This is a genomic window from Pontibacillus salipaludis, from assembly GCF_014642405.1.
GTDB classification, from domain to species: domain Bacteria; phylum Bacillota; class Bacilli; order Bacillales; family BH030062; genus Pontibacillus; species Pontibacillus salipaludis.
In genome coordinates this window covers 57,672-115,342 of the sequence record NZ_BMIN01000013.1, presented here as the reverse complement: position 1 = coordinate 115,342, position 57,671 = coordinate 57,672, and the positions used below count along the sequence as shown (strand labels likewise).

Annotated in this window: 60 protein-coding genes and 1 pseudogene (2 of these 61 cut by a window edge); 41 read left to right on the top strand and 20 right to left on the bottom strand. The window is 39.4% G+C overall.

The window, feature by feature from the left end; genetic code table 11:
* Nucleotides 1-273, bottom strand: the 5' portion of a protein-coding gene (rnjA, locus tag IEW76_RS14340) for a ribonuclease J1 (protein ID WP_036780954.1). The gene continues 1,395 nt to the left of window position 1, outside the view; only the first 273 of its 1,668 coding nucleotides appear in the window; it begins with the start codon at nt 271-273; its stop codon lies beyond the left edge, outside the window.
* Nucleotides 274-276: 3 nt separating this feature from the next.
* The gene (locus IEW76_RS14335) at nt 277-486 is read right to left on the bottom strand and encodes a DNA-dependent RNA polymerase subunit epsilon (protein ID WP_188654972.1); all 210 of its coding nucleotides are present in this window, start codon (nt 484-486) and stop codon (nt 277-279) included.
* Between the two features lie 478 nt (nt 487-964).
* Between IEW76_RS14335 and IEW76_RS14330 the strand changes: the two genes are divergently transcribed.
* Together IEW76_RS14330 and IEW76_RS14325 are read left to right on the top strand one after the other, a co-directional pair.
* Nucleotides 965-1,873: a DMT family transporter gene (locus IEW76_RS14330; RefSeq protein ID WP_188654969.1), complete on the top strand. Its 909-nt coding sequence runs from the start codon at nt 965-967 to the stop codon at nt 1,871-1,873.
* A complete protein-coding gene (locus IEW76_RS14325) occupies nt 1,848-2,630 on the top strand; it encodes a Cof-type HAD-IIB family hydrolase (protein ID WP_188654966.1) in 783 nt (260 codons plus the stop codon). The genes IEW76_RS14330 and IEW76_RS14325 overlap by 26 nt, the downstream gene beginning before the upstream one ends.
* 262 nt (nt 2,631-2,892) lie before the next feature.
* Here IEW76_RS14325 and def read toward each other — a convergent pair whose 3' ends face one another.
* Nucleotides 2,893-3,447, bottom strand: a complete 555-nt coding sequence (def, locus tag IEW76_RS14320) for a peptide deformylase (RefSeq protein WP_188654965.1) — start codon at nt 3,445-3,447, stop codon at nt 2,893-2,895.
* Nucleotides 3,448-3,693: 246 nt separating this feature from the next.
* Here def and IEW76_RS14315 point away from each other — a divergent pair, with 246 nt between their 5' ends.
* From IEW76_RS14315 to lpdA, 5 genes are all read left to right on the top strand, one after another.
* Nucleotides 3,694-4,464, top strand: coding sequence for a YkyA family protein (locus tag IEW76_RS14315; RefSeq protein WP_229721247.1), 771 nt, complete (start codon nt 3,694-3,696; stop codon nt 4,462-4,464).
* Nucleotides 4,465-4,896: 432 nt separating this feature from the next.
* Complete coding sequence (gene pdhA / locus IEW76_RS14310; RefSeq protein ID WP_188654963.1) at nt 4,897-5,976, top strand: pyruvate dehydrogenase (acetyl-transferring) E1 component subunit alpha; 1,080 nt, start codon at nt 4,897-4,899, stop codon at nt 5,974-5,976.
* 3 nt (nt 5,977-5,979) lie between these two features.
* Nucleotides 5,980-6,957: an alpha-ketoacid dehydrogenase subunit beta gene (locus tag IEW76_RS14305; protein WP_188654961.1), complete on the top strand. Its 978-nt coding sequence runs from the start codon at nt 5,980-5,982 to the stop codon at nt 6,955-6,957.
* 27 nt (nt 6,958-6,984) lie between these two features.
* Entirely contained in the window at nt 6,985-8,280 is a 1,296-nt protein-coding gene (locus IEW76_RS14300) for a dihydrolipoamide acetyltransferase family protein (protein ID WP_188654959.1), read from the top strand.
* A 4-nt stretch (nt 8,281-8,284) separates the two neighbouring features.
* Nucleotides 8,285-9,691, top strand: coding sequence for a dihydrolipoyl dehydrogenase (gene lpdA, locus IEW76_RS14295; protein WP_188654957.1), 1,407 nt, complete (start codon nt 8,285-8,287; stop codon nt 9,689-9,691).
* 625 nt (nt 9,692-10,316) lie between these two features.
* Here lpdA and IEW76_RS14290 read toward each other — a convergent pair.
* From IEW76_RS14290 to IEW76_RS14280, 3 genes are all read right to left on the bottom strand, one after another.
* Entirely contained in the window at nt 10,317-10,712 is a 396-nt protein-coding gene (locus IEW76_RS14290) for a hypothetical protein (protein ID WP_188654955.1), read from the bottom strand.
* A gap of 474 nt (nt 10,713-11,186) precedes the next feature.
* The gene (locus IEW76_RS14285; RefSeq protein WP_188654953.1) at nt 11,187-12,731 is read right to left on the bottom strand and encodes a glycine betaine uptake BCCT transporter; all 1,545 of its coding nucleotides are present in this window, start codon (nt 12,729-12,731) and stop codon (nt 11,187-11,189) included.
* Between the two features lie 67 nt (nt 12,732-12,798).
* The gene (locus tag IEW76_RS14280; protein ID WP_188654951.1) at nt 12,799-13,860 is read right to left on the bottom strand and encodes an FUSC family protein; all 1,062 of its coding nucleotides are present in this window, start codon (nt 13,858-13,860) and stop codon (nt 12,799-12,801) included.
* Nucleotides 13,861-14,009: 149 nt separating this feature from the next.
* On the opposite strand from IEW76_RS14280, the gene IEW76_RS14275 reads away from it, so the two are divergent.
* Both IEW76_RS14275 and IEW76_RS14270 read left to right on the top strand, forming a co-directional pair.
* Nucleotides 14,010-14,915, top strand: a complete 906-nt coding sequence (locus tag IEW76_RS14275) for a polysaccharide deacetylase family protein (RefSeq protein WP_229721246.1) — start codon at nt 14,010-14,012, stop codon at nt 14,913-14,915.
* Nucleotides 14,916-15,252: 337 nt separating this feature from the next.
* Entirely contained in the window at nt 15,253-15,360 is a 108-nt protein-coding gene (locus IEW76_RS14270) for a GapA-binding peptide SR1P (protein ID WP_188654949.1), read from the top strand.
* A gap of 104 nt (nt 15,361-15,464) precedes the next feature.
* On the opposite strand, the gene IEW76_RS14265 is transcribed toward IEW76_RS14270, so the two are convergent.
* Nucleotides 15,465-16,937 carry an aminotransferase class I/II-fold pyridoxal phosphate-dependent enzyme gene (locus IEW76_RS14265; RefSeq protein ID WP_188654947.1) on the bottom strand — a complete coding sequence of 491 codons (1,473 nt, stop codon included), beginning with the start codon at nt 16,935-16,937 and terminating at the stop codon, nt 15,465-15,467.
* Nucleotides 16,938-17,074: 137 nt separating this feature from the next.
* Here IEW76_RS14265 and IEW76_RS14260 point away from each other — a divergent pair, with 137 nt between their 5' ends.
* Both IEW76_RS14260 and IEW76_RS14255 read left to right on the top strand, forming a co-directional pair.
* The gene (locus IEW76_RS14260; protein WP_188654945.1) at nt 17,075-18,031 is read left to right on the top strand and encodes an NAD(P)H-dependent flavin oxidoreductase; all 957 of its coding nucleotides are present in this window, start codon (nt 17,075-17,077) and stop codon (nt 18,029-18,031) included.
* 11 nt (nt 18,032-18,042) lie between these two features.
* On the top strand, nt 18,043-18,321 hold the full coding sequence (locus IEW76_RS14255; protein WP_188654943.1) for a UPF0223 family protein: 279 nt from the start codon (nt 18,043-18,045) through the stop codon (nt 18,319-18,321).
* A gap of 128 nt (nt 18,322-18,449) precedes the next feature.
* Here the strand turns inward: IEW76_RS14255 and typA are convergent, their stop codons facing one another.
* A complete protein-coding gene (gene typA, locus IEW76_RS14250) occupies nt 18,450-20,276 on the bottom strand; it encodes a translational GTPase TypA (RefSeq protein WP_188654941.1) in 1,827 nt (608 codons plus the stop codon).
* A 197-nt stretch (nt 20,277-20,473) separates the two neighbouring features.
* A complete protein-coding gene (locus tag IEW76_RS14245; protein WP_188654939.1) occupies nt 20,474-21,109 on the bottom strand; it encodes a YktB family protein in 636 nt (211 codons plus the stop codon).
* Nucleotides 21,110-21,299: 190 nt separating this feature from the next.
* On the opposite strand from IEW76_RS14245, the gene IEW76_RS14240 reads away from it, so the two are divergent.
* From IEW76_RS14240 to IEW76_RS14230, 3 genes are all read left to right on the top strand, one after another.
* A complete protein-coding gene (locus IEW76_RS14240; RefSeq protein WP_188654937.1) occupies nt 21,300-21,488 on the top strand; it encodes a YkzI domain-containing protein in 189 nt (62 codons plus the stop codon).
* Nucleotides 21,489-21,717: 229 nt separating this feature from the next.
* Nucleotides 21,718-22,524, top strand: a complete 807-nt coding sequence (locus tag IEW76_RS14235) for an inositol monophosphatase family protein (RefSeq protein ID WP_188654935.1) — start codon at nt 21,718-21,720, stop codon at nt 22,522-22,524.
* 71 nt (nt 22,525-22,595) lie between these two features.
* A complete protein-coding gene (locus IEW76_RS14230; RefSeq protein ID WP_188654933.1) occupies nt 22,596-23,159 on the top strand; it encodes a YczE/YyaS/YitT family protein in 564 nt (187 codons plus the stop codon).
* 47 nt (nt 23,160-23,206) lie between these two features.
* Here IEW76_RS14230 and IEW76_RS14225 read toward each other — a convergent pair whose 3' ends face one another.
* Nucleotides 23,207-23,389 (bottom strand): DUF5325 family protein, encoded by a 183-nt coding sequence (locus tag IEW76_RS14225; RefSeq protein WP_188654931.1) that lies wholly within the window; start codon nt 23,387-23,389, stop codon nt 23,207-23,209.
* Between the two features lie 148 nt (nt 23,390-23,537).
* Between IEW76_RS14225 and IEW76_RS14220 the strand changes: the two genes are divergently transcribed.
* A complete protein-coding gene (locus IEW76_RS14220; protein WP_188654929.1) occupies nt 23,538-23,918 on the top strand; it encodes a YlaH-like family protein in 381 nt (126 codons plus the stop codon).
* Nucleotides 23,919-23,953: 35 nt separating this feature from the next.
* Here the strand turns inward: IEW76_RS14220 and IEW76_RS14215 are convergent, their stop codons facing one another.
* A complete protein-coding gene (locus tag IEW76_RS14215; RefSeq protein ID WP_188654926.1) occupies nt 23,954-24,157 on the bottom strand; it encodes a YlaI family protein in 204 nt (67 codons plus the stop codon).
* A gap of 288 nt (nt 24,158-24,445) precedes the next feature.
* Between IEW76_RS14215 and IEW76_RS14210 the strand changes: the two genes are divergently transcribed.
* A complete protein-coding gene (locus IEW76_RS14210) occupies nt 24,446-24,745 on the top strand; it encodes a YbyB family protein (RefSeq protein ID WP_036780901.1) in 300 nt (99 codons plus the stop codon).
* Nucleotides 24,746-24,748: 3 nt separating this feature from the next.
* Here IEW76_RS14210 and IEW76_RS14205 read toward each other — a convergent pair whose 3' ends face one another.
* Nucleotides 24,749-25,354, bottom strand: coding sequence for a YhcN/YlaJ family sporulation lipoprotein (locus IEW76_RS14205; RefSeq protein WP_188654924.1), 606 nt, complete (start codon nt 25,352-25,354; stop codon nt 24,749-24,751).
* A 121-nt stretch (nt 25,355-25,475) separates the two neighbouring features.
* On the opposite strand from IEW76_RS14205, the gene IEW76_RS14200 reads away from it, so the two are divergent.
* A complete protein-coding gene (locus tag IEW76_RS14200) occupies nt 25,476-26,804 on the top strand; it encodes a PhoH family protein (RefSeq protein WP_188654922.1) in 1,329 nt (442 codons plus the stop codon).
* A gap of 47 nt (nt 26,805-26,851) precedes the next feature.
* Here the strand turns inward: IEW76_RS14200 and IEW76_RS14195 are convergent, their stop codons facing one another.
* A complete protein-coding gene (locus IEW76_RS14195) occupies nt 26,852-27,343 on the bottom strand; it encodes a molybdopterin-binding protein (RefSeq protein ID WP_188654921.1) in 492 nt (163 codons plus the stop codon).
* An 82-nt stretch (nt 27,344-27,425) separates the two neighbouring features.
* Between IEW76_RS14195 and glsA the strand changes: the two genes are divergently transcribed.
* From glsA to pyc, 4 genes are all read left to right on the top strand, one after another.
* Complete coding sequence (gene glsA, locus IEW76_RS14190) at nt 27,426-28,358, top strand: glutaminase A (protein WP_188654919.1); 933 nt, start codon at nt 27,426-27,428, stop codon at nt 28,356-28,358.
* A gap of 506 nt (nt 28,359-28,864) precedes the next feature.
* Nucleotides 28,865-29,146, top strand: coding sequence for an Fpa/YlaN family protein (locus tag IEW76_RS14185; RefSeq protein WP_036780890.1), 282 nt, complete (start codon nt 28,865-28,867; stop codon nt 29,144-29,146).
* Between the two features lie 212 nt (nt 29,147-29,358).
* On the top strand, nt 29,359-30,606 hold the full coding sequence (gene ftsW / locus IEW76_RS14180; RefSeq protein WP_188654917.1) for a putative lipid II flippase FtsW: 1,248 nt from the start codon (nt 29,359-29,361) through the stop codon (nt 30,604-30,606).
* Nucleotides 30,573-34,016, top strand: a complete 3,444-nt coding sequence (gene pyc, locus IEW76_RS14175; RefSeq protein ID WP_188654915.1) for a pyruvate carboxylase — start codon at nt 30,573-30,575, stop codon at nt 34,014-34,016. The genes ftsW and pyc overlap by 34 nt, the downstream gene beginning before the upstream one ends.
* A gap of 72 nt (nt 34,017-34,088) precedes the next feature.
* On the opposite strand, the gene IEW76_RS14170 is transcribed toward pyc, so the two are convergent.
* Complete coding sequence (locus tag IEW76_RS14170) at nt 34,089-35,015, bottom strand: COX15/CtaA family protein (RefSeq protein WP_188654913.1); 927 nt, start codon at nt 35,013-35,015, stop codon at nt 34,089-34,091.
* A 667-nt stretch (nt 35,016-35,682) separates the two neighbouring features.
* On the opposite strand from IEW76_RS14170, the gene cyoE reads away from it, so the two are divergent.
* From cyoE to IEW76_RS14130, 8 genes are all read left to right on the top strand, one after another.
* Nucleotides 35,683-36,624, top strand: a complete 942-nt coding sequence (gene cyoE / locus IEW76_RS14165; protein ID WP_188654911.1) for a heme o synthase — start codon at nt 35,683-35,685, stop codon at nt 36,622-36,624.
* Between the two features lie 86 nt (nt 36,625-36,710).
* Nucleotides 36,711-37,802 (top strand): cytochrome c oxidase subunit II, encoded by a 1,092-nt coding sequence (gene coxB / locus IEW76_RS14160; protein WP_188654909.1) that lies wholly within the window; start codon nt 36,711-36,713, stop codon nt 37,800-37,802.
* A 24-nt stretch (nt 37,803-37,826) separates the two neighbouring features.
* Nucleotides 37,827-39,686 (top strand): cytochrome c oxidase subunit I, encoded by a 1,860-nt coding sequence (gene ctaD / locus IEW76_RS14155; RefSeq protein ID WP_188654907.1) that lies wholly within the window; start codon nt 37,827-37,829, stop codon nt 39,684-39,686.
* The gene (locus tag IEW76_RS14150) at nt 39,683-40,321 is read left to right on the top strand and encodes a cytochrome (ubi)quinol oxidase subunit III (RefSeq protein ID WP_188654905.1); all 639 of its coding nucleotides are present in this window, start codon (nt 39,683-39,685) and stop codon (nt 40,319-40,321) included. Before ctaD ends, IEW76_RS14150 begins: the two co-directional genes overlap by 4 nt.
* A 3-nt stretch (nt 40,322-40,324) precedes the next feature.
* Nucleotides 40,325-40,642 carry a cytochrome c oxidase subunit IVB gene (gene ctaF / locus IEW76_RS14145; RefSeq protein WP_188654903.1) on the top strand — a complete coding sequence of 106 codons (318 nt, stop codon included), beginning with the start codon at nt 40,325-40,327 and terminating at the stop codon, nt 40,640-40,642.
* 171 nt (nt 40,643-40,813) lie between these two features.
* On the top strand, nt 40,814-41,704 hold the full coding sequence (gene ctaG / locus IEW76_RS14140) for a cytochrome c oxidase assembly factor CtaG (protein ID WP_188654901.1): 891 nt from the start codon (nt 40,814-40,816) through the stop codon (nt 41,702-41,704).
* An 83-nt stretch (nt 41,705-41,787) separates the two neighbouring features.
* A complete protein-coding gene (locus tag IEW76_RS14135) occupies nt 41,788-42,246 on the top strand; it encodes a DUF420 domain-containing protein (RefSeq protein WP_373285999.1) in 459 nt (152 codons plus the stop codon).
* 920 nt (nt 42,247-43,166) lie between these two features.
* The gene (locus IEW76_RS14130) at nt 43,167-43,682 is read left to right on the top strand and encodes a GNAT family N-acetyltransferase (RefSeq protein WP_188654897.1); all 516 of its coding nucleotides are present in this window, start codon (nt 43,167-43,169) and stop codon (nt 43,680-43,682) included.
* A 42-nt stretch (nt 43,683-43,724) separates the two neighbouring features.
* Here IEW76_RS14130 and ytvI read toward each other — a convergent pair whose 3' ends face one another.
* The gene (gene ytvI, locus IEW76_RS14125; RefSeq protein WP_188654996.1) at nt 43,725-44,783 is read right to left on the bottom strand and encodes a sporulation integral membrane protein YtvI; all 1,059 of its coding nucleotides are present in this window, start codon (nt 44,781-44,783) and stop codon (nt 43,725-43,727) included.
* 145 nt (nt 44,784-44,928) lie between these two features.
* Between ytvI and mscL the strand changes: the two are divergent.
* Nucleotides 44,929-45,309, top strand: a pseudogene (mscL, locus tag IEW76_RS14120) (large conductance mechanosensitive channel protein MscL); the annotation flags it as partial.
* A gap of 96 nt (nt 45,310-45,405) precedes the next feature.
* Here mscL and IEW76_RS14115 read toward each other — a convergent pair.
* A complete protein-coding gene (locus IEW76_RS14115; RefSeq protein ID WP_188654893.1) occupies nt 45,406-45,861 on the bottom strand; it encodes a YugN family protein in 456 nt (151 codons plus the stop codon).
* An 809-nt stretch (nt 45,862-46,670) separates the two neighbouring features.
* Here IEW76_RS14115 and IEW76_RS14110 point away from each other — a divergent pair.
* The 6 genes from IEW76_RS14110 to IEW76_RS14085 all read left to right on the top strand — a co-directional run bounded on the left by IEW76_RS14110 (nt 46,671) and on the right by IEW76_RS14085 (nt 50,255).
* Nucleotides 46,671-47,099: a CBS domain-containing protein gene (locus tag IEW76_RS14110; protein ID WP_188654890.1), complete on the top strand. Its 429-nt coding sequence runs from the start codon at nt 46,671-46,673 to the stop codon at nt 47,097-47,099.
* A 113-nt stretch (nt 47,100-47,212) separates the two neighbouring features.
* A complete protein-coding gene (locus IEW76_RS14105; RefSeq protein WP_188654888.1) occupies nt 47,213-48,295 on the top strand; it encodes a CAP domain-containing protein in 1,083 nt (360 codons plus the stop codon).
* 72 nt (nt 48,296-48,367) lie between these two features.
* On the top strand, nt 48,368-48,796 hold the full coding sequence (gene ylbD / locus IEW76_RS14100) for a YlbD family protein (protein WP_188654886.1): 429 nt from the start codon (nt 48,368-48,370) through the stop codon (nt 48,794-48,796).
* An 11-nt stretch (nt 48,797-48,807) separates the two neighbouring features.
* Nucleotides 48,808-49,041, top strand: a complete 234-nt coding sequence (locus IEW76_RS14095) for a YlbE-like family protein (protein WP_188654884.1) — start codon at nt 48,808-48,810, stop codon at nt 49,039-49,041.
* 67 nt (nt 49,042-49,108) lie between these two features.
* Nucleotides 49,109-49,549 (top strand): YlbF/YmcA family competence regulator, encoded by a 441-nt coding sequence (locus tag IEW76_RS14090; protein ID WP_036780851.1) that lies wholly within the window; start codon nt 49,109-49,111, stop codon nt 49,547-49,549.
* A 427-nt stretch (nt 49,550-49,976) separates the two neighbouring features.
* Entirely contained in the window at nt 49,977-50,255 is a 279-nt protein-coding gene (locus tag IEW76_RS14085) for a YlbG family protein (protein ID WP_036780847.1), read from the top strand.
* Nucleotides 50,256-50,294: 39 nt separating this feature from the next.
* Here IEW76_RS14085 and IEW76_RS14080 read toward each other — a convergent pair whose 3' ends face one another.
* Nucleotides 50,295-50,684, bottom strand: a complete 390-nt coding sequence (locus IEW76_RS14080) for a DUF7147 family protein (RefSeq protein ID WP_188654882.1) — start codon at nt 50,682-50,684, stop codon at nt 50,295-50,297.
* A 105-nt stretch (nt 50,685-50,789) separates the two neighbouring features.
* On the opposite strand from IEW76_RS14080, the gene IEW76_RS14075 reads away from it, so the two are divergent.
* From IEW76_RS14075 to coaD, 3 genes are all read left to right on the top strand, one after another.
* Nucleotides 50,790-52,211, top strand: coding sequence for a stalk domain-containing protein (locus IEW76_RS14075; protein WP_188654880.1), 1,422 nt, complete (start codon nt 50,790-50,792; stop codon nt 52,209-52,211).
* Between the two features lie 369 nt (nt 52,212-52,580).
* Nucleotides 52,581-53,180, top strand: coding sequence for a 16S rRNA (guanine(966)-N(2))-methyltransferase RsmD (gene rsmD, locus IEW76_RS14070; RefSeq protein ID WP_188654878.1), 600 nt, complete (start codon nt 52,581-52,583; stop codon nt 53,178-53,180).
* Between the two features lie 12 nt (nt 53,181-53,192).
* Complete coding sequence (coaD, locus tag IEW76_RS14065) at nt 53,193-53,675, top strand: pantetheine-phosphate adenylyltransferase (protein WP_188654876.1); 483 nt, start codon at nt 53,193-53,195, stop codon at nt 53,673-53,675.
* A 24-nt stretch (nt 53,676-53,699) separates the two neighbouring features.
* On the opposite strand, the gene spoVV is transcribed toward coaD, so the two are convergent.
* Nucleotides 53,700-54,911, bottom strand: a complete 1,212-nt coding sequence (gene spoVV / locus IEW76_RS14060; RefSeq protein WP_188654874.1) for a dipicolinic acid transporter SpoVV — start codon at nt 54,909-54,911, stop codon at nt 53,700-53,702.
* 167 nt (nt 54,912-55,078) lie between these two features.
* Between spoVV and IEW76_RS14055 the strand changes: the two genes are divergently transcribed.
* The gene (locus IEW76_RS14055) at nt 55,079-55,876 is read left to right on the top strand and encodes a patatin-like phospholipase family protein (protein WP_188654872.1); all 798 of its coding nucleotides are present in this window, start codon (nt 55,079-55,081) and stop codon (nt 55,874-55,876) included.
* The gene (locus IEW76_RS14050) at nt 55,863-56,891 is read left to right on the top strand and encodes a SepM family pheromone-processing serine protease (protein WP_188654870.1); all 1,029 of its coding nucleotides are present in this window, start codon (nt 55,863-55,865) and stop codon (nt 56,889-56,891) included. The genes IEW76_RS14055 and IEW76_RS14050 overlap by 14 nt, the downstream gene beginning before the upstream one ends.
* Before the next feature lie 104 nt (nt 56,892-56,995).
* Here IEW76_RS14050 and IEW76_RS14045 read toward each other — a convergent pair whose 3' ends face one another.
* Together IEW76_RS14045 and IEW76_RS14040 are read right to left on the bottom strand one after the other, a co-directional pair.
* Nucleotides 56,996-57,370: a hypothetical protein gene (locus IEW76_RS14045; RefSeq protein WP_188654868.1), complete on the bottom strand. Its 375-nt coding sequence runs from the start codon at nt 57,368-57,370 to the stop codon at nt 56,996-56,998.
* A gap of 47 nt (nt 57,371-57,417) precedes the next feature.
* Nucleotides 57,418-57,671, bottom strand: partial view of a nucleotidyltransferase gene (locus IEW76_RS14040; protein ID WP_188654866.1) — the end only. It continues 964 nt past the right edge of the window; only the last 254 of its 1,218 coding nucleotides appear in the window; its start codon lies off the right edge, out of view; the stop codon is at nt 57,418-57,420.

Below are 57,671 nucleotides of genomic sequence, written 5' to 3'. Positions count from 1 at the left end.
GTTTAATTCGCGAAGCAAATAAGGAATCCCGCCAATGTGGTCTTCGTGGCCGTGGGTAATAAATAACCCTTTAATTTTATCTTGGTTTTGCACTAAGTAAGTGTAGTCTGGGATGACGTAATCAATTCCAAGTAGTTCATCTTCAGGAAACTTAATTCCTGCATCAATCAAAATGATCTCATCCTGGAACTGAACGCCGTACGTATTTTTACCGATCTCACCTAGACCGCCTAGTGCAAATACAGCGGTTTGGTCGTTTTTAACAAACTTCATAGGTTATATGTTCTCCACTTCGAAATCTTCAGATTGTTTTTCATATGCTAAGTGTTCTTCATTTAACCCTTGAACATATTCGATATTGATATTGCGATCGGCCAGTTTTGTTCGTACTTCACGTTCTGTATTTGCTTCTACATAAAGACTCTTGGTTCGTTCTCGAACAGGAGCTTCTTCAGCCCTTTCTTGAAATAATACTTTAAAAATCATAATTATAAATCTCTCCTAACTTCCTAGTAATTTCCGTATTCTTGTCCTGTAAATATAATAGCACGTTTTGCACCTATATGGTAACAATAGAATGTTATAGCTAAGAGATTGTAGTAATCCACCGCATCATAAAGTGAAAGCTTAAGCATACAATTTTCGACTCAAGATATCTTTCCAACGATTTTTAAGCTTTTTCTTCAAACGTTTTAACATTATGTCATACAACTCCTTTCCTTATACGAAGAAAAGCTGTAAAAAAAACGTATTGCCGACCATATCCCTCTTATCTCTAGTATAGTATCTTTTAAGCTAGAAATGAATAGATAGGTTAAAGAGAATTTTACTTTTTCTTATTCTTTCTTGTAGTATGCTCCACAAAATAGTTCTTTACGGGTGTTTTTTTTCGAGTTATTAGTCCTTATTGAATTTGGATGGAAATTCCTTTACATTATAAAGGGTTTAGGAATGGAGGGGTTATTTGAAGAGGCTTTATATTGGATTAGTAGCACTTTCTCTCATTTGGGGTACGTCATTTCTGTTTATTAAAATTTTGGTTTCATCAATGATGATGTGGGAAGTTGTGTTCTGGCGTTGTACATTTGGGGCGGTTGTATTATGGGGGATTTATATGTGGAATGGGAAGGATCAGTTAACTAAACTTCCCTGGGGTTCCTTGCTATTAGTGGGTCTGACAAATAATGCTCTACCTTGGGGGCTGATAGCGTTAAGTGAAACGAACATTTCCTCTAGCTTAGCATCTGTTTTAAATGCCACCACGCCTATATGGACAGGTTTAATTGGTATGCTGTGCTTTGGGATTAGAATTAGAGGTAAGCAATGGTTTGGAATTATGGTTGGTTTTATAGGAATAATTACTCTCGTAGATCTTGGGAATTCGAATATGTTCAATAACGGGTTGGCAGGTGTAGCGAGTATGATAGCTGCTGCTATTTGTTACGGTTTCTCCTCACAGTACATAAAGAGACATTTACACAATGTGTCTTCAATAACAATTGCAGCGGTGACCTTAACAGTTGCAGCTTTTTATGCATTCATTTTTGCAGAAATGAGTCGTACGATTAATTGGAGTTTAGTATCAGATGCGCCTATATTTGGCGCTTTAATCGGCCTGGGTGTATTTGGTTCTGGTGTGGGTATCTATATTTTTTATTATTTAATCCAAAAGGGGTCTGCAGAATTTGCAACCATGGTAACTTATCTGGTACCAGTTTCTGCACTAGTTTGGGGATCTGTATTCTTAAGTGAATCACTTTCGGTTCGCATGGTGTTTGGGCTAGCTCTTATCCTAATAGGTGTATACTTAGCTCAAGAAAGCAAGAAATCAAAAAGGGGGAAACAACATGAGCAACAAACTTGTGTTTCTTGATATTGATGGAACAATAGTGGATCACAATAAAGAAATTCCAGGGGAGACAAAGAAGTCCATAGCTCGTCTGCAAGCTGATGGAGTTGAAGTAGCAATTGCTACAGGACGTGCTCCTTTTATGTTTGCTGAACTTAGAGAAGAATTAGGTATTCATTCATATATAAGTTTTAACGGACAGTATGTAGTACATGATGGGGAAGTAATATACGAAAATCCATTGCTAGAAAAGGATTTAGAAGCTTTATATACCCAGGCCTATGAAACTGGTCACCCAATGGTCTTTCTTAATGAAGAAGGAATGAGGGCATCTGTTGAGAAACACCATCATATTTCAGAAAGTATAGGAAGCTTGAAGTTTCCTTATCCTGATATCGATCCCGATTATTATAAAGGTAAATCCATTTATCAAGCTTTACTGTTTTGCCAACATGGTGAAGAAGGGCAATACAAAGAGCAACCGCGTCAGTTAGACTTTATAAGATGGCATGAATACTCTATAGACGTAATTCCTCGAGGTGGGTCTAAAGCAGAAGGGATTAAACATTTCATGGAAGTGTTAGGTGTAGAACAACATAACACCTATGCTTTTGGGGATGGATTGAATGACCGCGAAATGCTTGGTTACGTTGCAAATGGCATTGCAATGGGAAATGCTTCAGATGAAATCAAAGCGGTAGCGAACTATGTGACCAAAGATGTTTCTGATAACGGACTTTCGCATGGTTTTCGATTAGTTGGACTATTACATGATGAGTAATTTACAGGAGTTATAGGTCACTATTGCTATTCGTAGGCGAAATCATTTCGATTTCGCCTTCTATAGCATATAGGCGCTAATTTCTGAATTCATTTTAATCATGCTCAATGAGGGTTTAGTACCTAAACGAGTAGGGGATTACTATAAAAAGTAGTTATTAGGATTAAAAAAACGTCCTGGGGGCCCAGAACGTTTCTGTTACGTCTATTTTACGATACTGCTTGTTTGGATAATGGGTGTGTTTTTTTAGAATTTGATCCTATTAAGAGTCGATAACTGAAGCGTTTTCTGGCTCTTGGAATGGGTTATCATTATTAATATGGTCGTAGAACATAATGCCATTTAAATGATCAATTTCATGTTGGAAGACAATAGCTGCCATACCGCGCAGGCGAAGCTTAACTTCATTACCTTCAAGATCTGTGCCTTTTACTGTAATACGTGCATATCGAGGAACATACCCTGGTACATCACGATCCACTGATAAACAACCTTCTCCAGAGGATAAGTAAGCTTTTTCAACCGAATGACTAACAATTCGTGGGTTAAATAAACCATAGCTATACACTTTATCGTCAAAGTCAGTAAAGTGAACAGCCAACATACGTTTGCTAACATTAATTTGAGGTGCTGCAATACCGACGCCAGGGCGCAAATTATATTGAGCAGCAAGTTCATCATCTTGACTGTTTTTTATAAATTGAAGCATTTCTTCTAATGTTTGTTGCTCTTCTTCGGTAGGAGGCAAAGAGACCTCATCTGCTACTTCGCGTAGGACCGGGTGTCCTTCACGAACGATATCTTCCATAGTAATCATAAGATTTACACAATCCTTTCTAGCTTGTTCATAATGTATAGTGTACCACATAAAGAAGCAGCTATGGAATATTTGGCATCACCTTGGCATGTTTGCTTTTCAATTGCATAAAGTACGAATGGAACATTCTGTTACAAGGTATGCATAGATGTAACAGTTTTGTAACTTTTTGTTGATTATATATGATATACTGGTGAAGATTCTTCCAATTTAGAAGAATGAAACGCCTTAAGGAGGAAATAGACATTGCGCTTAGGAAAATTAATCTCTGTATTGGTACTATCTGCTGTCCTTCTCACTGCGTGTAATAATGGTCCGTCTGCTGCTGAACAAATGTACGACCATCTAGAGCAAGCTGTGACATTAGAAGATACATTTAAGGATCAGCAAGACCCACTTGTTCAATTAGAACAACAAGAAACGGAACTTTATAACGAAATTATCAATCTTGGAATGAAAGAATTTGAGAAAATCGAAGAATTATCTCAAGAAGCATTAGAGGTTGTAAAGAAACGCCAGGAAAAGCTTGAAGTTGAGAAAGAAAGCATTGAATCAGCTAAAGAGGAATTCGATAATGTAAAGCCTCTGATTGAGGATTTAGAGTCTGAGGAAGCAAAAGAAAAAGCAAATGAACTAGTTGAAGCATTTAATAAACGATATGACGCCTATCAGGAACTTTATAAAGCATATGAGAAATCTAACGAACTTGATAAAGAACTTTATAATATGTTCCAAGATAAAGAATTGACACAGGAGAAACTAGAAGAACAAGTTGATAAGATTAACAAGAGTTACGAGTCTGTCATTGAGAAGAATGAAGCCTTTAATAAGCTGACAAAAGAGTACAATGACCTTAAAAGAGAATTCTATGAAGCAGCAGAATTAAACATTGATTTTGACGAATCTTCAGAACAAGACCAAACAAACTCTTCAGATGATTCTTCTTCAGAGAATGATAAAAGTTCAGAAACGAATGAAGAACAATCAGAAGAAGACCAGAATAATGATGAGAAATAAGCTGTCCTTATAGGACAGCTTATTTTATTTGATGCCCTACTGTGCGTTTGATTAAATAAGTGTGAATGAATGTCTGTATCCATTTCGTTAACTGTTATTGATACAGTGTCGAAAATGCACTAATACAGATATGGGAGCATTTGGGTGTAACTGGCCTTTTAGAAGGATGGGAACGAATTATTCGTTAGTGGGAACAAAGTGTTTGACGAAATAGTTCTTCATAAGCTAAACTACTAAGTGTTGAAAAAGTTGTACCATTACTTTTTGCCAGACGTATGAAACAGATACTTATTTAAGCTGCTATAAAACGATTATGTTCCTCAAAGTGAGGGTAAACATTATAAGAGCAAATTCGGTACACATTTTTTTTGCTTTTGGGAAAGCTAATAAAAGTAAATTTAATATGGATAAGAAAGGAAGAGGTGAAGAACTTTGAAACGCACGATCGAAAATGTTGAAAACCAATTTGAAACGTTTCAAATCTTAAACGAAGACGGCGAAGTTGTGAACCAAGACGCTATGCCTGATCTTTCTGATGAAGACTTACAAGAGTTAATGCGCCGTATGGTGTATACTCGTATTCTTGACCAACGCTCAATTGCTTTAAACCGTCAAGGACGCTTAGGATTCTACGCTCCAACAGCAGGACAGGAGGCTTCTCAACTAGGAAGTCATTTTGCTATGGAGAAAGAGGATTTCCTACTACCAGGATATCGTGATGTGCCTCAGTTAATCTGGCATGGCCTTCCACTATACCAAGCATTCCTATTCTCTCGTGGTCACTTCCACGGTAACCAAATGGGCGAAGTAAACGCAGTAAGCCCACAAATCATCATCGGTGCTCAAATCACACAAACTGCTGGTGTTGCACTTGGTATGAAGAAACGTGGTAAGAAAAATGTTGCTGTAACGTACACTGGTGACGGTGGCGCTTCTCAAGGTGACTTCTATGAAGGTATGAACTTTGCTGGTGCATTTGGTGCTCCTGCGATCTTCATTGTACAAAACAACCGCTATGCAATCTCTGTTCCAGTTGAAAAGCAGTCTGCTGCGCAAACTATTGCTCAAAAAGCTGTTGCAGCTGGTATCGATGGAATTCAAGTAGACGGTATGGACGTTCTTGCAGTATACAAAGCGACACAAGATGCTCGTGAACGCGCAATTAACGGTGAAGGCCCAACTCTAATTGAGACACTAACTTACCGTTATGGTCCACACACAATGGCAGGGGACGACCCAACTCGCTACCGTGTAGAAGATGAAGAAAACGAATGGGAAAAGAAAGATCCACTAGTTCGCTTCCGTAAATTCTTAGAATCTAAAGACTTATGGTCTGAAGAGAAAGAAAACGAAGTAATTGAAAACGCAAAAGAAGAAATCAAAGCTGCGATTAAGAAAGCAGACGAGCAACCTAAACAAAAGGTTACTGACCTAATTTCTCTTATGCATGAAGAACTTCCACAGAACCTACAAGATCAAATGGAAGAATATAAAGAAAAGGAGTCGAAGTAAGCCATGGCACAAATGACAATGATCCAAGCTATTACTGATGCAATGCGCACAGAGCTTAAAAATGATGAAAACGTGCTAATCTTCGGTGAAGACGTTGGCCAAAACGGCGGTGTATTCCGTGCGACTGAAGGTCTTCAAGCTGATTTTGGCGAAGATCGCGTATTTGACACACCACTAGCAGAGTCTGGTATTGGTGGTATGGCAATCGGTCTAGCACTTCAAGGTTTCCGTCCGGTACCTGAGATTCAGTTCTTTGGTTTCGTATTTGAAGTAATGGATGCTATCAGCGGTCAAATGGCACGTTACCGTTACCGTTCTGGTAATTCTTACAACATGCCTGTAACAGTACGTTCTCCTTTCGGTGGTGGTGTACACACACCTGAACTGCACGCAGACTCTCTAGAAGGACTTATGGCACAACAGCCTGGACTTAAAGTTGTTATCCCATCTACTCCATACGATGCGAAAGGACTTCTTATCCAGTCTATCCGTGACAACGATCCGGTTATCTTCCTAGAGCACATGAAACTTTACCGTTCATTCCGTGGCGAGGTACCTGAAGAAGAGTACACGATTGAATTAGGCAAAGCTGACGTTAAGCGTGAAGGTAAAGATGTAACATTAGTAGCATACGGTGCTATGGTTCACTCTGCTCTAAAAGCAGCAGAACAGTTAGAAAAAGACGGTGTAGATGCTGAAGTAATCGACTTACGTACAGTAAGCCCAGTAGATTATGAAACAATCATCGAATCCGTAGAGAAAACGAACCGTGTCGTAGTTATTCAAGAAGCTCAAAAGCAAGCGGGTATCGTTGCACACGTTGCTTCTGAAATTCAAGAACGTGCAATCTTACACCTAGAAGCTCCAGTTCTACGTGTAGCAGCACCAGACACAGTTTATCCATTCTCTTCAGCTGAGGAAGTTTGGTTACCAAACCATAACGACATCATTGAAAAAGTAAACACAGTAATGAACTTTTAATCCAACTTACGATAGGAGGGAATCATAGTGGCTTACGAATTTAAGCTACCGGATATCGGTGAAGGTATCCACGAAGGCGAAATTGCAAAATGGTTTGTAAAAAAAGGGGACGAAGTTAAAGAAGACGATGTTCTTTGCGAAGTCCAAAACGATAAAGCAGTTGTAGAAATCCCTTCTCCAGTTGATGGTACGGTTACAGACGTTCACGTTGACGAAGGTGAGGTAACAACTGTAGGTACAGTTATTATCACATTTGACGCACCTGGTTATGAGGATAACACTGGTGGTTCTGAAGAAGATTCTAAAGAAGAGGAAAAGCAAGAAGAAGCTCCTAAAGAAGAATCTACTCAAAATGACCAAGAACAAGAACCAGCTGCACAAGATGACGAAGCAAGCGACAAGCGCGTTATTGCAATGCCATCTGTTCGTAAATATGCACGTGAAAACAACGTGAACATTGCGAAAGTATCTGGCTCTGGTAAGAACAGCCGTATTCTTAAAGAAGACATCGATGCTTACCTAAACGGAGGTCAAACTTCTGAAACAGCTGAAGCAGAAGCTGATGAAGCTCCAGCTCAAGAAGAGGCGCAAACTCAAACGAAGGCTGCACCTCAAGGTGAGTACCCAGAGTCTCGTGAGAAGATGAGCGGTATGCGTAAAGCGATCTCTAAAGCAATGGTTAACTCTAAGCAAACTGCTCCACACGTTACACTTATGGACGAAGTTGACGTAACTGAGCTAGTGGCTCACCGTAAGAAGTTTAAACAAGTTGCTGCGGATCAAGATATCAAACTTACGTACCTTCCATACGTAGTACGTGCTCTAGTTTCAACACTTAAGAAGTACCCAATCCTGAATACTTCTCTAGATGATGAAACTCAAGAAATCGTACACAAGCACTACTACAACATCGGTATTGCTGCAGACACTGATAAAGGTCTTGTTGTACCAGTTGTTAAAGATGCTGATCGTAAGTCAATCTTTGGTATTTCTTCTGAAATCAATGAATTGGCAGGAAAAGCACGTGATGGTAAACTATCAGGTGAGGAGATGAAAGGCGCTTCTTGCACAATCACAAACATTGGTTCTGCTGGTGGTCAGTGGTTCACACCTGTTATTAACCACCCAGAAGTTGCAATCCTTGGTATTGGCCGTATTGCAGAGAAACCAGTTGTTAAAGATGGCGAAGTAGTCGTAGCTCCGGTTCTTGCATTATCTCTAAGCTTCGACCACCGTCTAATCGATGGTGCGACTGCACAGAACGCAATGAACCAAATCAAACGTTTACTGAACGATCCACAACTAATCATGATGGAGGCGTAATCGTATGGTAGTAGGAGATTTTCCAATCGAACTTGACACGCTTGTTGTCGGTGCTGGACCTGGTGGCTATGTAGCTGCCATCCGTGCCGCTCAAGAAGGTCAAAACGTAACAATTGTAGACAAAGGTAATCTTGGTGGTGTTTGTTTAAATGTTGGGTGTATCCCATCTAAAGCACTAATCCAAGCTGGTCACCGCTATGAGCACGCTCAAGGTGCTGACGAAATGGGAATTACAACAGAAAACGTTTCTGTTGACTTCTCTAAAGTCCAAGAGTGGAAAGGCCAAGTTGTAAACAAACTGACTAGCGGCGTTGAAAGCCTTCTTAAAGGGAACAAAGTAGACATCGTAAAAGGTGAAGTATTCTTCGTAGACAAAAACACTGTACGTGTTATGGACGAAAAGAATGCTCAAACGTATACGTTCAACAACTGTATTATTGCAACAGGTTCTCGCCCGATCGAGCTTCCTACGTTCAAATACAGCGAGCGTGTAATCCATTCAACAGGCGCTCTTAACCTAGATGAGATCCCTGAAAAAATGGTTGTTATCGGTGGTGGGTATATCGGTACTGAACTTGGTACTGCATATGCAAACTTCGGTACAGAAGTAACGATCCTTGAAGGTCAAGACGACATTCTTTTAGGTTTCGAAAAACAAATGCGTCAGCTTGTTAAGAAAAACCTTAAGAACAAAGGTGTAAACATCGTTACAAACGCAATGGCACAAGGTGTTGAGGAAACAGATAGTGGCGTAACAGTAAGTTACGAAGCTAAAGGTGAAACTCAAACAGTTGAAGCAGACTACGTTCTTGTAACAGTAGGTCGTAAGCCAAACACAGACGAGCTTGGTTTAGAACAAGCTGGTGTTGAAATGGACGATAAAGGTCTAATTAAGATCGACAAGCAGTGTCGTTCTAACGTAGACAACATTTACGCAATTGGCGATATCGTTGCTGGACCTCCACTTGCTCACAAAGCATCTTACGAAGGTAAGATCGCTGCTGAAGCAATTAGTGGCCTTGCTTCTGAAATTGATTACCACGGCATCCCAGCTGTTGTATTCTCTGAGCCAGAACTTGCAAGCGTTGGTTACACTGAACAAGAAGCAAAAGATGCTGGTTACGAAGTGAAAGCGGCTAAGTTCCCATTCGCTGCGAATGGCCGTGCGCTTTCTCTTAACAACACAGATGGCTTCTTGAAGCTAGTAACTCGTAAAGACGACGGTCTTGTTATTGGTGCTCAAATCGCTGGTGCAAACGCTAGTGACATGATCGCTGAACTTGGTTTAGCGATTGAGTCTGGCATGACTGCAGAAGACTTAGCTCTTACAATCCATGCTCACCCAACTCTAGGTGAGATCTCTATGGAAGCTGCAGAAGTAGCTCTAGGTAAACCAATTCACACTGTTTAATCTTTTCTATCAAAATCCCCTGATCATTACGATCAGGGGATTTTTTATGTTCAATTAATGTTGTTGGTCTTACTTATATGCTTATTCAAAAATAGGGCAGGATTGTTGAAGACTCGAAGCTGAGAGGATGTTTTCGTTAACTTCAATTGAGCATAAGGTGGGCCTGTAAACCACTCGCTTTCCTGTGGGGAGCTGGTGAGCCTCCTCAGCCGGCACGCCGGCTTCCGGGGTCTCACCTAGGCTCTTCTGCCCACGGGAGTCTCGCAATTTCCAGGCCCACCTTTACCATATAAGGGTGAACGAAAACATGCTATATGGGGTGACTTCAGCCCCCCTGATGCGACCTACGGGGCCGTTCATCTCTTTAAAGCCGGGGCTTGCTCGAGGACTGCGAGACTCCCGCGGGGGAAAGAGCCTAGGGAAGACCCCACAGAGAGCGACAGCGAACGAGGAGGCTTCCCAGCTCCCCGCAGGAAAGCGAGTTGTCCCCGAGCAAGCCCAAGCACTCATAAACGTAACGGCCCTTTCCATGCTAAAATATCACAGCTTCAAGCCTTCCACATAAGGGGCAATATATGAGATTAAATACTATCAGGCAAAAAAACGTTACCGATGTGGTAACGTTTTAGGAGGAGGGGAGCTTCTGTATGGAATCGTTTATAACCTTAAGAATGTCATGCTTTGCTTTCTTGCCAGAAATGGTTGCCATTGTACTTCCTTCTCTTTGAATGACTAATGCTGGATATTGATGAATGGTTTCTCTCTCTTTAGCTTCTGTTGTAGATCGGGTTTTTGTCAGGGTGAGAGGAGAGGTATGATCATCATTTGATAATTTTAATTCTAAGAGTGCGTTAATATATTCTTCTTCTAGCTCAATTGTAGCCTTATTGGAGTAGAAGAAAACTTCATAATCTTCTGTTGGATTCATTTTATATACATCCACGGAAGCATCTTTTTGGTCCGTACATGATCCGGTAAATAAGACTAATAAAAATGCCAATGGAAGCCACTTCATACTCAAAACATGCTTCACCTACCTACTTGCTATATTATTGTGTTCATTGTATCAGACATTTTTATTAATTCTCCTAATGTTATCTAAATGTTACATAAATGAAAAATACTCCTCTTGTCTGCAACATATACTGTAATAAAGCATGTCCGAGTAGGGGGTGGTTAGGTTTGAGCAAGAAGTATTGGTTTTTATATAATGTGCTCTTTATATTTTGGAGTGGCTATTTGCTTGTGATTCATATATCAAGGAAAGACCACTGGATGTTTCAAGCTATATTGTTCGGTTTATTTCTAGTCGTTATAACACAGCTTCTAAAAAGGTACCATTTTTCTAAAAAAGAAAGCTTGCCACACATAATAGCAAGCTTTGCATTAATCACGGGAGGGCATATGCTATATTCTTGGATTACAATTTTATGATATGGATTACCAAAATAAAAACGCTTAGAGTTCATTGCTCTAAGCGTTATGTCGTTATAGTCTAATTCTCTTCCTTCAGCTTTCTTTTCTGTCTGGTTAACGGATACCGTTGAGCCTCTTCTTTAAATGATTTTAGAAGGGAGAAAACCATTAAAATCATAATCATGGCAAAAGGGAATGCGGCTATAATGGCAGCCGTTTGTAAGGCGCCTAAGCCTCCTTGCCAAAGTAAAACAGCAGCTGCGGTAGATTGTACAAGCCCCCAAATGAATTTCACTTGATTAGAAGGATTAAGGTCTCCATTAGTTGTCTGCATCCCTAACACGAAGGTGGCCGAGTCAGCTGATGTTATAAAAAACGTGCTAATGAGTAAGATGGCAATAACAGACATGACCCCTCCTATGGGGACTTGATCTAATACGCTGAATAAAGCCACTTCTGAACCGTTCTCTGCTACTAGCTCTTGTATCTTCGCATCTTCAAAAAACTCTAAATTAATCGCTGTTCCACCAAACACTGAAAACCATAAGGCTCCGAATATAGTGGGCACAAGCAAAACTCCTAAAATAAATTCACGAACAGTGCGTCCTTTAGAAACACGGGCGATAAATGTTCCTACAAATGGAGCCCATGCAATCCACCAAGCCCAGTAAAAGATCGTCCAGTCCTGGGTCCATGAATTCTGTTCAAATGGACTAAGTTTAAAGCTCATGGAAGGCAAGTTTTGTAAGTAACTGCCGAATGTGGTGGTAAACAGGTCCATGATAAAGTTTGTAGGGCCTGCAAATAATAGGAAAAGCATTAAAGCAATAGCCAGTACAATATTGGTATTACTTAAGTATTTAATTCCTTTATTTAAACCTGTTTGAGCGGAAATCATGTAAAGAAACGTCACGATTAAAATAATGATTAATTGAACCGTAAATGTATCTTCTAAACCATCAATTAAATACGTGACTCCTCCTGAGATCTGTTTAGCACCAAAACCAAGTGAAGTAGCTACCCCGAAAATAGTGGCAAAAACAGCAATAAAATCAACAAGCGTCCCAAGAGCACCATTTGTACGCTTTTCCCCCAGTAATGGTGTTAGAATCGAGCTTATTAACCCTGGCGCTTCTTTTCTAAATTGAAAATAGGCTAAGGCGAGGGCAATGATTGCGTAAATGCCCCACGGATGTAGTCCCCAATGGAAGAAGCTGTATCGAAGTGCTTCTCGTGCTGCTGCTGGGGTTTGCGACTCAGCCAGGGGAGGGTTATGGAAATGGGCTATAGGTTCAGCTGCTCCCCAGAAAATCAGTCCAATACCCATCCCTGCGCTAAACAGCATGGCAAACCATGTAATATACGGGTATTCTGGTTCATCTGTGTCTTTTCCAAGCTTAATATTTCCATACTTAGAGAAGATCAGAAAAATAGCAAAGATCAAAAATCCAGTTGAAGACAATAAATAGAACCATCCAAACTTCTCAACTAAAAATCCTTGGATATTGCTTGTTACCGCATTTAAGTTGTAATTGGGTAGTGTTTCTTTCGGGATGACTCCCCAGATGATGAATAAAATGGCTACACCAATAGAAAGGAAAAATACCTTTGTTACGTTTTTCATTGAAGTTTCTCATTCCTTTCAGGATACCTTGCAAAAGCAAGCAATGACCTGATGAGATCTTCAAACATTAATCCTGAAGCTGTATTAGACGATATTTATCACGTGAAATTTCTTCTAATTCCTCTAATACGTCATGCAGACAAAGTAGCTCATAAATGACGATTGTTTGAGGTGGGAAGTGGTGGCGATATTTTGAATTTTGCTCAATATGCTCCTCTTTCCAATGCCAAAACTCTTTGTCTAACGCTTCAATTTGTTTGAAGTGTTCATCTGTCATTTCATGTGATGGTGTTCTTAATATTTCCGCCATCGAAGAAATGATACTTAAGATTAAGGATTTTTCATCTTTACTGAAGGCATTCACATTTAAGTTAACGTACTGTAGGTTCCCTAAATGGTAAACAATTTGTTGTAACGTGTTTAATTTCTTTTGAGCATATTGGAAGGCTTGCATGTCTTGTTTAGAATGCTTATGGTATTTCCATTCTTCACGCTGGAATTGAGAAAGTTGATACGTCTTCTCGAGCTTAAAGGTTAATTGTCTATAAGTTCTTTGCATTCTGCGACTTTCTTCAGATTGCTTGTCCATACAAGTTTGGAGCGTATGGTCTAAGATATCAGCTGCCTGACAAAACAATTCCTCTACATTCTTATAGATCATCTTAGAGTAGTCGGGTGGAAGTAAGAAGAAGTTCACAAGGCTTGAGACAATAATACCTATTGATGTGGTACCAAGTCTGCTGAAAAAGGATGCAATGTAATGGCTATCGAAATCAGGAATCATGGCAACGGCCGTTATAGTCGCAACTAATATTCCATCATAGAGCTTTAGACGATAACACACAGCAATGGTAAGTGTTGCTGCCAAAGCAAATGTTAAGGCGTTTTGGCCGAGTATACCAAAGGATAATGCAGCCAAAAGAGCTCCAATAGCAGAAGCAGGAAATCGAACAAGCGCTTTTTTGATGGAGTCTGCAGCTGTGTTCTCAATCGTAACAATGGCTGTGATCACAGCAAAGGTAACGGGCAAATTAAATAATAGACATATAAATGCTGTTACGAAGACAGAAATACCTGTCTTCAGGGTTCGGCTACCTAGAATATTGAATTTTTTTAATAAAGAAACCATCGATCTCACCTTATCAAGTTTATTGAAGGAACAAAGTCCTATTCTATATTTTATTAGATGTTTTTGTTAAAAAACAATAGGATATGGGTAAAGTCTTTATTATAATGGTAATGTGCACCATGTTATTACATATATAGGGGGAAACAAAATTGAAAAAATGGATTATGGTCGTATTACTTGTTTCCATCTTTAGTTTAGCCGCTTGTGCTCAAGATGAAACAACGGGAAAAACAGAAGATGAATCAAACGAACAAGAAACTCAAGAAGAAGTAGAAGATGAATCAATGGCCAACGAAGATGAAAGTAAAGATGAAAACAGTGAGAACAAAGAAGAAAGCGATTCTTCATCCGAAGAGGATGCAGATTCTTCAGATGAAGGTGAAGAGGAAGTAGCAACTGAAGAGCCAGTAAAGCCGAAGTATAAAATTAATGGCGTTTCATCAGTTGTTCCCTTAGATGGAAAAGAAGGTGTAAACGAACAAGTTGTGCTTCTTACAATTGATGACGCCCCTGATGAATACGGTTTAGAAATGGCCAAAACTCTGAAAGAACTAAATGCCCCTGCGATTTTCTTTGTGAATGGCCATTTTATTGAATCAGAAGAAAAGCAAGAAATTCTTAAACAAATTCATGAAATGGGCTTTGAAATAGGGAATCACACCTATACTCACCAAAAGCTTGATGATGTTAGCCAAGAAAAGCAACGAGAGGAAATCGTTTCTCTTAGCAATAAAATTGAAGAGATTATTGGTGAGCGACCGAAGTTCTTCCGCGCTCCTCATGGAGTAAACACGGACTATGCGCTGCAAGTGGTCGAGGAAGAAGGGATGGTTCAGATGAACTGGAGCTTCGGATATGATTTTAAAGCTGATTACATGACTAAAGAATCCATTACAGATATTATGCTCAACACTCCATTACTTGGAAATGGATCAAACCTACTTATGCATGATCGTGAATGGACATCAGCTGCTCTTGAAGATATTGTTCAAGGATTAAAAGATAAAGGCTTTGGATTGGTAGATCCTGATGAAATCAAAACACCAGGTGAATAAAGACTACAAAAGAAGGCTTCTGCAGAAGTCTTCTTTTTTCTTTCATGCATATAAGCCTTGTTTGATGCCCCTTTTACAGAGCTTCACCTATTTACCTTAAATGAAGAATAATTTTCATTAGACAAGCTATATTTAGTGCAGATGCAGCGTATAGATTAGTAAGTAAGGCGTGGGAAGTTTTAGCTTAATTACTATAGAGGGAGGGGAGATTTACTTAATGTATTAGTATTGCCTAAATTATATTATGACATACTAATTAAGGGTTGAAATCTTTTATATGTCATACTATAATGTAATTAAGTTAAATGAAAACGCTAACAAAGGAGTTGGATATTCAATGGGTACTATCGTTTGTCAGGATTGTCAGGGGATCATTGATCACTATGAGGATGAGAAGGTATCAACTCTTTACGGAACATGCACGACTTGCAATGAAGAAGAATAAGTAAGAGGGTTCTATAAGATCACAACCAAAACACATACAAGAGGACGAAATCTATATAGATTTCGTCCTCTGCTCATTTTAATCGCTATTTTGTCTTTATTCGCTTATCGAAATGCTTTATGTTCCTTGATTACACGAATGGTTTCAAGCGTTTCATCTTCTGGTCCTTGAACAGGTAAGCCAGCATCCATATTGGAATGGATGTATTGAATGTTTTCTTTTGTAATGATTTCACCTGGAAGCCATATGGGGATACCAGGGGGATAGACCATAACAAACTCGGCGCTAATCCTTCCAATCGAATGATCTAAGGGAACAATTTCTGTGTCCGCATAAAAAGCATCTCTAGGAGATAGTGCTAGTACCGGAATATCTGGTACTTCTACTTGCAATGGTTCTTCATTTTTATTCTTTACTTCGAATTCTTCTGAAAGTGTTTTTAATGCATGGACCAAGATACCTGTTTCTTCATCTGTATCACCCGGTGTGACAATACAAAGGATGTTATATAAGTCAGAGAGTTCAACTTCAATGTTAAACTGTTCTCTAAGCCACACTTCTACGTCGTACCCGGTAATCCCCAATTGTTTTACCGATATGATGAGTTTCGTCGGATCATAATCATACGTTGCGTTACTCCCAAGTATTTCATCTCCAACGCATAGAAGGTGAGGCACATTGTTGATTTGTTTTCTAGTTTCTTCAGCAAGTTTGATGGTATCTTCAATAAGTCTACGTCCATTAATCGCCAAGTGCTTTCTTGCAGCATCTAAAGAAGCTAACAAGATATAAGATGTAGATGTAGTCGTTAGCATCGAGAGAACTGATTGAACGCGCTCAGGCGTTACATAGTGAGATTTTAAGTTTAAAACAGAGCTTTGCGTTAAAGATCCACCTAATTTGTGTACGCTGGTGGCCGCCATATCTGCTCCGGCTTGCATGGCAGAAAGAGGTAATTCCTCATGGAAATGAATATGCACTCCGTGAGCTTCGTCTACTAAAACGGGTACATCATATGAATGAGCAATTTCAACGATTTTCTTTAAATCAGCTGAAATTCCGAAATAAGTAGGGTTAATGACGAATACACCCTTAGCGTCAGGGTTAGCTGCGAGGGCTTTTTGGACGGCTTCTGGTGTGATCCCGTGAGAGATACCTAAATTCTCATCTAATTCTGGATGAATAAAGACAGGAGTAGCACCTGAAAATATGATAGCTGATGTCACAGATTTATGAACATTCCTAGGAACGACAATCTTATCACCAGGATGGCAAACCGACATAATCATGGCCATGATTGCTCCACTTGTTCCCTGAACAGAGAAGAATGTATGATCGGCACCAAATGCCTCTGCAGCAAGGTTTTGAGCTTCTTTAATCATGCCATGTGGATGGTGGAGGTCATCCAAAGGACTAATGTTAATTAAATCAATAGATAGAGCCTGATCCCCTATGAATTTTCTAAATTCCTCATCCATCCCTTTTCCTGTCTTATGACCAGGGATGTGGAATTGAACAGGGTTTTGTTTCGCGTGTTCTAATAGCCCTGTAAACAAGGGCGTGCGCTGTTGGGACAAATACAACACCTCTTAATCATTTAGTAAAGCAAAGAAAGTATAGCAAAAGAGGGGGAGAAAAGCTAGATACTCACACAAAAAATTGTTTTCTGATACGATAAAAGTTAATTGAATATTTTGACTGAGGAGGGCGCGGAATGTATGAGACGCGTGTTACACGTTTATTAAATATAAAATATCCGATTATTCAAGGTGGTTTAGCTTATTTAGCCTATTCAGACCTTGCTTCAGCTGTATCAAATTCAGGCGGGCTTGGGCAAATTACAGCGATGAGTTTATCGTCACCAGAAGCATTAAAAGAAGAAATACATAAGGTAAAACAAAAAACAGACAAACCTTTCGGAGTAAATTTTGCCATAGGGCAACACGGAAGACCTTTCGAACATATGGTTCAAGTAGCAATTGATGAACAGGTACCCGTAATATCTGTAACAGGTGGAAACCCTAAACCGGTTTTAGATATGGTGAAACCTTATTCCATAAAGACCCTTGTTCTAGTTGCAGCAAAGCGTCAAGCTATTAAAGCGGAAGCGTTAGGCGCTGACGCCGTGATGGTTGTTGGACAAGAAGGAGGAGGGCATCTTGGAAGAGGTGATGTAGGGACGATGGTTCTTACCCCTCAGGTTGTTGATGCAGTATCCATACCAGTTATCGCTTCAGGTGGCATTGGAGACGGAAGGGGGGTTATGGCGGCGCTTGCCCTAGGGGCAGATGGAATTGAGATGGGAACTCGTTTTATCGCTACAAAAGAGTGTCGTCATGCTCACCCTTCTTATAAACAAGCCATCATTGAAGGGGATGAACAAGCAACTGTAGTCATTAAACGCTCCCTTGGAACCCCTGCAAGAGCTTTGTTAAATCCATGGACAGAAGAAATTCTGAAATTAGAACAAGACGATCCCGGTATAAGCGTGTTAAAATCGTATATCGACGGGGAAGCAAACAAACGATATATTTATGAAGGAGACCAAAAAAAAGGATTTGGCTGGGCTGGACAAGTAATAGGGAGAATTGAAGATATTCCTACTGTAGAAATCTTGATACAAAGAATAATTGCTGAAGCAGACCAGATTCGAACGAAGTGGCAAAGATAAGGAGAGAAACTATGAGTGCTGATTATAATTATCCGTTAGATACAGAACACTGGAGTACAGAAGAGATTATTGATGTTGTTAACCTCTATAACTTGGTAGAGAAAGCAAACGAGTCAGGAGTTAAGAGGGAAGACTTGATGGTTGCCTATACTCGTTTTAAGCAAATCGTACCTTCAAAGAGTGAAGAGAAGACTCTAGGAGCAGAATTTGAGCAACAATCAGGTTATTCTCTATATAAAACGATAAAGGCAGCTCGTGATGCTTCAGATGGCGATATAGTAAAAGTATAAGTTTTCAGATAGTAAAATGACTGAATCCAGAGATGGATTCAGTCATTTTTAATGTTTGTTCGGTAATATATAGAGATAATTCAAAAGGAAAAAGGCTGTTCCATAATAGAACAGCCTTTTTAAAAACTTTATTGTTTACCTTTTTTAGCGTCTTTTTCACGTTCGTTTTTGTTTAGGATCTTCTTACGTAGACGTACGTTTTCTGGTGTAACTTCACAGAATTCGTCATCGTCAAGGTATTGGATCGCTTCTTCAAGCGTCATTTTACGAACACCTTTGATTGTATTCGTTTGGTCCTTGTTTGCTGAACGGATATTTGTAAGGTGCTTTTCTTTCGTGATGTTTACCGTTAAGTCGTTCTCACGGTTGTGCTCACCAACAATCATACCTGCGTATACATCTGTTGTTGGTTCAACAAAGATTGTACCGCGGTCTTCTAGCTGCATGATTCCGTAAGTGGAGGCTTTACCATTTTCTAGAGCAACAAGTACTCCACGACGACGTCCACCAACTGAACCTTCTACAACAGGCTCATAGCCATCAAATGTATGGTTAAGGATACCGTAACCACGCGTTTGAGACATGAATTCCGTTGCATAACCGATTAGGCCACGGGAAGGGACTTTGAACTCTAAGCGAACTTGGCCATTACCATCGTTCATCATATCTAACATTTCACCTTTACGGTAGCCTAGAGATTCCATAACGGTACCTTGGTAATCTTCTGGTACGTCCACTTGTACGCGTTCCATTGGTTCGCATTTTACACCATCAACTTCTTTGATGATTACTTGTGGTTTTGAAATCTGTAGCTCGTAACCTTCACGGCGCATGTTCTCAATCAGAATAGATAAGTGAAGCTCACCACGACCACTTACGATCCATTTATCAGGAGATTCTGTTTCTTGAACACGTAAACTAACGTCTGTTTCTAACTGTGTTAGAAGGCGTTCTTCAATCTTACGCGCCGTGATGAATTTACCTTCTTTACCAGCAAATGGACTGTTGTTTACTAGGAACGTCATTTGAAGAGTAGGCTCATCAATACGTGGGATCGGTAACGCTTCTGGTGAATCTTGACTCGTTACTGTTTCACCGACGTTAATTCCTTCAAGACCAGCTACTGCGACAATGTCACCTGCTTTGGCTTCTTGAATTTCAACACGTTTCAGTCCAATGAAGCCATACAGCTTCGAAATGCGGAAGTTTTGAACAGATCCGTCTTTCTTCATAAGTGATACTGGTTGTCCAACAGCAATACTTCCACGGAAGACACGTCCAACGCCGATACGTCCTACATATTCGTTATAGTCTAGTAACGTGATTTGGAATTGTAATCCTTCGTCAGAATTATCAACTGGAGCAGGGATGTTATCCATAATCGTTGTGAAAATTGGATCCATTGTCTCTTGTTGATCTTCTGGCTCAACCCCTGAAGTTCCTTGAAGTGCAGAAGCATATACAACAGGGAATTCAAGCTGGTCTTCGTCTGCGCCTAATTCGATGAATAGGTCTAATACTTCGTCAACAACTTCTTCTGGACGGGCATTTGGACGGTCGATTTTATTTAATACAACCACTGGTGTTAATTTTTGCTCTAGCGCTTTCTTTAAAACAAAGCGAGTTTGAGGCATACACCCTTCATAGGCATCAACAACAAGTAGTACACCGTCTACCATCTTCATAATCCGTTCCACTTCACCGCCAAAGTCGGCGTGGCCAGGTGTATCTAAAATGTTAATGTGCGTATCGTTATATGAAATGGCTGTGTTTTTCGCTAAAATTGTGATTCCGCGCTCTTTCTCAAGATCGTTGGAATCCATTGCACGATCGTCTACGTGTTCATTATCACGGAATGTACCAGAGTAGTGAAGCATTTGGTCAACTAAAGTAGTTTTACCGTGGTCGACGTGGGCGATAATTGCAATATTTCTTAGGTCTTGTCTTACGTTCATTCCTTAATACTCTCCTCTATAGTTCGAATGGCGTTCTCATTGAACTAAGTTATTATAACATATATCACGGTGTTAATTGTGTTTAGCGTGATAATTTACATAAGTTTAATCCATTACAAGCATGAAAAAACGCCTGTGGAAGGCGTTTTTCAAGAAACTAAGCAATAGCTTTGACAACTTTTTACCCTTTTAAACCTTTAACCGACCTCTTTTGTTAGCTGGTACAGGTAAGAAAGGGTGTTGAATGTTTCTTCACATTTATTCAAAAACGCATCCCGATCTTTAAGGATAACATCATTTCGGTCAATGTGCATACCACAAAGAATTTCAGCTTTTTTTACAGATTGTAAACGATCCAACAGTTGCGTGAAATCATTTTCGTTTAAATCTTTATTAGGTGTTGCGCCAGGTTTTGTATGATCCTTTGACCAAACGAAATCAGCAGGTATATGATCCCTAACTTCTTCTTGATGTTTCTTAAGTACTTGAGCATAGTCTTCTTTAATTGGACTTTCATAAATCATAGCAAACCAAATGAAAACATGACTTTCCCATAAACCGATTTGGAAGTGAGGAAGTTTCTTATAGCCCCTTTTGCTACTTGCAAGTGCAGCCCATGTGTCATTAGGTGGATTGGTTGTTCTTCTGGCATGTTTGGCCACATGAACATGCATTTCATCTCCTGTTAAAGCTGTTAAAGCAGGTGCGAGCTCTTCTGCAATTGATTCTAATTTGGGTGAAACCTCACTCTTTAATGCACTCATACGATCTTCAAGCCCATCAATTTTAAAAACGTCAAAATCTTTTTCTGTAAATCCGTTAAACTGTGTCATATATGAACTCCTTTCTTTCATTACAAACGTTATACTATAAAATTCTATCATAGATCTTATCAAGGCGCCTAACTGCACGGTTGAGGTTTAAATCGGGCGCTATTTGGTTAAATAAAAGTAATAAAACATTTGTCAGATTTGAAGGTTTTCACATATATATACTAAAAGAGCTCTCTAGGAGGAGTCGCAAATGAAACGAGTAATGGATAGCCTGCGTAAGAGGGAAGTGATGGAGAGGTTACCTGTTGTGAAAATGGAAATTGATTATGAATTAATGACACTTTTTGAAGCGATGGAAGAAGAGGATAACCAACAAGTAAGACAATCCAAAGAGCGTTTAGAACAATTAAGGATGGAATGGGTTCACCTGACTTCATAGCTATACCGAGAACGAGTTCATAGCTCGTTCTTTTTTTACGATTTCTAGGACCACCTTACGTTCCATACAAGTAGACGGGAGCGTTTCTCTATTCATGAACTCTACAGGGATAGGCTATCTAAAGAACGATTTACTGGTGCACTCCGTATAAAAAGTGAAAAAGATGAAGGAATACCAAAATTTTGATACCATTGTAATCAACCTGACTAATAAAAGGAGTTCGACTCGCATGAATGATCAACAAAAGCAACTTATTTTTGAACAAGCTAAACAGTGGATTTTAGAAGCTGGAGAACGAATTCGAGCAAAAATGCACGAACCATTTGTAATCGAGACCAAATCCACCCCGGATGACCTTGTTACAGAGATTGATCAAAACACGGAGCAATTCTTTGCTAAAAAGATACGAGAAACATACCCTGATCATCGCGTTCTAGGAGAAGAAGGGTTTGGCGATGAGTTAGCGGACTTGAATGGCACCGTTTGGATTGTGGATCCAATTGACGGGACCATGAATTTCGTTCATCAAAAACAAAACTTTGCTATTTCTGTAGGGATATATAGCGACGGTATAGGCGAAATAGGCTTTATTTACGATGTTATGGGAGACGTTCTATATCAAAGTAAGCGTGGTGAAGGAGCTTATAAAAATGATCAAAAGCTTTCGCCTCTTTCATCTGATGTTGTTTTGGAAAGGTCGATTGTTGGTTTAAATGCCTTTTGGGCTACAGAAAATCCTCGTGTAGATAAGAATGGAATGCAAGAGCTTATCAGAAAAGTAAGAGGAACACGTTCATACGGATCAGCTGCATTAGAATTTGCCTATGTCGTAGAAGGAAATATGGATGCTTACGTCACAATGCGTCTTGCTCCGTGGGATGTAGCTGCTGGGATTGTGCTTTTAAATGAAGTAGGGGGCATTACTACAAAAGCCGATGGTACAGAAGTAAACATGTTAACGACTAATTCTATAATAGCTTCTAATCCTGCTATTCATCGAGAGATTATTGATAAACACATCGAACTAAAGAAATAATGGGAACGTTTTTTAAATAAGGAGGGGTCTACGTGAATAGAGTACTCTATTACTTAATTGGGTTATGAATTATGACTCTTGGAATTAGCCTCACAATTATAGCTAATCTAGGTACAATGCCTTTTGACTCTCTAAATGTAGGGCTATCAGATGCTGTTGGATTAACTACGGGAACTTGGGAGGTTATTAACGGGTTCTTGCTTGTTTGTATAAATGCCTTTTTAATACGTAAGAAACCAGATCTATTGGCTCTTGGAACAGCAGTTGTAACCGGTATAGGAATAGATTTTTGGCTTCATGGCGTATTTAGTTCAATGGAAGTTGATAGCAGTGGGTTAGCATATAGTTTACTTATAGCTGGTATTCTCCTATTAGGACTTGGTGTGGCGATTTACGTGCGAAGTAAATTTGCCTATAACCCTGTGGATGGATCGATGTTTGTGGTCAGTAAATTGACAGGCTTTAGTTTGGGTATGTCAAAAACCGTTGTAAGCCTCATACTTTTAGCTATTTCCTTGTTAATAGGGGGCCCTATAGGTATAGGGACAGGGGTTGCTATTCTTCTAATAGGCCCGTCTGTTACTATATTTGATAAAGGCTTAAGCCGCATTACAAAAGCTCAAGTTTACTCCTGACTTTTAGGAGGTACTTGAGCTTTTGCTGAAATGGAGTAAGTAAGAAGTTAAGCTTCTTGATTACGCTGCTTACGCTTAACCACGAAGCCAAAGCCCATAACTGAAAATCCTAACAGTAGAAATAGTAGAGAAAAAATCACTGAACGGTATCCTATAGCTACCCCTACTAACATAAAACAAAATACGGCTAAGAGTGCTAGAAGAAAAAGTGGAATGTTTACATTTTTCATTTGTGTTCACCTCTTGTGTGCATGCTAGTAACAAGTTTATCGTATTTTACTTCTTTTGAAAACGAATCCAATAAGAGGGTGGCGGGTAGTCAGAAGATTTAGTATGATAGAAAGAGATCTATGTTACGAGTAATAGGGGGAAACACCGATGAATGAAGCGAGTAATATTCTTCAAATTCCTAATGATCTGTCGCCTGTAGCCAGCTTTCTGTTTAGTAGGTTAGGTGGAGAAATCAATTTGAATAATGATGATGAAGTAGCGCTTGCTATTCGAAGCGTTTTATTTTTATACTTAATTATTCTAGGCTTAGCGATTCTAACTTATAAATTAGGGTTTGCTAAAAAGTTACCAGTCCTTAAATCTGCAGTGATCTACGTTGTTTTAGCTGCAGGGTGCACAATTTTAACAGTGCCACTTGGGTTGTCCCTTCCAATTGCAGAAGGCCTTTTTGTTTCTTCGCTTGTATTGGGAATTTACAGAGTACGTTTACACAATGAACGAAAAGGTAGGAAAACTGAAGCCTCATAAATAGAAAAAGCCTGCACAGCGTGCAGGCTTTTTCTTTATATTAAACTTTCATCATTCTTTGGTTCTCTGTAAAGATTAAAATTACCTGTTGCTTTTCTGGCATTTGTCTTTTCTCCAATTCGATCGTTGCAGGTTGGGCACATATACGTATGAATCCGTTTGTTACGCATACGTTTCGCTTGCAAAGAGTTTCCGTCGATCGAATGGACATCATCGCATAATACACATTTTACACGCATCGGTTTCACCTCAATTATTTCTCTCTTTGCTTTTGTATTATAACATGTTCGTCTCTTATGTACTAATAGATGTTCGAAAATTTGTAAGAAGTGGGGATCAGCGACTAATATGTGACCTATAAGCGGTTATGTGAATGTCCACTTTTATACTCTACTCTCTATTATACAAGTCACTTTATGTGGGGAAGATCTACAGAACAGAAGATATTTATAAGTTTAAAATAGGTTGTTTAGAGCTAACTTTTTATGGGAAAAGGTTAAATAGAATACGGTGAAAGGGTGAAATGGATGAAAAAACGTTGGATTTATTCGGCAGTTGGAGCTGCTAGTGCAGGAGCTGCAATGTACGTACTTAAAGATGAGAAGAGAAGAAATGATTTAAAAGAGCGAGCTAAATCTTTATCAACAACAGTTCAAAATTCCATTCAAAAAGACAACCAAGAGGACCTTCCTGTTGAGAAAGCAGGAGTACCTGAATTCGACCATACTGAAAATACGAAGATGGTTGATGAAGGCTCTCAGTTTGGGGTTCAATACTATAATGAATTGCAAGAAGAAGAAAAAGAGCTAGAAAAGCAAAACACCTAAATCTTAATCAGATTTAGGTGTTTTTTTGTCTTTATAATCATTGGATTGTTCGTCTTGAATTTCTTCAAGCTCATTTTTTTGCTCAGTAGACAATTTTCCTTTGTCTTGATCTGGTTCTGTTGGCTTATTTTCTGGTACAGGAACTTCTGGCATATACCTTCCTACAATAGCTGAAAGTTCATCCGTAATACCTTGAATAGGGTGTCCTTGTCTTATTTTTTTGCCCATCTGTTTAACGCGCTCATAGCCATCAGCATCAGCAATGACAATTGCGTCTTTCCCGTATGGATCTTTCTTTAAAGCTTCAGCTACAGAATACTTAATAGATCCCACTCGTGATCGATCTAGAGATTTATCCACGTCTATAGCGACGACTACATATGGACCTGCTACGACCGCGGTAGCTTTATGAACATCAGGCACTTCATTAGCGACTCTGGCTAAATGTTTAGAACGCTTTCGATTGCTCATTCTTTCTTTTGGAGCGGGATCAGAATCTTGGACTTGGATAGTAGGGCTTTGGTTCTCTTGTTGTGGCAGGCTTTCCTGTTCATTTGATTGACAGGCTGTTAAAGCAATAGCTAAACCAATTATGAAGATATATTTCATAGTTCTCACTCCTTTATTTGTTGTTATATTTTGAAGTTCGTCTAACTTTATACATACAAGCATATAGTGGAAGTAGGAAGCCTTGCCAAACAATGTAGACCAATTCTCAGGAGGCGGCTGAATGGAAAAAATTTATGTGTTAGATACAAACGTGTTGTTACAAGACCCACGATCAATTTATACTTTTGGTCATAATGAGGTCGTTATTCCAGCCATCGTACTGGAAGAAGTGGATTCAAAAAAAAGAAACATGGATGAAGTTGGGCGGAATGCCAGAGAAGTGTCAAGAATTATGGATCGGTTGAGGTTAATGGGGAAGCTCCACGAGGGCGTTCAACTTGAAAGTGGAGGTACACTTAGAGTTGAATTAAATCACAGGTCATTTACGAAGCTAGAAGAAGTGTTTATGGAACGTACAAATGATAACCGGATTTTAGCGGTCACGCTTAACTTGCATCTTGAGGAGAAGGATAAAAGCGCAGGAAGACAAGTTGTTTTAGTTTCAAAAGACATGTTAATGCGAATTAAAGCTGATGCTATTGGACTTGTTGCTGAAGACTTTCTTAGTGAAAGAGCCGTCAATGAAGACACAATCCTAAATGGTTTTAAGGAACTTTATGTGAATGAAGATGAAATTAATTTATTTTTCCAAACGGGGGAATTAGCTCTATCGAAAGAGTTGTTAGCATCTCTCCATCCAAATGAATTTATGATTTTAAAAAACCGAGCTAATCCTTCTCACTCCGCTATAGGCATTGTAAGACATCATGAAGGTCTTCTGCAGAAGTGCAGGTTCCAAAATGAACAAGCATGGGGGATAAGGCCAAGGAACGCTCAGCAGGTCATGGCTTTGGAGTTATTGTTAAGGCGGGATATTCCTTTGGTTACGATGATTGGGAAAGCTGGTACAGGTAAGACTTTACTTGCTTTAGCAGCAGGACTTATGCAAATTGAAGATTATGGTTTCTATAAAAAGCTTCTTGTAGCCCGTCCTATTGTGCCTTTAGGGAAAGATTTAGGCTATCTGCCAGGGGAGAAAGAAGAGAAATTAAGACCTTGGATGCAGCCGATTTATGATAACTTGGAATATTTGTTTGATGTAAAGAAACCGGGGGAACTTGATCAAATCTTGTCCGGTATCGGTTCAATACAAGTTGAAGCACTAACTTATATAAGAGGAAGAAGTATTCCTGAGCAGCTGATTCTTATTGATGAAGCTCAAAATCTTACTAAGCATGAAGTGAAAACAATACTAACTAGGATTGGCGAGGGAAGTAAAGTCGTCTTATTAGGAGATCCTCATCAAATAGACCATCCTTATTTAGATGAATTTAATAACGGTCTTATTCACGTAGTAGAGAAATTTAAGGATCAAAACTTAAGTGGACACGTAAAGCTAGTTAAAGGTGAGCGTTCACCTTTAGCTCAGCTATCAGCAGATTTTCTATAGTAATAAACCCCGGTCATATATATGACCGGGGTTTATTCATTTACATATCAATCAATCACAATTTTTTTGACACCTTTTACAGGCTCGTCTTTATTTGAGCCATCTTGAAAGTACACATGAACGGGACCTTCTTGGTTTAAAGGCTTGCCATCTTGTGAAAATAAAAAGAGAGACTGGTTTAAATCGTCTAGCGTAATGGTTTTATCTCCAGATTCAGTTACGAGTAAAGCATTTTTTGCTTCATCTTTAATCTCAGCATTCTTTAAAAAGTGGTGAATGGGCATAACATAAGTACCCTCTAGTATTTTTTTCTTATCGTATTTGGAGATGCTTTTATTTACAGGAGGATCAAGTTTTTGTTGATAGACCTCACGATCCCAGAACTCAGAGGCTTTTCTTATTTCATCTTCTTCAGTTGCTTCTGGCGTGGTTTGAAATGTGAACGCTTCCTCAAATGATACTTTGCGATCATCAAAAATCCAAACAGTAGGGTCTAATGTAATGCTATAGTTTACGTTTCCAGTTAATTGTATGATCAATGGTAGACCACCCTTCGTTGTAAAAAGATTCTGAACCTAGTATAACGAACTTAAACCAATCATGCACTAAGGAGGTTTTCAAATGCAGAAAAAAGTAAGTCAGGGAATGGTCGATGAGTGGATAGAACACGTTAGTGCTTTTACTCAATTAGGTAAAGTAGCTGACTATATTCCAGCTCTAGAAAAGCAAGATCGTGAGAATATTGCAATTGGGGTTTATCATTTAGATGGAGAATGTGTTGGGGCAGGTAAAACCGAGAACACATTTACGATACAAAGCATATCTAAAGTTTTAGCATTAGCATTAGCTCTAATGGATCAAGGTGAAGATTATGTGTTTGCCAGAGTAGGAAAAGAACCAAGCGGTGATCCGTTCCATTCAATAGCTAAGCTTGAAACAACAAACCCGTCTAAACCTCTAAACCCCATGATTAACGCAGGTGCTTTAGCTGTTACAAATATGATTGAAGGAACTACACCTGATGAGAAAGTTGGACGTTTGTTAGCATTCGTACATGAATTGGCCAATGATCATAGTATTCAATACGACCAAGAAATTGCGAATTCAGAATATGAAACAGCTTATCTAAATAGATCACTTGCATTCTTTATGAAACAACACCATGTTATTGAAGGATCAATTGAAGAATTGTTAGATACCTATACTAAGCAATGCGCTATTGAAGTGAATATTAAACAGTTGGCTCGTATTGGAGCGGTTTTTGCGAACGAAGGAAAAGACATTGAATCAGGTCGCCAAATCATACCAAGGCAGCTAGCAAGAATATGTAAAACCTTCATGGTAACCTGTGGCATGTATGATGCTTCAGGCTCGTTTGCTATACGAGTAGGTATTCCAGCTAAAAGTGGAGTGTCAGGTGCTGTAATGGGTTCTGTGAAAGACTTTGGAGGAATTGCAGTCTTTGGTCCTGCTCTTGATGAAAAAGGTAATAGCGTCGTGGGCATGCAATTGTTAGAAATGCTCTCAAGTCGGTTAGAGCTATCAATCTTTTAAGTAAGGCTTTGTAAAAGTTTACTGTTGCTATTTATTCAAGAATAGGGCAGGAATGTTGAATACTTAAAGCTGAGACACTTTTTTATGTATGGGGCGTTACGTTTATTGAGATTTAGGGGGTGTCTGGGGAACGACTCGCTTTCCACGGGCGCTTCCTTTCCCTCAATATATGGCAAAGGTGGTTCGGGAAATTGCGAGACTCCTGCGGCAGTAGGAGCCTAGGGGAGACCCCACAGAGAGCGAAAGCGTTCGAGGAGGCTCCCCAGCTCGCCGCGGAAAGCGAGTAATTTCCCGAACCACCTTATCCTCAATCTAGGCAAACGGAAGCCTCCTCTCAACTTCGAGTCTCCCATATAATTGGGCTTATATAGGAAATTAACACCCAATAATGACAGAGTCTAAAATAAAGTAAAAACGTAGTTATCTTTCTGAACTTTCCTTGCATTTTTGTCCCTTAACCTATAATATAAATAAAAGAAAGTCTGTTTTAATCGGAGGGGATTAACGTGTCATCAGAAGTCGCGATCGATCATCGCCAACAAGCCTACGCCCTTCTTAAGGCTGATGCGGATAAAATAGCAAAACTCATCAAAGTTCAGATGGATAACCTAACCATGCCGCAGTGTCCTCTATATGAAGAGGTTCTAGATACCCAAATGTTCGGACTATCACGAGAGATTGATTTCGCTGTCCGCTTGAATTTAATAAGGGAAGAGGATGGGAAGAAGCTTCTCGAGAACTTAGAGCAAGAAATGAATGCTCTACATGAAGCGTCTCAAAAGTCCTGACAGATAAACTCAAATTTCACCCCTCTGGTGAACATTTGAGTTTTTTTACTATCTAGGTATTGAGTAGCGGGAAAAAGGAGTGATATAAACTAGGCTTAAGGAAAAAGTATGATATTGGATAAGAATATTTTTCTTGCAAAGAAGGAATTTGATGCTTTAATCTAGTAAAAAAATATAAGGGATCGAAACCAATTACATAAGGATGAACAACAATGAAAAAATTATGGAAAAACTTTGATTTCACTTTAATCTTTACACCGTTGATCTTAACAGCTTTTGGAGTCGTTATGATTTATAGTGCATCAATGGTTTATGCCGTTGCAAAGTGGGGGTACTCTCCAGATCATTATCTGAACAAGCAATTAATTTGGTGTGGTTTAGGGTTGATTGCATTTACAACAACGATTAGTATACCCTATCAGAAGTATCAGAAATGGATGCCGTTAATCTTGTTCGGCGTTGCGATATTGCTTGCGTTAGTCTGGTCTCCACTTGGGGATTATGTAAATGGTGCTTATTCCTGGCTTGTATTAGGTCCTATTCGAGTTCAGCCGGCAGAGTTAGCGAAGGTAGGCTTAATTATGTATCTTGCCTCTGCACTCGCCAAAAAGCAAGACCGTTTATCGAGCTTTAGAAGAGGTGTTATACCACCATTATTTATTACATTCCTTATTCTTGGGTTAATAATCTGGCAACCGGATGTGGGGACGGCCTCCATCATCGGTCTCATTGCAGCAACGATCTTTTTGAGTGCTGGTATACACCCGAAAATAATAAGCATGTTAGCGGTTCTTGGTGGAGCTTTAATTACCATCTTCATCTTAACGTCCGTTGTGACTGATTCAGAACGTGTTGCTCGTTTTACAGGGGCTTATGAACCCTTCTCAGATCCGGCCGATGATGGTTATCATTTAATACAGTCGTATATTGCAATTGGGACAGGTGGTATAAGTGGTGACGGTCTTGGACAAGGTGTTCAAAAACTGGGTTATCTGCTTGAACCGCACACAGATTTTATTATGGCTGTAATCGCTGAAGAGCTAGGTTTATTAGGAGTATTACTTGGTATTGGACTTCTGACAGTCATCGTACTTCGTGGGTTGTTTATCTCAAGACAATGTAAAGATGCATTTGGAAGTCTTTTGGCAATTGGGATTTCATCAATGGTTGGAATTCAGACCATTATTAACTTGGGGGCTGTAAGTGGCTTGCTTCCAATTACAGGAGTACCCTTGCCATTTTTAAGTTATGGAGGTTCTTCTTTAGTGGTCTTATTGGCCTCTATGGGAATTTTAAATAATATAGCTAGACAGGTGCGTCTAGAAGACAAGCCAAAGGTTTACAACAAGACAGTAACAAATGAAGACAGGTCGAATACAGATGTACCTACGTTACAACAACAAAGAAAAGCTAGGGGAGGAAGACAATGGGTGAACGAAAGAAGATCAATAAGGTATTAGTTGCCAATCGAGGCGAAATTGCTATAAGAGTATTCCGTGCATGTACAGAACTTGATATAAGAACAGTAGCGGTTTACTCAAAGGAAGACAGCGGTTCTTATCACCGTTACAAAGCTGATGAAGCTTACATTGTTGGTGAAGGAAAAAAGCCAATCGACGCATATCTTGATATTGAAGGGATTATTGAAATAGCTAAGAGTGTTGGTGTTGATGCCATCCACCCTGGTTATGGATTCTTATCCGAGAACATTCATTTTGCCAGAAGATGTGAAGAAGAGGGGCTAACATTCATTGGCCCAACAAGTGAACATTTAAATATGTTTGGCGATAAGGTGAAAGCGAGATATCAAGCTGTTCAAGCGGACATTCCAGTTATTCCTGGAACAGATGGGCCTGTTGAGGACATTGAAGAAGTAAAAGCGTTTGGTCGTAAACACGGTTATCCAATCATGATTAAAGCTGCTCTTGGTGGCGGCGGACGTGGAATGCGTATCGTTCGAAGTGAGGCTGCTCTTCAGGATGGGTATGACCGTGCCAAATCTGAGGCGAAAGCAGCATTTGGTAATGACGATGTATACGTTGAGAAGTTAGTTGAAAATCCAAAACATATAGAAGTGCAGATCTTAGGGGACGCCGATGGTAATGTGGTTCATTTATATGAACGAGATTGTTCAGTTCAAAGGCGTCACCAAAAGGTTGTGGAGGTCGCTCCTAGCGTTTCCTTACATAACGATATACGTGAGCGTATGTGTGAGGCTGCTGTTAAGTTAATGAATAATGTCACCTACTTGAATGCAGGAACAGTTGAGTTTCTTGTTTCAGGGGATGAATTCTATTTCATTGAGGTAAATCCACGTGTTCAGGTAGAACACACGATAACAGAATTGATTACCGGTATTGATATCGTGCAAGCTCAAATTATGATTGCTGAAGGGTATAATTTGTTTGATAAGCCAATCAGTATTCCTAAACAGGAAGACATACGTACACATGGCTATGCCATTCAATCTCGTGTAACAACAGAAGATCCACTTAATAACTTTATGCCTGACACAGGGAAAATCATGGCATACCGTTCTGGAGGTGGATTTGGAGTTCGCTTAGATGCTGGAAATGGATTCCAAGGTGCTGTCATATCACCTTATTACGATTCATTGCTAGTGAAGGTTTCTACATGGGCATTAAGTTTTGATCAGGCCGCACATAAAATGGTACGTAACTTACGAGAATTCCGGATAAGAGGGATTAAGACCAATATTCCTTTCCTTGAAAATGTTATCCTGCACAATAAATTTTTGTCAGGGGAGTACAATACAACCTTTATTGACCAGTCACCGGAGTTATTTGTATTTCCGAAAAGAAAAGACAGAGGGACGAAAATGCTCTCTTATATCGGAGCTACAACGGTTAATGGGTTTGAAGGAACTTCTCACAGGAAGAAACCTGCGTTGCCAAAACCTAGAGAACCAGTGGTGAAACATTCTGAACCCATTCCAAATGGAACGAAACAGTTACTTGATGCACAAGGCCCTGAAGCAGTTGCTGAATGGTTAAAGAATAGAAAAGAAGTATTGTATACAGACACTACCTTCAGAGATGCTCATCAGTCTTTATTAGCCACTCGTGTTAGAGGTAAAGATTTAGAGCATATTGCAGAACCAACAGCACGCTTACTCCCTAATCTATTTTCTGTAGAAATGTGGGGAGGAGCAACCTTTGATGTATCCTATCGATTCTTGAAGGAGGATCCTTGGAAGCGTTTGTTAAACATGCGTGAGAAAATGCCAAATATGTTATTCCAAATGCTACTTCGCGCTAGTAACGCGGTTGGGTATAAGAACTATCCTGATAATGTGATAAAGGAATTCGTTGAAAAGAGTGCCCAGGCAGGTATTGATGTCTTCCGAATCTTCGACAGCTTAAACTGGGTGGAAGGGATGAAATTAGCTATTGAAGCGGTAAGAGAAACAGGGAAAATCGCTGAAGCCGCTATGTGTTATACAGGAGACATTTTAGATCCATCCCGCCCTAAATATGACTTGGACTACTATACGAGTTTAGCTAAAGAATTAGAGGATGCAGGCGCTCATATCTTAGCAATTAAGGATATGGCAGGAGTTATGAAGCCAGAAGCGGCCTATCAATTGGTTTCGGCATTAAAAGAAACGATCAATATACCGATTCACCTTCATACTCATGATACAAGCGGAAATGGGATCTTCACTTATGCGCGCGCTATAGAAGCAGGTGTAGATGTAGTTGACGTTGCTGCAAGTACGATGGCCGGATTAACTTCTCAACCAAGTGCCAGCAGTCTGTATTACGCTTTAGAGGGAAATGAGCGAAAGCCAAATGTCGATGTGCAAGCTTACGAAGAATTGGGGCACTACTGGCATGATATTCGAAAGTATTATCAAGATTTCGAGAGTGGCATGATGGCACCTCATTCTGAAGTCTATCAACACGAAATGCCAGGAGGGCAATACAGTAATCTTCAACAGCAAGCAAAGGCTGTTGGGCTTGAATCACGTTGGGACGAAGTGAAACATATGTATCGCAGAGTAAATGATATGTTTGGTGATATTGTTAAAGTAACTCCTTCTTCCAAAGTAGTTGGAGATATGGCACTCTTTATGGTACAGAATGATCTAACTGAGGATGATGTTTATGAAAAAGGTGAATCGATTGATTTTCCTGATTCTGTTCTTGAATTCTTCCAAGGGTATTTAGGTCAACCATACCAAGGCTTCCCTCAAGAGCTTCAACGCATTATTCTAAAAGGGAAGGAACCTTTATCCGTTCGTCCGGGTGAACTACTAGAACCTGTTGATTTTAAAGACCTAAAAGAAAACCTCTTCCAAAAACTAGATCGTCAAGTGACGAGTTTTGATATGATTAGTTATGCACTCTATCCAAAGGTGTTTATGGATTATCATCAATTCTATGAGCAATACGGGGACATGTCTGTGTTAGATACGTTGACATTCTTCTATGGAATGCGTCTTGGCGAAGAAATTGAAGTAGAGATCGAACAAGGAAAAACGTTAATTGTTAAACTTGTTTCGATTGGTGAAGCACAGCCAGATGCTACAAGAGTGGTTTATTTTGAACTAAATGGTCAACCTCGAGAAGTCGTGATAAAAGATCAGAACATTAAAGCGTCTGTAGAAGCTCGTCCTCAAGTGGATAAGCAAAATCCAAAACACATCGGGGCTACGATGCCTGGTACAGTTGTGAGTGTGATCTCGAATAAAGGTGAAACGGTCAATAAAGGAGATCATCTTATGATTACTGAAGCGATGAAGATGGAAACTACGGTTCAAGCACCGTTTGATGGTAAAATTAAAGACATTTACGTTAAAAATGGAGAAGCTATTCATGTAGGTGATTTGTTAATCGAGTTTGAATAACAGTTACAAAAAAACTAGTATGAGCATATTAAAAAACCGTAGAGATCACTCTACGGTTTTTTTTCGTTCCAACTAATTATTTTTAGTTTTATCATATTTTGCGCTTCTAGAAGATAATAAAATAAAGTAAGTCAACAAGCTAAAGAAGCATGCGATGACGAGGGCGTGTAAAAGGGCAATAAATAGATTAAGTTGAGTAACAATAATCATTGCGCCTAAGAACACCTGAAGAGCCATAAGAAGAAATGCAAGGTTCCAGCCTGTTCTCATTACACCCTTAGACTTATACTGCTTCCTGATTCTTATAAACAAATAAGCCACCCAAACAAAAATTAAACCAGCGGCTAAGCGGTGTCCCATTTGAACCCACTCATGCATATTAAAGCTGCCAAGTTGTAAGGGGCTGCTATTATCACAAAATGGCCATCCTGTACACACAACGCTTGCTCCAACGTGACGAACAAGTGCACCTGTATAAACCACAGCCAATGTGTAAATAGCTAAACTATAAAATTGAATGCGCAAGCTTCGATCAATATAAAGAGATTCTGCATCAAATTTCCTATCAATCTCAAAAATTAATAGGGTTAATAAGAAGATGGATGCAAACGAAATCAATGAGATTCCAAAATGCATCGCCAACACAAAATCAGATTGTCCAAATTTAACTGCAGCTGCTCCAATTAATCCTTGAGCAACTAAGAAGAAAATGGATAAGAATGCAAGTAATTTTGTTTCTCGGATATGTCCTATATATCTCCATGCTAGAATGGATAACACTAATACAAATAATCCAACGCCTCCGGAAACAAGACGGTGAGCCATCTCTATAATAAGCTCTGGGGTAATGTTAGATGGGATAATTTGACCGTGACATAGTGGCCAGCTTCTTCCACACCCCATACCTGACTCTGTTTTGGTTACCAGCGCGCCACCTATTAGGACAAATAGCATTCCAAGAGACGATAGAACGGAAAGCCATTTTAGTAATTTAATCATTTCTCCACCTCTCTGTATATTTAGTGGAACATATCTATATTAATATAAATAAAAAAATAAGTGCAATTATCGAACGTAATGTTCACCAAATCGACACAAACTATATAATACCATGATTTATAAAGAGTAGGAAATTATAAGATAGATGACTCGAGTAAAATACATGATTTGTAATGATCAGATCACTAGTAAGTTTCAATAAGACCACAACGATACGCTAGGGTTTAAAAGTGGTACCTTTATCTCAATTCGTTCAATTAAGCCAATTCTTTTCTATTTTGTTTCTTATAGGAATTTCATATATATTTTCACAACAAATGTCAAAAAAGTGCTTGCAATGTAAACGGTTGTTTGCTAGAAATAAATAGGGGATTTGTTCTGATACTTACAATTCTTACCCGACCGATCATGCTCTCCATCACCTCTTTAAACTAAAGTCATCTATTCCTGATTATAGGGGTGTTCACAGATATTTCACAACTTAAAATATCTCTGATTAAATAGATAGAAAATCTATTCCATGATACAATAGGGTGGAATGTTTGAAATCTGTACGTTCATAAAAGTTTTTACAACACGCCCTCCTTTAAAATGTTAGGAGTTTGTTTATACTAAGTAGAATATGAACGAATTGTGAGGGAAGGTTGAAGGAGGAATACGAAGAACGATGAACAATCCAAGGACTGTTGAGTCAACATCACAAGTGATGAATCGTTCAGCCAGAGATGAAACCACTTCATCCTTATGGGCTGACATCCTTTCTTTGATTAAGATAGGGATTATAAATTCGAACCTAATGACTGCATTTGCTGGCTTTTGGCTAGCGGTACATTTCACCGAGGCATCTTTTTTTGATCATTGGCAAGCATTCTTAATGTCTATGATTGGGATTACTTTTGTTATTGCAGGTGGTTGTATAATTAACAACTATTACGACCGAGATATCGATAAAATAATGTCTCGAACGCAAAGCCGTCCAACGGTAACAGGTACAATATCATTAAGACACATCCTAATAATGGGTGTTAGTGTAACAGCATTAGGCCTACTATTTTTACTATTTACCACGTGGGTAGCTGCTTTAATCGGAGCTTTTGGTTGGTTTACGTATGTGGTTCTTTACACAATGTGGTCAAAAAGAAGATATACGTTAAACACGGTGATTGGTAGTTTTTCAGGGGCCGTTCCACCTTTAATTGGATGGGCAGCAATTGATCCTGGTTTACACCCAGTAGCATGGGGATTATTTTTCGTCATGTTCATTTGGCAAACTCCTCACTTCTTGGCGCTTGCCATGAAGAAAACAGAAGAGTATCGCAAGGCAGGCATACCTATGTTACCTGTCGTTCATGGGTTCTCAATCACGAAACGTCAAATTGTAATCTATACAGCATGTTTATTACCATTCCCGTTCTATCTTCATTCTTTAGGGACAGTCTTCGTGGTAATCGCCGCTTTACTCAGTATCGGTTGGTTTGCCATAGGGGTAGCAGGCTTCTTTATGAAGGATGATATGAAATGGGCAACATGGATGTTTGTTTACTCTTTAAATTATTTGACCATTCTATTTGTAGCGATGATTGTCGTTACATTGCCTAACCCTTTTTAAGTTGATCAGGAAAACTCTTAACGAGTTTTCCTGATTCTTAATAATAAATATTTGCAATATTACAAAGAGAAAGAGAGGTATCTTTAATGAAAGGATGGATGGGAAAGTCTCGCGTTCTGTTCCTTTTTGGCATTATGTTGCTGACCCTCACGGGTTGTGGGCTGCCTAATTTAACAGCTCTAGAGCCTAAAGGTGAAGGCGCTGATGTCATTTATGATCTTATGATGTTAAGCGTTATCATAATGGTCGTAGTAGGGGTCATAGTAATGGCGCTTTATTTCTTCGTCTTGATTCGTTATCGTCAAAAAGAGGACAATCAAGACTACATTCCGAAGCAAACGGAAGGAAACAAATTTCTGGAATTGTTATGGACAGTGGTTCCAATATTACTACTAATTGTTTTGGCTGTACCAACTGTTCAAAAGACATTTATGCTGGCTGATACAACTCCAGCAGAAGAGGACAAAGAAGATGCTGTAACGATTGAAGTAACAGGAAAACAGTATTGGTGGCATTATAATTATAATGGTCTTGAGGTTCAAGCTAGTCAAGATCTCTATATCCCTACAGGGGAACGCGTATACTTAAAATTAGCAGCCAGTGACGTTATCCACTCGTTCTGGGTTCCATCAATTTCAGGAAAGATGGATACAAACCCTGGTACTGGAAATGTAAATGAAATGTGGATTAATGCTTATGAAGAGGGCGTTTATTATGGTAAGTGTGCGGAGCTATGTGGTCCTTCACACTCTCTGATGAGCTTTAAAGTAGTAGCAGTAAGCCCGGAAGAATTTGACCAATGGGTAGAAGAGATGAAAAACGTAAATCCAGACGCTACGCCTGAGTCTGAATCGGCTCAAGCCGGTAAAGAGTTATTTAATAGTAAAGGCTGTATCGCCTGTCATGCGATTGGATCTTCACCAGCTGCGGCGGGACCTAATTTAACTAACTTTGGTTCTCGTGTGAAAATTGCTGGTATTTTAGACAATAATAAGCAAAACCTTATTGATTGGCTACAACACCCAGAAGAGATTAAACCAGGTAATAAGATGACAGGTAAATACGGGAATACTGATGCCGATAATCCGCTAACTTCAGAAGAAGCGGAACAACTGTCTGACTACTTACTACAGCTTAATCCTACAGAAATTACACCTGAGGATGCTGAAGCACAATAATAGAGAGAAAAGGGAGGTCGTAGCGTGAGTACAGCTACTGCGCAAAAGAAAGGCTTTGGCGCTACCCTATGGGATTACTTGACCACAGTGGATCACAAGAAAATTGCGATTCTTTACTTAGTCGCTGGTGGTATTTTCTTCCTTGCGGGTGGATTAGAAGCAATGCTGATTCGAATACAGCTTGCGGTGCCTGACAATGATTTTGTCTCTGCTGGTCTTTATAACCAGCTAATTACGATGCACGGAACAACCATGATCTTTTTAGCTGCAATGCCATTAATCTTTGCATTGATGAACATTGCTGTTCCATTACAGATCGGAGCACGTGACGTTGCATTTCCATTTTTAAATTCATTAGGTTTTTGGCTCTTTTTCTTTGGAGGCGTTTTACTTAATGTTTCTTGGTTTACAGGAGGTGCACCTGATGCGGGTTGGACAGCTTATGCACCTTTGTCAACGACTTCGCCAGGCCATGGTGTCGATTACTATGTAATGGGCCTTCAAATTTCTGGTGCAGGTACGCTAATTGGAGGAATTAACTTCCTAGTAACAATTGTGAACATGCGTGCCCCAGGTATGACATATATGCGTATGCCACTTTTCACGTGGACTGCATTTGTAACAAGTGTACTTATTCTTTTTGCATTCCCAGCTTTAACGGTTGGGCTGTTCCTTATGATGTTTGATCGTATGTTTGGTGCGAATTTCTTTGACCCTCAAATGGGAGGTAACCATGTCATTTGGGAACACTTATTCTGGATCTTTGGGCACCCAGAAGTATATATTTTGGTCTTACCGATCTTTGGACTGTTTAGTGACATAATTTCAACGTTCTCTAAGAAACGTTTATTTGGTTACTCTGCAATGGTTTTTGCTGTAGTCTTAATTGGCTTTCTAGGGTTCATGGTTTGGGCACACCACATGTTCACAACTGGTTTAGGCCCTGTAGCAAACTCTATTTTCGCTATTGCCACAATGGCCATTGCGGTCCCTACTGGTATCAAGATCTTTAACTGGATCTTTACTATGTGGGGTGGAAGCATCCGGATGACAACACCAATGCTTTGGACTGTAGCATTTATACCATCCTTCACTCTTGGAGGATTTGGTGGGGTAATGCTTGCAGCAGCAGCTGCTGACTACCAGTACCATGATACGTACTTTGTTGTCGCACACTTCCACTATGTTATTGTTGGGGGAGTTGTGTTTGGAGTATTTGCGGGTCTACACTATTGGTGGCCTAAATTCTTCGGTACGATGTTAAGTGAGAAGTTAGGAAAGCTTGCATTCTGGCCGTTCTTTATTGGCTTCCATTTAACGTTCTTTATACAGCACTTCCTAGGTTTAATGGGAATGCCTCGTCGTTATTGGAAGTTCTTGCCGAACCAAGATCTTGATTTAGGGAACCTGGTGAGTACAATCGGTGCCTTCTTAATGGCCATTGGTGCTGTCATATTCCTTATCAACGTAATCGTAACGTCTGTGAAAGGTGAGAAAGTTAGCGGAGACCCTTGGGATGGTCGTACACTAGAATGGTCAATTCCATCACCACCACCTTTCTATAACTTTACGCAAACACCACTTGTACGTGGACTTGATCCTTTATGGATTGAAAAGCGTCAAGGTAATGGGAAAATGACTCCAGCTGAGCCACTTGGAGATATACACATGCCGAATAATTCCTTTATTCCATTTGTAATGTCCCTTGGCCTATTCATTGCTGGTTTCGGGTTCATTTATCAAGTTGATGACAAGAACTGGTTAATCGTAGGTATTGCCGGTATGCTCATTACACTTGGATCCATGTTTGTAAGATCTGTAAAAGATGACCTGGGCTATCACATTCATAAAGAAGACCTAGAAAAGGGGGCTGGTTCTGAATGAGTAGCGATCAACTACAAAGACTAAAACCAGGGCAAAGCCCACACGAACCTGAAAAAGCCACCCTCGAAGGGAAAAATAAATTCCTAGGGTTCTGGTTTTTCCTAGGTGGAGAAACTGTATTATTTGCAAGTCTGTTCGGAACGTATTTAGCTTTAAACGGACCTGAGTCTAACACGAGTGGTCCAGGTCCAGCAGAATTATTTGGTCTTGAACTCGTCTTTATTATGACGGTTATTCTATTGACCAGCTCATTAACGAGTGTTTATGCGATTTACCATATGAAGAATTTAGACTTTGGTAAGATGCAACTATGGTTAGGAATTACGGTAGCTCTTGGTTTAACGTTCCTTGGTTTAGAGATATACGAGTTTTATGAGTATGTGATGCATGAAGATCACACATTTACATCAGATGCCTTTGGCTCAGCCTTCTATGCGCTCGTTGGTTTTCATGGTGGGCACGTACTGTTTGGTCTTCTCTGGATTGTTACGCTAATGGTACGTAACTCTAAACGAGGTCTTAACTTATACAATGCACCAAAGTTTTATATTGCTAGTCTGTACTGGCACTTTATCGACGTTGTTTGGGTATTTATCTTTACGGTAGTATACCTAATGGGAAAATTGGGGGGCTAATTTATGGCGAAAAACACCAATTCCACTAGTTATGAGTTTTACAAACAAAAGAACAAAGAAGAAATGAAGTACCAGCTTATTACATTCGCTTTAATGATCATCTTTACGCTCGTGTCGTTTGGAATGGTTATAGCGGAATACAATCCGATGTTTACTATACCAGTCATCATTCTGTTAGCTTGTGTACAAGTCGGATTTCAGCTTTACTACTTCATGCATATGAGCCACAAAGGACACGGGTTACCTGCGCTATTTTTATACTCTGGAGTATTTGTAGCACTTTTAACGGTCCTAGCAATGGTTACAATTGTTTGGTGGTAAAGAAAAGGAGGTTGGAGAGGGGATTCCTCTCCAACTTTTTTTGTTTTTTAACGCTAGGAATTTGTCAAACACTTGTCACTCTTCTATAAGGAACGACGTGGGTTTTTGGTAAAAAATACGGTATAATGGTGATAGGTAGTACACCTAAGACAGATACATGGAGTGAGATGAATGTGGTTAGAAATACAAATATTTGGGTTTAGAGCTCTGTGGAGTCCTTATTACTTCTTATTTGTCGTAACTTTGGGCGTGTTGTATTTTCTGTTAACAGGTCCTTTCAGGAAGCGTTTTGGACAATATGATAAGCCTTCTATTGCGCAACAAGTTATGTTTTATACAGGTCTAGCACTCCTTTATGTTATTAAAGGCTCTCCTATGGATTTGTTGGGACATATTTTATTTACAGCACATATGTTGCAAATGGCTTTATATTACCTATTGTTTCCGATCTTAATCATTAAAGGGTTACCATCATGGATGTGGGAGAAGGTATTCTCTGTTCCTATTTTGAAAAATGTCCTCTATCTATTAGCAAAGCCCCTTATTGCTTTGCTGCTATTTAATGGACTCTTCTCTTTATATCACATACCTGTTGTGTTTGATTTTACTAAATCGAACGCAATGGCACATGCGGTTGTTACGACGGTTATACTTGTGACTGCGTTTCTAGTTTGGTTGCCTATTTTTGCTCCGCTTGAAAAATTAGATACGTTGTCACCGTTACTAAAAATTGGTTTCATTTTTGCTAACGGCGTTTTAATAACACCTGCTTGTGGTCTTATTATTTTTGCTGAGACTCCTTTGTATAGCACATACAGCGACCCTTCTTCTTGGGCTGAAGCTATGAAGCTTTGTGTTCCACCTGGTGTGTTAAATGGGTTATCCCTAGGCGGTCCTGAAATCTTTTCACCTATGTCTGTTCGTGAAGATCAAGCAACAGGTGGTATTATTATGAAGATCACACAGGAAATTGTTTATGGAACGATTCTGGCTATCATTTTCTTCTCTTGGTTTAACAAAGAGAGTACCAACATTGATCCATTACCAAGTGAGTCGAACTAATTGTAGCTCCTCTTTTTAGAGAGAGGAGTTTTTTCTTACATAATAGAGAAATTGTTTATAAGAGGAGTATGGGGGGGATGGTTATGTTACCAATTTTACCTACGATTAGCACGGCCTTTATTGTAATTAGTGCGATTTTTATCGCAATTGGTTGGGTGCTTATTGCGAAGGGGAATATTGTAGCGCACAAACGTGTTATGATTGCAGGAGCTGTAAGTGCGCTTACGTTTTTTATTATTTATCTTTCAAGAACGATTTTTGTAGGGAACACCAGTTTTGGAGGACCAGATGATATTAAAATCTATTACACGCTGTTTTTAATCTTCCATATCATATTGGCTACAACCGGTGGAATATTCGGTATAGTTACACTCGTTTTAGCCTTTAAACGTAACATTACAAAACACCGTAAACTTGGGCCAATTACAAGTGTAATTTGGTTCTTTACAGCAATAACTGGAGTTGCCGTATACTTACTGCTTTATGTATTTTATAGTGGTGGAGAAACAACAAGCATGTTAAAAGCAATTCTCGGTTTTTAGTGGGTACCTTCTATCTATTATGAAATAGGTAGAAGGTTTTTTTATTTTACGATCTGGTAACCTTTAGTCTTGTTAATGGTTGTAACTGCTTAGTTCAAGAATAGGGCAGGATTGTTGACGACTCGAAGCTGAGAGAATGTTCCGTTTGCGTTGTTAGATCGTGAGGTGGTTCGGGAAATCACTCGCTTTCCGCGGGGGGCTGGGGAGCCTCCTCAGTCGCATTCGCTCCCTCCGGGGTCTCCCCTAGCTTAAAAGTACAGGCGTGGTGCCTAGGACCGTACGGACAAGACAGCTTTTTGGAAAAGGCGATTAGCCTTTGTAAAAAAGATGACTTGTCTTGCTAGGTCCTCCACGCCGGAACTAGATAGGCTCCTACTGCCGCAGGAGTCTCGCAATTTCCCGAACCACCTCTGCCATATATGGAGTTACGGAAACATGCCATATATGGAAACCTCGCAATTCTCACCACCCTATAGATGTGGGGGACGTTCGTAAAACTATAGCCAGGGGTGTCTGGGGAGCGGGGAGACTCCTGCGGGAGAAAGAGGTCGACGAGACCCCGGACTGAACGAAGTGAAGGAGGAGGCTCGACAGCTCGCCCGCGGAAAGCGAGTCGTTCCCCAGACACCCCTAGCACTCAACAAACGTAACGGCCCTGTCAAACGAAAATATCTCAACTTCTTGTCTTCCATATAAGGGGCTTATGTGGAAAGGGCTAAACAATACCAACAAAAATAAAACCATCGATAAATTAAATAAATAGGTAAGGATAGGATTACGTTAAAAATATTATGAGTAAAAGAGAGTGATTTGGTTTAACTTATTGAGATAAAAGGTAAGAGTAGTAAAGGAAGAAGCAGTTACATACATAATGGACCTGAATGATTTCCAACTACTTTGAAATGAAAGGTGGCTACACTATGAATATAGAAAATCAGCGACTAATGATGACGCCTATAACTATATCACAGGCTCAGCAGCTGATGGTTAGTCCAGAGAGTTATCCAGACTGGCTAAATGTGAAATACGATTCTTTATGGCCAGATGACGGGCTAAAGGCAATGCTTCCAATATACGTAGAATCTTTAGAGAATGATGGAAATGAATATGGATTTGGTCCGTGGATCATTTTACATAAACATAAAGATATGGTCATAGGTGATATAGGCTTTAAAGGAAAGCCGGTTGATGGCGTGGTGGAAATTGGATACTTCATTTCCAATATTCATCGCAATCAAGGATACGCTAAAGAAGCGATCGACTCTATGGTAAACTGGGCCTTTTCACAAGAAGGGGTAGAAACGATTGCTGCAACATGTACATCACAAAACGTTCCTTCTTGTAAGGTGCTAGAAGCGAATGGATTTAAACGTACAGGTGAAGAAGATGGTTTGATCGTTTTTGAAACTCATAAAAAAACTTCTTGGCAAAAATAAAAAAGGTGTTAGGGCGCTTATAAAGCGCCCTAACACCTTTTTTTATATCTTGTAGTTAAACTTAATAATTCCAGCTTCTTTCGCTGAGTTAAAGGCAATTACAATGAATGGACCTATAAAGAATCCTAATACACCAATCAGTTTTAATCCAAGGTACATTGCGATTAGTGTAGCTAGAGGAGAGAGTCCAATGTGGCGTCCCATAACTTTTGGTTCTACAGTTCGTCGAATGGCTAAAAGGACGATGGCTAATATAGAAAGCTGCGTTCCCATAGCAATATCACCAACAATAAAGGCGTATAGTGCCCATGGTCCAAGTACCGCAATTGAACCAATAATAGGGATGAAATCTATTGCCCAAATAATTAGAGACATCAGGATAGCAACTTTTGGAGAAATATAAAGTAAGCCTATTAAGGATACGACAAAGATAATGATACTGACTAAAAATTGAGCTTTTAGAAACCCAAACACAACATAAGAAAGTCGGCTGTTCATAAACCTTACTTTCTCTGCGGTTTTAGATGTCATGTGATCGTAAGCTTTGGCTTTCAGTTTTGGTATCTCTAACATAAACAAGAACAGAGCGATTAAGTATACTAGGAAACTAACTAAATAGTTTGGAATCTCAGCCAGGAAATTTCCTATTTTCTTTAACTGATCATCCACTTTATATTCGCTTGTGTATGTATCAAACTTATCTTTTAATGTGCCACTTACTTCCTCAACAACCGTTGTCGGGAAACGTTCAACAAATTGATTTGTGTCTCTTGCTCTCTCGTCAAAGAAATCTTCCACTTGTTCAAAATAGACAGGAGCGTTGTTGGCAACGTTTATAACTTGTGTTACGGCTTTTGTTACTAATAGGGATCCTACTAGCCCCACAATAATTAAAAATGTAATGTAAACAATAATCACGGATAGTTTTCGCTTAAAGCGAAATTTGTACTGCAACCATCGTACTAATGGATTTAAGAACAAAGCTGTAAAGAATGCCAGTAAGAGTGGCAAGGATACAGGCAGTATAAAATAAGCTCCAATAATTAAGATGATGGTTAAGAAAATCAGGATCCAATGTTTTTTACTCATATAACGGAACAATTTACTTTCAGAAGCTCCTTTCAATCAACACTCTCATAATGAAAATATAGCATGAACATATTCTTTTGAACAGTTAAAAAACTTAAATAAAATACATGTCTTATTGTAAACATACATACGATGGAACGAGAAGGGGGGACAGTCTATGTGGAAACAATTTAAAACCTTTGCTACAAAAGGAAATGTGCTTGACCTTTCTATTGCTGTAGTTATTGGAGGAGCGTTTGGGAAAATAATTGAATCACTTGTAGACGACATTGTCATGCCTGTTGTTGGTTTGTTAATGGGAGGCGTTAACCTCCAAGCGCTCCATATTCAGTTCGCCTTAGGAAAAGGAACCGTATATATTCAGTATGGCGCATTCTTGCAGTCTGCAGTCGACTTTTTTATCATTACATTTGCTATTTTCCTCTTTCTTAAAGTAATTTTAAAACTTAAAGGGGAATCAAAAGGTCAAGTCCAGTTTCAGAAAGAAACGACTGATCAAATATTAGGAGATATAAGGGATATCATAAAAGAACAAACAAAAAATCAGGGGGGAATACAGAAACCGCCTATTATTCATATTCACGATCATAAGGAAAAGACTGCTAACGAATCCAATCGTTAACAGTCTGAATCCTTAATTATTCTTCTGGTATTTTTCGAGCATCTCTTTTGCACCGTCGAATTGGTATTGATCAATTAGTTTCTTAGCCCGGTCAAGCAAGTGTTCATTTTGGAATTCGTCTATCATGTCTTTGACACGATCTAGGACTTTGTTGCTTTTGTCTACAAGCGTATCCGGGAAATCTTCTCCGTCACCGTATTCTACACCGTGAGGATAATAGTGTTTTCCTAAGAGAGGGGTTAACAGCTGCATAGTAGCGTCGTGCCTGTCTACATCACCTTCAAGAGCATATCCTTGCACGCGTAGATAATACGTTTCACCTTTTGTTGCCGTATTAATTTTATAATCGTAAGTTACACGTTCGTAGTCCCATTGTCCGCCTCTGACAAAACCAGCTTTCTTCATCAAGTGGTCTAATTTCTTCAGTTCCACGATTGCGCCTTCAATACCTTTACCTTCAATTCTCATGTGTTCCACCTCGCATCATGTCTTTATGTAAACGTGTTCTTACTTAATCATATAAAAAAGTCGCCCAACTTGCAATTATTTACCTATAAAAAGTAAGTTGACATTCATTTGTTTGCTGGAAAGGACCGTTAAGTTTGATGAGTGGTTGGGCTAGCTCGGGGACAACTCGCTTTCCTGCGGGGAGCTGGGAAGCCTCCTCGTTCGCTGTCGCTCTCTGTGGGGTCTTCCCTAGTTTGAAAGTGCAGGAGTGGTGCCTAGGACCGTACGGATAAGACAGCTTTTTGGAGAAGGCGATTAGCCTTTGTAAAAAAGATGACTTATCTCGCTAGGTCCTCCACTCCGGGACTAGATAGGCTCCTTACCCCGCAGGAGTCTCGCAGTCCCCGAGCTAGCCCTTACGTTAACTAGATTAACGGTCCCGGAATCACATCAAATAATCTTGGTTCTTCTCACTAGCTTGTTTCCGTTCACACTAATTTGGAAAAGGTGGGCCTGGAAACTGCGAGCCTCCCGTAGGCAGAAGAGCAAGTCTAATCCTTACGGTCCTGGACACCACGCCTGCACTTATAAATCTAGGTGAGACCACACAGGAAAGCGAGTGGTTTCAAGGGCCACCTTACGCTCAACTAAATCTAACGGAAACTCTTTCTCAATTTCGAGTCTTCAATATTAGTGCCCTTTTAATGAAAAACTTATGATAAAGATCAAATACATCCGTTTATCGTGCAAGAAATCATTTATTTAGGACACATTAAAGCGTGGGATGATTATTGAGGCATCCATGAATACTACGAACGGAGGAGATTTGGATGAAATCAGTTCGAGATATTATGACAACAGATGTAGCGTGTTGCACATCAGACGATACCCTTTATGAGGCTGCGGTTAAAATGAAAGAACGTAATGTAGGGTCGATTCCTGTATGTGATAATCAACAAAACCTTTTAGGGATGGTAACAGACCGTGACCTCGTCATAAGAGGCTATGCAGGGAAGCATGCGGGTTCGACCGCAATCAAAAAGGTTATGAGTGACCATATGGTCTCTGTGACTCCTGAAACATCGGTTACAGAAGCTGGAGACTTAATGGCAGATAAACAAATTCGTCGTTTGCCTATAGTTGAAGGTGGAAAGCTTGTAGGTATTGTTTCTCTTGGAGACCTTTCATTAGATCAAAAATCTAATGAAGCAGCTGGTCATGCATTAGAAGAAATTTCTGAGCGTCCAGAACTTCATTAATACGTTGCTATAGACCCCTCCATTAGAGGGGTCTTTTTGTTCTATGATTTCTATCATAATTTAGCTTGTTTGCTATTATACTAGACTATCAAGTATGGAGGGAGCGTGAAAGCTTGAAGAGGACCTTTACAATTAGTTTCTTTTTCTCACTTATCATTGTTCTATATCTAATGGGGATGAACGAAAATAAAGAAGAACCTCATAAATCCATAGCTCCAACTTTAGAAATGAAAGAAAAAAATGAGGAAGATAAAGCAGAAAACATAGCAGTTCCAGCTCACTCTTCTATTAAAGATAGGGAACAATTTACTTCTATGCCCATAAATGAACTTATTGGCAAGACCGCCAGGGAGATAGAATCTTTATTAGGGAAAGCTGATCGAAAGGACCCGACCCCTTATGGATATGCGTGGTGGATTTATGAAAATAGCGAAAACTATTACCAAGTTGGTATGAATCAAAACAAAGTAGTAGCTGTTTACGGGATCGGCCCCTCTATGGAACTTAGATCTATTAAGATCGGCCAAACAAGAGACGAGATTGAAGAAATTCTGTCATTACAAAAAGAAGTGGAAGTTGTTACAGGAGAGGGATCTTTTCTTTTTACTTTAACTAATGAAGACTACATTCAAAGACCTCTGGTTAATTTGGATGACTCTATAGTTATGCAGTTGTACTTTGATTCCATTACGAACAGGTTGTCATCTGTTCGTTTGTTAACGAATGAGATTCTACTTTTACATCGTCCTTACAACGTTTCTTATTCAGGGCGTCTGCCTGAACTCCCGCTTATCATGGATGACGATTGGCCAGCAATCGAATATGGTATGGAGAAACAAATTCATGCAATATCAAACCAAATTCGAAGTCAGTTTAATAAAGAAAGGTTAGTTTGGGACGAGTTAACGGCAGGGGTTGCATTCAGACATAGTAAAGATATGGCTGTCCATAATTATTTTTCCCATATCTCGCTTGATGGAGACGGTCTAGAAGAACGTTTAAGAAAGAGTGAGATACAATATGCATCAGCTGGAGAGAATATAGCTGCTCAGTACCCAGATGCACCTGCAGTTGTAGAGGGATGGTTAAATAGTAAAGGGCACAGAGAAGCTTTATTAAATGAAAACTACACACACCTTGGTGTAGGGGTGTATCGATACTATTATACTCAAAATTTTCTCGAACAACCCTACTAGGCATATGCACATGACTCTTCTGTCACTCATATACTACTTGTAAAGAAAGATCTTAATGTGAGGTGGTACAGAATGAGTTCAAACCTACATCCATCTGTTGCGGAGTTTAAGGAATTTACTGAACGTTACCCAAAGTTAATCAAACATGTTCGGGACCATCGGGAGAGTTGGCAACCTTACTATGAAAAGTGGGTACTATTAGGCGAAGATGACCCATATTGGAATCAGTTTACCGAGGGAAATGAGCAAGGAAAAACTAATGATCAACAAACTGAGGGGAAAGAAGATCAAGATTCTACAAATAACAAAGAGATGATGGGACAGTTTATGAATATGATTGAGAATGTAGATTTAAACAAAGTGCAGGGTCATATTCAACAATTAAATGGAGCGATATCAAACATTCAAAACCTTGTGGGGCAATTCCAGGAGATGAAGAAGACCAATCCGACTAAAGGAAACGCACCTAAAAAATCGCCATTTGGATTTGGGCGTGATTAAGGAGGAAGCTTGTGCAACCAGGTGTTTATCAATATTTAAACAATCGACCTGATCTAATCAACTTTATTCGACAAAACCCCAAATGGTACCGTAAAATCACACGTGATCCTGGGGTTTTGCCAAATATGGAAGAGGAAGCAAAATACTTCTTTGGAAAAACGGCTTCTCAGAAAATGGAGAGAATGACCAACCAATTACAAATGGTCCAAATGCTTATGCAAATGGCCCAGGCGATGAAAGAGTAAAAAAATGTTCATAAATATTTCGTTTTTCTAAAAGAATTTGGTAAAATAGCAAGTGGAGGTGATTTACTTGCTAGCTACTTCAGAGACAGTTGAAATTCTGGATCAAAGTGAACAGTTAGGAAAGTTGGTATCAGGTTCAGATGTATATGAAAGATACCTCCAAGCCAAACAAGATATGGAGCGGGATCGAGAGGCTCAGCGCCTGATTCGTGCTTTTCAAGATAGTAAAACACAGTATGAAGAGGTTGAGAGATTCGGCCGATATCACCCTGATTATAACCAAATCATGAAGGCGGTTCGTCAGAAAAAGCGTGATATGGATATGAATGATTATGTAGCCGCTTATAAGGTAGCAGAACGTGAGCTACAGAAGTTACTTGATGAACTTAGCCAAATCATTGCCGGAAGCATAAGTCCGCAAATTAAAGTTCCAAAAGACGGAGCGGTATTTCAAGATACAGGCGGCGGTTGTGGTTGCGGTAGTGGCGGCGGTTGTGGCTGTTCTTAACCACTATTACTGGAATCGAATACAGTCTGTGCACATGTTCCCGCAACAAAACATTTTTTGCTGAGGAACAAGGAAACGGACCCGATACACATATAGCGCCTCATGCTCTCTCACGAAGCTCATAGAGAGGGTGAGGCGTTTTCCTTTCATAGCAGAAGCCGCTGCCTTTTTAAGGCTTCCTTCAATCACCTTTCTTTCGGGTAGGGTAGAAGAAGTTACATACACAAAAGGTATTCCTGCTATTGTCTTTTTGTAACATGTAAGAATGCATGGGTCGTGATTTAATGTCAGCATGAATAGATGCCAAGCTGTTTCTACATCTGTCATTACCATTCCCCCTGGTTATAAAAGTTCGTTATTCTGTAATTGAACCTTTTCGCAATATTTGCTAAACTAATTTAAAACCATTTATGAAAGAGGATGCCCTATGTTTACGAAGAGACAAGGATTAGTCATATGGTTTCAACATATGAAAAATATCCGCCAAATTAAACGTTATGGTCATTTAGTACATGCATCAAAAAAACATAAGTATGCTCTTTTATACGTCAATCAGGACGAAATAGAAGACGTTATGACTAAACTTTCTAAACTTCATTATATCCAGAAGGTAGAGCCTTCTTACAAGCCTTTTATTCGAACAGAGTATGAAAATTCAAAACCGGATAAAGCAAAAGAGTATGATTATAAATACGGTAGTATATAAAAAGAGCATGGGATGATGGTCCCGTGCTCTTTTTAATGCTTAACTCATAGGAGCAATGTAGCGGTTCATTCGTAGTATACCGATTAGGTGCTGATAAAATAGTTCACGCTCACCAAATATTTGACTAGGCTGAACCGTGAGCTCAATTATGTCCTTTTGAAGGTCATTAGCTAGACTTTTGAATAAATCGAATCGTTTATTAGGGATGTCATGTGGATATGGAATCCCTTCACGACAAATATAAAGGGGTTGAAAATCTCCTGGAGTTGTAGGTTTCATTACAACAACGAGCGAAGTGCGCTTCTCTTCACCTGTAGTTGTGTGAAATGCCATCAGATGTTGTATACGCTCGGGCATACTTCTACTTATTGTAAGTAATTCGTATAAATCGGAATATCCTTGACCTAGTTCAATAAAACGCTGAATCATATTGCCACCTCTTTCTTGATAATCTCTTATGATACAATAGCAAAAAATAAAGAGGTTGGATAGATATTATTGTAAACCGCTTGAAATATTGAGGAGTTACAAACAATGATAAGGAAATCTTTACTTTACACAACCCCACTATTATTTTTACTTACACTCCTTGTCTTATACCAGTGGAGTATGTATACGTATGGTGGTCAAGAGGCTGACGCATCTCTACCTTCGCCTAAAGCAAATATACGAGTCATACATGATGATGGTCGTATTTATGTTGAGCAGTCTATTGAAGCAGTTAAGGAAGGATCTTATACAGTAAGGGTTCCAGAAGGTATTGGCAGCGTAGAATGTGTGTATGAGGAGGGGAAGACTTGTTTGTTAGAAGGCTCCCCTACTACAGTTACTGTTTCTGCCAATAAAGAGCTTCATTTTACATATGAACTTCCTTATAGAGGTGAAGGTTTTATTTCTGGTGTTTGGTTCATTCAGCTAGTAAGCAATGGTTCCCTTATACCAATGGACATGAATGTATCTATTACAGAGAAGCAGCCTGATAAATGGATTTGGATAAGCTCTGCGTTAGAAGTTGCAAAAATTAAGAAAGACCATATTGATTTTTATCAGTGGGAAGAAGAGAAAGTAACTAATTTTCCCCTATACTCTCTAGAAGCAGAAGGTTATTCAGAACAACAAAAAGGTCCTATTACATTCTATTCTAAGAATAGTCTACCTGAACATACTTTAAATAAAATACAAGTTCTATATGCGCAATTATCTGAAGAGTCCTTGGTTGTGGTGGTCGGGAGTAAGTCTAACTCATCTCAACGAGGTGTAATGCATGTTTCATCACTAAACGAACAAAGTTTTAAAGAAGCCTGGTATCATTTGGTGCTTACTGCAGGAGCTAGTGTTCCTAAAGAGATGAAATGGTTAATAGATTCATTAGTTGCTTATTCTGCTAACACAAATTCGGATACGGAAAAAGGTAAGAAGATAAAGACGGCATTAACAGAACAGGTAACAGAAATAGAGAAAGAGAAATTTTTTATGCTTCTATCAGAAAAAGACGAAATTCGAATTCCATCTGACTTAGATCAAACGCTCGGAAAAGTAAAAGGGCTCGAAACATCATTCTTTCAAGAAAACATTTCCCTTCGGAAGTCTTTTGTTCCTTTATACTTTTATGAAACAAAAGAAATTCTCTTAAACAATAATCCAGTTAAAGTTAACTGGAGGCCGATAAAAATTGAGGGAGAACGTTTCTATCCTCTGGGTGGTTTAGCTACATTAATGAATATGGAAGTAACAGGAATTCCTAGTGAAAATGTATATATAGTAAGAAAGGAAGATGATACTTGGAGATTCTCTCTTAATAAACAAACCTTTATTGAAAACGAAGAATCTTTCGGTATAGCTAGTGAGGTACTCATCGAAGTGAATAAGGATGTGTATATGAAAGAGCGCTATATAAAAGAAATATTAGGGATAAGTGTTCAAGAAGGGGATCAAAGTCTTTATATTATAGAATAAAAAAGCCTGCAGACATCTGTCTGCAGGCACCTTTTTTGATTTAATTCACATCAAACCAAAAAGGCAAAGGGAGAGGAGAAACCGGAGGAAGAACTTATGGGGAACGTAAGTCTTCTCCGTCTTCGGGAACGGTTAGGAGAAACCCTAACCGTTCCTTAGACAGTATGAGCGGTTTTAATTCCATTTATACACGCTTATTTAAATTTAATTGTGGGTTATTTTGAAGACAATTAGCAAATCGGAAATGTTTCTTTAGAAGTGAATCAACGATCTAAAAATAAGTCTTCGCTATATGGTGCCAAAGTTCTGGTAGGGAGAAAGGTTCACGGAAATGATGGAAACCTGTGAGTTTCCTCTTTGTGAACGTTTATGATAGGATTATGTACGAAATGGTTAGAGAAAGGTGTTGACTCTATGCGCGTAATAGCAGGAGAACATAAAGGACGACAGCTTCAACCAGTGCCTCATCGGTTGACTCGTCCAACGACAGACAAAGTGAAAGAAGCATTATTTCAAATGATTGGCCCTTACTTTGATGGAGGGGTGTGCCTTGACTTATTTGCTGGAAGTGGAGGTCTTGGTATTGAGTCATTAAGTAGAGGTATGGATAAATCAATCTTTGTGGATAAGCATCCAAAAGCGATTGCTACGATCTATGATAATTTGAAGGCTCTTAAGTTAGAAGAGCATGCAGAAGTCTATAAGAATGATGCTTACAGAGCGATAAAAGCAGCAGGAAAAAGAGGGTTGCAATTCGATCTTGTATTCCTAGATCCTCCATATGATAAATTCTCATATCAGGAGCTTATCGATTCCATGCTTGAGCATTCCGTAGTTAATGAGGGGACAACCATTGTTTGCGAACATTCTTCCGAACAATCTTTACCTGACTCATTTGGTCCTTTTAAACGCTTTCGTCATGAAACCTATTCAAGCATTATTTCAATCAGTCTTTATAAACAAGAATAGAGGAGGATTTTGATGGCAACCTTAGCAATTTGTCCAGGAAGTTTCGATCCGATTACATATGGTCACCTTGATATTATAGAGCGTGGAGCAAAGATTTTTGATCATGTAACGGTAGCAGTGTTTCATAATCGTGCTAAATCTCCCCTATTTTCTGTTGAAGAGCGTATAGAAATGATACAAGAAGTTACAAGTCATCTTGATAATGTGACTGTAGATTCTAGTAGCGGTTTACTTATTGATTATGCCGAAGAAAAAGGTGCAAATGTTGTACTAAGAGGGCTACGAGCTGTGAGTGATTTTGAGTATGAGATGCAAATCACAGCTATGAATCGAAAATTGAATGACTCTATTGAAACGTTCTTTGTCATGACCAACAATCAATATTCATTCTTAAGTTCAAGCATTGTGAAAGAAGTGTCAAAATATCAAGGAGATGTCTCTGAACTAGTTCCTCCACAAATTGAAGAAGCTTTGAAAGCTAAATATATGAAATAGCCCCCTAACAATAAGTTAGTCGGGCTATTTTTTTATCATTCTTCGATACAAAATAAAGCTCGCAATAGCTAGGGAAGCGATCGTCATGAGAGGGCCTATGTTTACAAGCTTCTCAAAAAGTTCTGACCAAAATGTTTCATGTTTACTTAATCTCATCCATACAGGTGATTCATCGGATTCGAATGCTTGCCGATCCACGTAGAGGGGAACAAACAATAATACACTTAGCCCTGCAGCGAAAAGACCATGAAGAATACGCGCAAAGAAATAAGGTCGGAAGCGGATGTCAGTGTCTGCTAAAATACTAGCTACTTGTGCTTGTACAGAAAAACCATTAAAAGCTAATATAAAACTGACACAAATAACTTGTTGTAATAGAACTGAATTTTCAGCTTGAGCAGTCATCTGAGAACCGAGTGTAATTTCGAATAATCCTGAAATAAATGGGAGGGTCAATTCTTGCGGCAATGTAATCATCTGAAAAAGGATACCTATTCCACCGGCAATAATAGGTGTGATTCCTACTAAAAATAATAGTTTATTAAACACAGAAAACATGATGATAAATCCACCAATCATAAGTAACGTTTGGATAGAAGATAAAACAGCGTCTCCAAAAAACTTACCAAATGGGCGTGGTTCTTCCAAGCGTGTTTGATGAAGGGCTAGGAAAGCTTTTTTTAAGGTGATCTTTTCTCTAGAGCGGTCTCGTGTAGGAGTATGCTCTCGTCCATAAAAACGCATGCATATACCTACTAATGTATTTCCTACGTAATGGCTTGCTGCTAGTAATATTCCTAATGTAGGATCGTGAAAGAACCCTACAGAAACTGCTCCGAATATAAACAGTGGGTTAGAGGCATTAGTGAAAGAAACGAGTCGCTCAGCCTCTATTCGTGTAAGCTGCTTCTCTTGCCTCAACCTTGCTGTTAGCTTGGCGCCAGAGGGATATCCGCTTGCCATACCCATTGCCCACACGAAACTGCCTACTCCAGGAACTCTAAATATTGGCCTCATAATTGGCTCAAATAGAATTCCTATGAAACGAACAACCCCGAAACCGATTAAAAGTTCAGCCGTGATAAAAAACGGGAGCAGGGAGGGGAACACAATTTCCCACCACATGTTTAACCCTCGGATGGAAGCTTCAAGAGCTTGATCAGGGAAGCGAATTAGCGAGAAAGCAATAAATAATGCCATCAACGCGAGTGTTAGTGATTTAACTTGTGATTTCATATATAGCCCCCTACAAATTGACCGACTGTACTTCTTTTTTGGGAAATAGTAAAATGTTCATAACATATACATACAGTACAAGCGTTTCTATATCACTATACGCTCATGAGAAAGAGATTTATGCCATAAAATAAGAAAAGCAAGGCAAGAAAAAGGGAGGTCTTAGGGTGAAGAGACCTGTTGTTGGATTGGCCTTAGGGTCTGGAGGTGCAAGAGGGTTTGCTCATCTAGGTGTGTTAAAGGCGCTAAAGGATTCCGGTATACCAGTGGACCTAATTGCGGGAAGTAGCATGGGAGCACTTGTGGGATCTTTGTATTGTGCTGGGCAGGATATGGACCAATTATACAAATTAGCTAAAACGTTCAAGCGTAAGTATTATTTAGATTTCACTGTTCCTAAAATGGGCTTTATTCAAGGTAAGCGTATTAAAGAGTACATAAGTTTATTTACGTATAGAAAGAATATTCAGGATTTAGATATCCCATTCTCCGTCATTGCAACAGATTTGCATACGGGTGAGAAAGTCATTTTTAAAGAAGGCAATACAGCAGAAGCAGTTAGAGCAAGTATCTCTATCCCGGGCATTTTTGTCCCTGTAAAGATTGGAGGTCGTTTATTGATCGACGGAGGGGTTGTTGACCGGGTTCCGGTTTCTGTAGCAAGAGAGATGGGCGCTGACATTGTAATTGGGGTTGATTGTGCACACTTTGATGGCAGTAATGACGTCCAATCCATCTATGATGTAATCATTCAAAGTATTGAGATCATGCAAGATGAATTGCTCAGCCAGATTGATCTTGATGCAGATTTTATGTTGAAGCCAGATGTGAAGAAGTTTAGTTCGAGAGCCTTTACGGATACAGTCGAGATCGTAAATGAGGGAGAGAAAGAAGCAAATCGTCATATTGCAGCGATTCGAACGTATATAGAGAATTGGAAGGAGTCCGACCATGAAGCAGAATAAAAGATATTTTATAGTATTTGCGGTAGTAGTGGTACTTGCCTTTTTCTTGGCTCAGTACCGTTTGCCGTATTACATTTATCAGCCTGGATCGGCTGATGACTTGAATCCAGTAGTACAAGTTCAAGATGGATTTAAAAGTGATGGAGAGATGCACTTGGTTACCGTTAGCGGTGGACCTGCAACGCCGATTAGGTATGTGATTGCTAAAATCCTTCCTTATCATGAAATTTATGATATTGAAGATATTTTACCTGAAGGTGTTAGTCAAAATGAGTATCATCACGCCCAACTTCAAGTAATGGAATCGTCTCAGGAAGCTGCTCAAGTAGTTGCTTACCAAGCTGCAGGGAAGGACATTACGATCAACTATGATGGGGTTTACGTTATGAGCGTAGGTCAAGATATGCCAGCAGAGGGGAAACTTGAAATTGGGGATCGTATTATTGAAGTGAACGGAAAAGAGATTAAAAAGTCAGAAGAACTTATTGACTTAATTGCACCACTTAAAGTCGGTGATAGTGTAGAAGTTACGTTTGAACGAAAAAATAAGAAAATGACGAAAACGGTTTCTCTACAAAAACATCCTGAAGAGGATCGAGCTATTATGGGGATCGGGCTTGTCACGGATCGCAGTGTTAAAGTTGATCCTGCTGTAAACTTTAAGAGTGGAGAAATTGGAGGACCTAGTGCTGGCCTCATGTTTTCGTTGGAAATTTATGATCAATTAACAGAGAGCGATATTACGAAAGGGTATCAAGTCGCTGGTACAGGTGAGATATCATATGAAGGAAAAGTTGGACGTATTGGTGGAATCGATAAAAAAGTCGTAGCTTCTGATGAAGAAGGGATTGAAATCTTTTTCGCTCCAAACGAAGGTGGAAAAGAGGGATCTAACTACGAGGTGGCTAAAAAGACAGCTGAAGATATCGGGACAGACATGAAGATTGTGCCTGTAGACACCTTTGATGAAGCGTTACAGTACTTAAAGGACTTAGATCCTAAAACAGAAGATTAAAGCCTAGAAAGGGCTCCAAGTTGTACAAAATACAACTTGGAGCCCTTTTCGACTTTGTTTACAGGCCAATATCTGAGGTCCAGCTTTTTCGCTATGTTGTGGCGCTACTGGCCGATTGAAAAAATATAGTAATCAGAAGTATACATCCGTGTTTCCACGGTTGTCTTGTCTTCTCCTTTAGAGAAAATTAGATCTTTTCCTTTTTGTTCTAGGAAAGCATACCCTCTCTCTCCCATAAAGGTCTTAACGATGTAGTAATAATCGCCCTCCACAGGGGTGTGTGGTGTAATGTAGGTCTCTGATTCAGTATCAATCTGCACATAAGGTTTGTCGCCAAGTTTAAGCTGTACGATGCCGCTGATCACAGGAATTGGATTTCCCTCTTGAAATAAGGTGTCTTTAAATACAAATCCAATAGATCCTACAATAATGAACAGCGCAAGGAATGTAATGCTGAACCATCGTAACAGATTGCGCAACCTCATTCCCCCTTTAATATTTGGACGATGTGTCCATAAAAAAAGTTTCACAAATGTGGCATTACAGGTGGTCCTATTTCTCTTTTTCGTAAGGATTTTTTTTGATCCAATGGCAAACAAGACAAATAGGCGTCCACAGAACGCTCCTCTATTGTAACAAATTCATGATCTCCTGACTGCAAATTTGTAAGGATAGGTACGTTCATTTTTTTCTTTTGTTCTTTAATATACGTACGACCGGTCTTTGACATTCCTAATAAACGTACGTAGGGCACTTGTTCAAGTTCATGTAGGGAATGAA

Bases quoted from the DNA above. Each gene is read 5' to 3' on its own strand.
- IEW76_RS14335 (WP_188654972.1), bottom strand. From the start codon at position 486: ATGATTTTTAAAGTATTATTTCAAGAAAGGGCTGAAGAAGCTCCTGTT.
- IEW76_RS14325 (WP_188654966.1), top strand. From the start codon at position 1,848: ATGAGCAACAAACTTGTGTTTCTTGATATTGATGGAACAATAGTGGAT.
- def (WP_188654965.1), bottom strand. From the start codon at position 3,447: ATGATTACTATGGAAGATATCGTTCGTGAAGGACACCCGGTCCTACGC.
- IEW76_RS14305 (WP_188654961.1), top strand. From the start codon at position 5,980: ATGGCACAAATGACAATGATCCAAGCTATTACTGATGCAATGCGCACA.
- lpdA (WP_188654957.1), top strand. From the start codon at position 8,285: ATGGTAGTAGGAGATTTTCCAATCGAACTTGACACGCTTGTTGTCGGT.
- IEW76_RS14285 (WP_188654953.1), bottom strand. From the start codon at position 12,731: ATGAAAAACGTAACAAAGGTATTTTTCCTTTCTATTGGTGTAGCCATT.
- IEW76_RS14280 (WP_188654951.1), bottom strand. From the start codon at position 13,860: ATGGTTTCTTTATTAAAAAAATTCAATATTCTAGGTAGCCGAACCCTG.
- IEW76_RS14270 (WP_188654949.1), top strand. From the start codon at position 15,253: ATGGGTACTATCGTTTGTCAGGATTGTCAGGGGATCATTGATCACTAT.
- IEW76_RS14260 (WP_188654945.1), top strand. From the start codon at position 17,075: ATGTATGAGACGCGTGTTACACGTTTATTAAATATAAAATATCCGATT.
- IEW76_RS14255 (WP_188654943.1), top strand. From the start codon at position 18,043: ATGAGTGCTGATTATAATTATCCGTTAGATACAGAACACTGGAGTACA.
- typA (WP_188654941.1), bottom strand. From the start codon at position 20,276: ATGAACGTAAGACAAGACCTAAGAAATATTGCAATTATCGCCCACGTC.
- IEW76_RS14245 (WP_188654939.1), bottom strand. From the start codon at position 21,109: ATGACACAGTTTAACGGATTTACAGAAAAAGATTTTGACGTTTTTAAA.
- IEW76_RS14240 (WP_188654937.1), top strand. From the start codon at position 21,300: ATGAAACGAGTAATGGATAGCCTGCGTAAGAGGGAAGTGATGGAGAGG.
- IEW76_RS14235 (WP_188654935.1), top strand. From the start codon at position 21,718: ATGAATGATCAACAAAAGCAACTTATTTTTGAACAAGCTAAACAGTGG.
- IEW76_RS14230 (WP_188654933.1), top strand. From the start codon at position 22,596: ATGACTCTTGGAATTAGCCTCACAATTATAGCTAATCTAGGTACAATG.
- IEW76_RS14225 (WP_188654931.1), bottom strand. From the start codon at position 23,389: ATGAAAAATGTAAACATTCCACTTTTTCTTCTAGCACTCTTAGCCGTA.
- IEW76_RS14220 (WP_188654929.1), top strand. From the start codon at position 23,538: ATGAATGAAGCGAGTAATATTCTTCAAATTCCTAATGATCTGTCGCCT.
- IEW76_RS14215 (WP_188654926.1), bottom strand. From the start codon at position 24,157: ATGCGTGTAAAATGTGTATTATGCGATGATGTCCATTCGATCGACGGA.
- IEW76_RS14210 (WP_036780901.1), top strand. From the start codon at position 24,446: ATGAAAAAACGTTGGATTTATTCGGCAGTTGGAGCTGCTAGTGCAGGA.
- IEW76_RS14205 (WP_188654924.1), bottom strand. From the start codon at position 25,354: ATGAAATATATCTTCATAATTGGTTTAGCTATTGCTTTAACAGCCTGT.
- IEW76_RS14200 (WP_188654922.1), top strand. From the start codon at position 25,476: ATGGAAAAAATTTATGTGTTAGATACAAACGTGTTGTTACAAGACCCA.
- glsA (WP_188654919.1), top strand. From the start codon at position 27,426: ATGCAGAAAAAAGTAAGTCAGGGAATGGTCGATGAGTGGATAGAACAC.
- ftsW (WP_188654917.1), top strand. From the start codon at position 29,359: ATGAAAAAATTATGGAAAAACTTTGATTTCACTTTAATCTTTACACCG.
- pyc (WP_188654915.1), top strand. From the start codon at position 30,573: ATGGGTGAACGAAAGAAGATCAATAAGGTATTAGTTGCCAATCGAGGC.
- IEW76_RS14170 (WP_188654913.1), bottom strand. From the start codon at position 35,015: ATGATTAAATTACTAAAATGGCTTTCCGTTCTATCGTCTCTTGGAATG.
- cyoE (WP_188654911.1), top strand. From the start codon at position 35,683: ATGAACAATCCAAGGACTGTTGAGTCAACATCACAAGTGATGAATCGT.
- coxB (WP_188654909.1), top strand. From the start codon at position 36,711: ATGAAAGGATGGATGGGAAAGTCTCGCGTTCTGTTCCTTTTTGGCATT.
- IEW76_RS14150 (WP_188654905.1), top strand. From the start codon at position 39,683: ATGAGTAGCGATCAACTACAAAGACTAAAACCAGGGCAAAGCCCACAC.
- ctaF (WP_188654903.1), top strand. From the start codon at position 40,325: ATGGCGAAAAACACCAATTCCACTAGTTATGAGTTTTACAAACAAAAG.
- ctaG (WP_188654901.1), top strand. From the start codon at position 40,814: ATGTGGTTAGAAATACAAATATTTGGGTTTAGAGCTCTGTGGAGTCCT.
- IEW76_RS14135 (WP_373285999.1), top strand. From the start codon at position 41,788: ATGTTACCAATTTTACCTACGATTAGCACGGCCTTTATTGTAATTAGT.
- IEW76_RS14130 (WP_188654897.1), top strand. From the start codon at position 43,167: ATGAATATAGAAAATCAGCGACTAATGATGACGCCTATAACTATATCA.
- IEW76_RS14115 (WP_188654893.1), bottom strand. From the start codon at position 45,861: ATGAGAATTGAAGGTAAAGGTATTGAAGGCGCAATCGTGGAACTGAAG.
- IEW76_RS14110 (WP_188654890.1), top strand. From the start codon at position 46,671: ATGAAATCAGTTCGAGATATTATGACAACAGATGTAGCGTGTTGCACA.
- ylbD (WP_188654886.1), top strand. From the start codon at position 48,368: ATGAGTTCAAACCTACATCCATCTGTTGCGGAGTTTAAGGAATTTACT.
- IEW76_RS14085 (WP_036780847.1), top strand. From the start codon at position 49,977: ATGTTTACGAAGAGACAAGGATTAGTCATATGGTTTCAACATATGAAA.
- IEW76_RS14080 (WP_188654882.1), bottom strand. From the start codon at position 50,684: ATGATTCAGCGTTTTATTGAACTAGGTCAAGGATATTCCGATTTATAC.
- IEW76_RS14075 (WP_188654880.1), top strand. From the start codon at position 50,790: ATGATAAGGAAATCTTTACTTTACACAACCCCACTATTATTTTTACTT.
- rsmD (WP_188654878.1), top strand. From the start codon at position 52,581: ATGATAGGATTATGTACGAAATGGTTAGAGAAAGGTGTTGACTCTATG.
- coaD (WP_188654876.1), top strand. From the start codon at position 53,193: ATGGCAACCTTAGCAATTTGTCCAGGAAGTTTCGATCCGATTACATAT.
- spoVV (WP_188654874.1), bottom strand. From the start codon at position 54,911: ATGAAATCACAAGTTAAATCACTAACACTCGCGTTGATGGCATTATTT.
- IEW76_RS14050 (WP_188654870.1), top strand. From the start codon at position 55,863: ATGAAGCAGAATAAAAGATATTTTATAGTATTTGCGGTAGTAGTGGTA.